This is a genomic window from Parapedobacter tibetensis, assembly GCF_024704835.1.
In the GTDB taxonomy this organism is placed as follows: domain Bacteria; phylum Bacteroidota; class Bacteroidia; order Sphingobacteriales; family Sphingobacteriaceae; genus Parapedobacter; species Parapedobacter tibetensis.
The window spans coordinates 634387-686423 of record NZ_JAMXBE010000001.1; the positions used below are offsets into that span (position 1 = coordinate 634387).

The window sequence follows — 52037 nt, forward strand, 5'->3', positions numbered from 1 at the left end:
GTTCCGGCAAAAAGGCGTGACGAAAAAGTTTTGTCTGCGATTTTTAATACGTCTTCCATGTTTTTTATAATGGGTTAATTGAAAATTCCCCATTTTCAATTGTCAACTTTCAATTGCTTCTACGATGGCTTTACAAGCCAACACATTGTCCGGGGCTTGATGGATTCCCCCCGATACCGCCACACCATATGCACCAGTATTTGTCAGTGCTACTACATCCGTCAGATGGCGGATGCCTCCAATAGCAATAAAAGGGAGATAAATACCGCTCGCCCGCGCTTGCTCGACAATCCGTTGGATGCCCTCACTACCCAATACCGGGCTCAACTTCTCCTTAGTTGTGGTGAAGCGGAAAGGGCCCAACCCAATGTAGTCGATGTCATATTGGCTTAACCGCAACACATCGGCTAATGTATTGGCAGTACAACCTATAATCTTGTCGGGGCCCAATCGTTTTCTGGCTTCAAGCGGATGCATGTCATCCTGGCCGAGATGCACCCCATCGCTATCTATTGCCTTCGCTACCAATACATCGTCATTGATAATCAGTCTTGCACCATATCGTTTCAAAATAGGCTGTATGACCAACGCTTCGCAGGACCTTTCTTCGGTGCTGGCATTCTTCATACGTAATTGCACCCACCTGCACCCTCCTTTGCAAATATCTTCCACTTGTTTGGCGATGGGGTAATTTGCCAAAGGATGGGTGATGTAATGCAATTTATCGATATGCTTCTTTTTTTCCATTTATTTCTTCCTTATGGTATGCCAACCCCGTGGGGTTTGAATCCAACGCCTGTTCAGTATACCGTTTTGCGGCTTGGCATGCCGGAATAATGGGTAGACCCAAGGCGACACCAGCAGCAATTGAGGCAGACAAAATACATCCTGAGCCATGCTTACCATACCTTACTTTCCCAAAAGGAGGAATATGAATAACCTTGCCGTCAGTTGCAATCAGATAGTCAACCCCCCTTTCTTCTACAGCGGCATGCCCACCTTTTAGATATACCATTGTACGAAGTCCTTGCTCCTGCAACTCATCTACTGCTGCTGTACCAAACAAGGTCTCAGCTTCCGGTATGTTGGGAGTCAGCATATCCACTAACGCCAGGCATGTTGCCAGCGGCTTCGCTTCGAAACCGTTCAGCAGTTCGAAACCCGATGATGAAGCGACCACGGGATCCCATAGTACGAAGACATCAGGACGGCATTCACGAACAAAGGCCAGTAACCCAGCCAGCATGGTGAGGTCTTCGATAATCCCGATTTTGATCGCTTTAACAGCATACCGTTCTAACAATACGGCCAATTGCTGTTTGATTTCCTCCATGCTAAGCCATCGCACCTTATGGAAACGATCTTCCGTCTGTATGGTAATCGCTGTGCACACCGCTAGCCCCACACATTCAAACTGCTCAAACACCTTGCAATCCGCAAGCAATCCAGCACCTCCACTTGGATCGAATCCAGCAATGCTTAACACATATGGCCTATTATCGTCCACCGGGTTCTCCTTTCTTTTTTAAACCTGCCACCGCCTTCTGGCAAACTTCAAATTGCTGTTGGGGATTCTTTCCTTTCCAAATATATCCCATCAATGCAGCGGCCTCAAAGCCATGTTGATGTACAATCGGCAAACGTTCAGGGGTGATACCACCCAAGGCTACCCATATTGCGTCAGTCTTTGGTTTTGGGGTGGTAAGCAATTCAGCATTACCGGCATAGCCTTTTTTGGAGATGCTATCAAACAGGGGGCTGATGAATACCCGATTGACCATATTTCCGCAAACCGTTGCTTCGGCGATTGTATGCGCCGAACAGGAAATTTCTCCGCAGTTCTTCGGTTTCCCGTTTTCCAATAACACCTCCAAAGAAAGATGTACACCTTTAAGCCCAAACGTGGCACACAGCTCAACATGGTTATGGATGATGATTCGTCCGTAAAATTCCGGACGAATCTGTCGCAGGATATTAAACATTTGGGCTGCACTTACCTTTGGCTTACGTAAATGCAGCCTCATCAAACCGGTGTCGAATAAATCGTTCAACACATCCGATTCACCATCAAACAAACCCTCGCTTGTAATCACTGCAAGCTCCATTGTGCCTGTTTAAGAGTAGATTTCAAAATTATTTTCCCGAAACTCCTTCGCCTTCTCGTCCATGCCCTTATCCAACGCTTCGGTACTGTCCACACCATGTTCTTCAGCGTATTTCCGCACATCTTGCGTGATTTTCATGCTACAGAAATGCGGCCCGCACATACTGCAAAAATGAGCGGTTTTAGCGCCTTCGGCAGGCAGCGTTTCATCATGGAATTCACGCGCTGTATCCGGGTCGAGCGCCAAATTGAACTGGTCTTCCCAACGGAATTCGAATCGAGCTTTACTCATGGCATTGTCGCGGTGCTGTACGCCTGGGTGGCCCTTTGCCAAATCCGCGGCATGAGCGGCAATCTTATACGTGATGACCCCGTCTTTCACGTCCTTTTTATTGGGTAAGCCCAAATGCTCCTTGGGTGTCACATAGCAAAGCATGGATGTGCCAAACCACCCGATCATGGCCGCACCGATGGCGGACGTGATGTGATCATATCCCGGGGCGATATCGGTAGTGAGCGGCCCCAGCGTATAAAAAGGGGCCTCCTTGCATGCTTTGAGTTGTTTATCCATATTAGCCTTGATCATGTGCATGGGCACATGCCCCGGACCTTCGATCATTACTTGCACATCATGCTGCCAAGCAATATCTGTTAATTCACCAAGCGTTTCCAATTCCGCGAATTGCGCTTCGTCATTGGCATCGGCGATGGAGCCTGGGCGCAGGCCATCGCCCAGGGAGAACGCCACGTCATAGCTTTTCATGATTTCGCATATCTCCTCGAAATGGGTATATAGGAAGCTTTCCTTATGGTGGGCCAAACACCACTTGGCCATGATGGAGCCCCCCCGGGAAACGATGCCGGTGACGCGTTTGGCCGTCAGCGGCACATACGGCAGGCGTACCCCGGCATGGATGGTAAAGTAATCAACGCCCTGTTCAGCCTGCTCGATGAGCGTATCCTTGAAGATTTCCCAAGTAAGCTCTTCGGCCTTTCCGTTCACCTTTTCCAAGGCTTGGTATATCGGTACGGTACCGATGGGCACAGGTGAGTTGCGGATAATCCACTCGCGGGTTTCATGGATGTTCTTTCCCGTAGAGAGGTCCATCACCGTATCTGCACCCCAGCGGATGGCCCATACCATCTTTTCCACTTCTTCTTCGATACTCGACGTCACAGCTGAATTACCGATGTTGGCATTGATTTTCACCAAGAAATTGCGGCCAATAATCATCGGTTCCGTTTCAGGGTGATTGATATTAGCGGGCAACACCGCCCTGCCCAAGGCAATTTCCTGCCGTACAAACTCGGGGGTAATGAACCCGTTATGCACATAAGCACCGAAGTTATGCCCTTGATGCTGTTGCCACATGGCGTTATGAGAGCGATAGTATTCCTCCAGTCGTTGGTTTTCACGGATGGCCACAAATTCCATTTCGGGTGTGACGATGCCCTGACGCGCATAGTGCATCTGCGATACATTTTTCCCTTCGCTTGCACACTGTGGTTTTGGGGCATGCATAAACCGCAGGTAATCCAATGTAGGGTCATCAAGCCGCGATTTTCCATAGTTGGAAGTAATCCCCGAAAGCTCTTCAGTGTCATGGCGTGTTTCAATCCAACGTTGACGGATGCGGGGCAGCCCTTCCCGTACATCGATAGTCACTGAAGGGTCGGTATATGGGCCGCTGGTGTCGTATACCGTCACAGACGCATTTTCTTCCACCTCATTGCGGAATTGATCGGTAGTTTTGGAAAGTGCAATCTCGCGCATCGGCACGTGGATGTCATGGGTATTGCCCTTCACATAAATCTTTTTCGAATTGGGGAACGGCGTCCGGGTAATCGACGCTTCGTTGGGGAGTTTTTCGGTTTTCATATCTCGGAGTGTTGGTATACTAACAAAAGTTTGTAAATAGGGAGATTAGCCACCTTGCGTGGCTTTTATGATGATGATCTTGTCATTGGGATTCAGCATGGTTCCATCCCATTTTTGGGGAGGGATGACAACTGCATTAACGGCTACCGCAATGCCTTTGGCTTGCGTGATGCCGTAATCGCACAATACTTCCATGAGGGAGGATTGCGGCTTAATCGTAACTGCTTGTTGATTGATGACGACTTCCATGTTAGCACTTGTTTTTTATGCTTTAGGAAGTCACCTAATGGTGTGAGGATTCCGTTACTTTTCCCTTCGCAGGCATTATCCTGAGCAGGTTATGAGGGTTATTCTCAGTCCCTTGATACAATAATCAAGGAACACCCCTAAAGCATTTGATTCAAAGGTAAGGATTTTTAAATGAGGATTACAAATCAATGAAGATTTGTTTAAAAGAAATAAAGAATTAATTTATGCGCTCCACCCCAACAGCAAAACAATAAACGCAAGAATACCTTCTAATTACACTACAGCTTGATTAATCGCCAACTGCTGCGCCACCCGACCAGCAATCTCCAAAAATGCTTCGCGCATCGGGTTGTCCTCATCCATTACTACGGGTAGTCCGCTATCTCCCGAGTCACTGATGCTTTTCACTAATGGGATTTCACCGAGGAACGGTGTTTCAAAACGCTCAGCAAGCCGTTTTCCCCCACCTTTCCCAAATATATAATATTTGTGCGTTGGTAATTCCGCCGGTGTGAAGTACGCCATGTTTTCCACCACACCAAGCAGCGGTATGTTAATGGAATCCATCAAGAACATGCCAATGCCTTTTACGGCATCAGACAACGCCACATTTTGTGGGGTCGTAACCACAACCACTCCCGAAATGGGGAAACCCTGTGCCACGGTAATATGCACATCACCCGTTCCGGGAGGCAAGTCCACCACCAAGTAATCCAATTCACCCCAATCTGCATCATTAAATAATTGCTTGACAGCCGTGCTGACCATGGGACCACGCCATGGAATAGGTTGGTTTGGATCCGTAAAGAATCCTATCGACAATAATTTCAACCCATATTTCACTATCGGCTCAATTTTTGTCTTACCGTCCGCAGTTTTGGAGGCTTTGGGACGTGCATCCTCCAATCCAAACATAATGGGTAAGGAGGGCCCATAGATATCTGCATCGATAAGGCCGGTTTTGGCCCCCTGTATATGTAGCGCCAGGGCTAAGTTAGCGGCAACGGTAGATTTACCCACGCCTCCCTTTCCAGACGCAACAAGGATAATATTTTTGATATTGGGAAGTTGACTATTTTTTGAACCGACAACATTGGAAGTCATGTTAATCTCTACGGCGATCTCTTTATCTACGAATAAAGCGATGGCATTGCGGCAAGCATGCTCGATATGCGCCTTCATTGGGCATGCAGGAGTAGTCAGCACCACATCAAAGCAGATTTTTGATGGGGTGATTTCCACATTCTTAATCATGTTTAAGGTTACTAAATCTTTCTTAAGATCGGGATCCTCCACGTGGCTCAATGCATGCAATACTTGGTCTTTCGTAATCATCACTCCAATCGCTGTTTGTAAACACAAAACTAAGGAAACATAAACACAAACTTGTCATATCTTTGTTTTTAATGATAATTATCCCGTATTTAGGCCAGAATAGACCAGCGCTCATGTGAACTATATGTTTAAGGAACTTTTAAACAAAATCACCAAAAAGCAACTCATTATCGCGGGTATCGTATTAGCTATACTGCTAACGGGTAGTATCGTAGCATTTGCTATTGTGTACAACAAACGGGACGCCTTATTGACATCTACCATTACGCGTATGAAATCCAAGATGGCTGATGACTACCAAATCGATCTTGCAATCGGAAAAGCCTATTTTTCAGGGCTAAGAACGGTAACCCTCGAAGACATTAAGGTAACTCCGCGTAACAGGGAAGAATTGGCAAATGTAGCGGATATTTCCATTAGCGTAAAACTCCTCCCGCTGATTACCGGCGACATCAGATTTGGACGATTATATGTACATAATGCCAACATCCAGCTCATCAAGCGGGATAGCATCAGCAACTATGATTTCATGTTCAGGGAAACCACGTTGCCGGAAGAAGTTGAATCCCAAAGCCCTAACGACGATAATGGGTCAGATGTAAACATGGCTCAAGCTGTGAACCGTATGCTTAACAATGTGCTCTATAAAATCCCCGAGAATATGGAGCTTCGCAATTTCAAACTGACTTATCGTGATGACAGTACCCAGCAACATATTAGCATACCCAAGGCAGATATTGACCGTGGTAACCTCGCATCCGCTGTGTTCCTCAACAACAATGAAGCGGCTTGGCAAGTTTCGGGGAAATTAAACCCAGGTCGTCGGCAACTTTATGTAAAAGTACATGCCAATGGACAAAAGATAGCATTGCCATTGCTTGAGCAAAAATTTGGCCTGAAACTCAGTTTCGATACCATTGAAGCACGTCTTAGGGAAGTGTATTGGACAAATAATGAGTTCCTGCATATCAAGGGTGAATGGGCCGTCAAAAACCTCGATGTCAACCATTGGCGTATTGCACAGGAAGATGTGCTGGTGCCCGATGCGCATGTCGATGCGGAAGTTATTGTTGGCAAGAACCATTTGGAGCTATCCAAAGCATCGAAGGTAACCGTGAAACAATTGACCATACATCCGTATATCCGCTATACTACCGCTCCGGTCGAGACCTATGCATTCGGCCTGGAGACCCCAGAAATGGAAGCTCAAGATCTGTTTGATGCATTTCCAAAGGGGCTTTTTGAATCATTGGAAGGTATACGTGTAGCGGGTAAAATCCAATATAAAATGGGTGCTTTCCTCGATACCAGTAATCCAGATAGCGTGCAGTTCACTTCTAATATGGAACAAAATGGTTTCAAGGTAAACGCATGGGGCAAGGCCAATATCCCCAAAATCAACGCTCCTTTCGTATATACACCCTATGAAAATGAAAAACCCGTACGCGAAATCATTGTAGGTCCGGAAAACCCAAATTTCATACCCATTGCCCAAATATCCCCTAACCTCAAGAATGCAATTCTCACTACGGAAGACCCTTCGTTTTACAGTCACAACGGATTCGTGGAGGAGGCTATAAGAACGTCCATTGCAATTAACTACAAAGAAAAAGCCTTTAAACGCGGAGGCAGCACCATCTCCATGCAATTAGTCAAGAACGTGTACCTCAACAGGAACAAAACCATCGTACGGAAGTTGGAAGAAATACTCATCGTATGGCTGATGGAAAGCACGAGGGCGGTAAGCAAAGAACGCATGTTCGAGGTTTACCTTAATATCATCGAATGGGGGCACAATGTATATGGCATCAGCGAAGCTTCGCGCTATTACTTCGGTAAACACCCCTCCCAGCTCGCCCTTGGGGAAGGCATATACCTGGCAAGCATTGTGCCTCGGCCCAAAACAGGCCTATATTCGTTCACTCACGACGGCGGGCTCAAACCTTATGTTTCGGCCTACTTCAGGTACATTGGAAACATCATGGCAAGGCGGGGATTGGCTCCGGTCGATTCATCCAGCAACTATGGATTTTATGCCGTAAGCCTGCGTGAAGCATTGCGTCCCGAAAAACCAGCCATAGTAGACACCTTGCAGCTGGAGATGCCTCCGAGTGATTTTGAGGGAGAATTGGAACAAGTCCGTGGTCTACTAGACCGCATATTTGGAAAGGGCAAGAAGGAAGAAAACCCATAGGTACCTATGAAGATAAAAATAAACCAAAAAGACTTTGAGCCTATCATCGATTACAATCAAATCAAGAAACGAATCAGGCTTATCGGCATTCAACTCAATGTAGCGTACGAAAACCAACACCCCGTATTTGTGGGTGTGCTCAATGGCTGCTTTATGTTCATGGCCGACCTTATGAAGCAAATCCATATCGCCTGTGAGATTTCCTTTGTTAAATTATCTTCATACGATGGCACGGAAAGACGGGAGCAGGTGAATGAGCTCATCGGACTCGATGCCAATCTAGAAGGTCGAGAAGTAGTCATTATAGAAGATATTGTGGATTCGGGCAATTCCCTGAAACATACGCTTGATCTGGTGAACGCACAGAAACCTGCATCTGTAGCCGTATGTACCTTATTGCTTAAACCCTATGCCTTGAAACATACATTTGACAACATTGCCTATGTAGGGTTTGAAATTGCCAATGACTTTGTTGTAGGTTATGGATTGGATTATCACGGCATGGGCAGAACATTGCCGGATATCTACAGGGAAATTAAAGGCAAACCGTGACCACTTCCAAACAACCGAAAAGCCAGCTTATTTTGGGAATACCGTTCACAAAAACAGTCAGTCTGTAGGTAACTCCTTTAAAATTAATTCATAATACGATAAAATAATCATGACCCACAAAAAACGGAACAGATATTGTTGAACAAATTAAATGGTAACAACTGGTCATACAGGTTATATAGTGATGGGAAAGAAATTATCCGTTGTCGATGTATTCCATAGGAGTTCATTGACGGTGGACGCGAAGGATAGACTCAGTAAGGTAAGCACCGTGATGAAGCAACATGGATTGAAACATATCCCTGTAGCACGTGGAAGCAAAATCATAGGCATCATCAGTAGAAGGGATATCCAGCGCTTGGGATTTGGGTACGTGTATGACAACAAAGACGATATCGAACTGGGCATGTTTGATATGCTACAGGCTGATCAAGTGATGACCCGGGTCGCGCTCATGGTATCCCCAGACACCACAATAGCCGAGGTGGCAGAAATTTTCGCCGTTAACGATTTAATTGCCCTCCCTGTGGTAGACCATGCCAATATAATCGGCACCATAGGCATTCATGAGGTACTGAGTTTGCTGGTCGCCAATCCGTAATACCGTTAATACCATCCTATCTTCCTATCTGAACGCGCAATTTATTTCATGGTCATTCACCATGCCAACCGCTTGCATAAAAGCATAGCATATCGTGGTACCAAAAAACTTCACCCCTCGCTTTTTTAAATCCTTCGAGATAATGTCTGACTCTGTCGTACGTACAGGAGCATGCTTGTAACTTTGCCATGTGTTAACAATAGGCTTACTTTCAGGCATAAAAGAATATAAATATTGGTAGAAAGATCCAAATTCATGTTGCACTTCCATGAAGATGCGTGCGTTGGAAACCGTGGATGATACTTTGCTCCTATTACGGACAATACCCGGGTCAAGCAATAAACGTTCGATATCATCTTGGGTGAAAGCCGCTACCTTTTCCACATTAAACCCGGCAAACAAACGCTCATAATGCGCACGTTTGCGTAATATGGTAATCCAACTCAAACCCGCCTGTGCCGATTCCAATACCAAAAATTCAAAAAGGGTCTTGTCATCCTTCACCTGCTTACCCCACTCATCATCGTGGTATTGCATATATAAATCATCGTTACCGCACCAGCCGCAACGGTTTATCACTTGTTTACTGCTCATCATCATTCAATTGGGGATCCCAAAAAACTTTTTTAAAATCAACAACTTTATCATTGGCAATCATTACCCCCTCATTTTCGAGTAATTGTTGCATCAATGTAGGGCTACCAAAAGCCATTTTACCACTTAACATACCTACCCTATTGACCACGCGATGGGCGGGTATAGGCGGATTGGCTGTAGGTGCGGCACGCATAGCATAGCCCACCATACGCGAAGAACCGGCGGTGCCCAGAGCGCGGGCAATTGCACCATAGGACGTGACCCTCCCTTCGGGAATTTGCCTCACAATTTGGTGTACCTGCTCAAAGAAGTTGATTTTCTTATTTGCATCCATATGCACCTTCAATGCTAATTACTAATGCGGTTTGTCAAATCAGCCCTTCTATTACGATATCGTTTTCGTAAAAAAAACAACACAATGCAGCCATTCTGTAGAAAAATCCCTATAATTGGATTCAAAATCAATTGTAATTGCCGGACACAAAGCTAAATATTTTGGCAAAAATAGACGAATATTTTTAAATATATATCACCGCCAGCTAGCATCCTGTATTCAGCACTGCAACTGGCTATAAACTGATGGATGGCAGATTACCAACCTGCGGTTTTAATATCATCGTACATAATATTGAAAAATAAATAGTAAAACATTCGAAATGAACACATTAACAAATTTGAAAAAGTCAAGATTCCATGCTTTAGTAGCTCTATTGGTAGGCAGCATAGCACTCACCTCGTGTACCACGGAAAGCGATGGATGGCAACAATTGTTTGATGGGGAAACCCTTGATGGATGGAAACGCGTTGGGGGCGAAGCTCCCTATGAAGTGGAAGATGGCGCCATCGTCGGCACAATGACTTCAGGAACTCCCAATTCCTTTTTGATTACTGAGCAGGAGTACGGCGATTTTATCTTGGAGCTGGATGTCAAGTTGGAAGGAGAAAGTACGAATTCGGGCATCCAAACCCGCAGCCACATCGATGAGCAGGCCAATGATGGCAAGGGTAGGGTATACGGACGACAAGTGGAGATAGATCCTGCTAAAAGGGCTTGGACCGGTGGCATTTATGATGAGGCCCGTCGTGGATGGCTGTATCCGCTCGACCTGAACGAGGATGCAAAAAAAGCATACAAAAGAGATGAATATAATCATTTTCGAATTGAAGCCATCGGCAATGAGACCAAAACATGGGTAAATGGCATTCCTGTAGCCTACGTCGTGGACACTATCGATGCCTCAGGTTTCATCGGGCTTCAGGTGCACAGTATCTCTGATGATGCGTTGGCAGGCAAAAAGGTATACTTCAAAGACATACGAATTCAAACTGAAAACATACTGCCACAGGATTTCCCAGAAGGTATATATACCGTAAACCTAACCCCTAACAGCCTCACACCCTACGAGGAGGAGAATGGTTACAAGCTGCTTTTTGACGGCCACAGCAATGCCGGATGGATAGGTGCATACCAAGACACATTCCCCGAAAAAGGATGGGAAATCAAGGACGGCACCATCGGCGTACTACCGTCAGATGGCGCCGAGTCTACCAACGGGGGAGATATTGTGACCACAGCACAATACGGTGCCTTTGACCTTTCTTTTGAATTCAAACTTACCGAAGGAGCCAACAGTGGTGTAAAATATTTCGTAACTTTGTCTGAACACAATACCGGTTCGGCCATTGGATTGGAATACCAAATACTGGATGATGAAAAGCATCCCGATGCTAAAATGGGCAAGGACGGCAACCGAACATTGGCCTCTCTCTATGATTTGATCATGGCTCAAAAAACAGGTCGTGCATTACGAAAAATCGGCGAATGGAATAAAGGGAGGGTAGTTGTAGAGCCAAACAATACAGTAACCCACTATCTTAATGGCGAGAAAGTAGTACAGTATGTGCGTGGCTCGGACGAATACAAAAAGCTCGTCAGCGAAAGCAAATACAAAAACTGGGACAATTTCGGGATGGCCGAAAGCGGTCACATCTTACTACAAGACCATGGGGATAAGGTGAGTTTTAGGAATATAAAAATAAAGAGTCTATCAAATTAAATGAAGCGAAGCGATTTTATTAAGCAAGCAGGGACGTTAGGTGCAGGAATGTTTTTGGCCAATGAATCATTGGCCAAAACTATTTCCCATGCCCAAAATCAAAATCCGATTGGGGCAGGCATTATCGGCTGTGGAGACAGGGGTAAAGGGATTATGCATACGATGAATGCAACCGTCACAAAAAATTTTAAACCGCTTGCCTATTGCGATGTTTTAGACTTCAGACTGGATGAAGCCAAGCAATATGCTGAGCCTTCTGCCAAGTCATATCGTGATTACCGGAAACTGTTGGATAACCAATCCATACAAGCCGTGTTTATCGCCGTACCACTGAGTGAACATTTTCGCGTGGCGAAAGACGCCATACTGGCGGGTAAGCACGTATACCTTGAAAAAACCATGACCTTCACCATTCCGGAAGCAATGGAATTGGTGGAGTTGGTCAAGGCTCATCCTAAGCAAACTTTCCAAGTAGGCTACCAATATCGATATTCTCCGTTATATTTCAAGGTGAAGGAAATGATTGATTCGGGCTATCTGGGTAAAGTTTCCCAAATCGATTGCCGATGGGATCGTAACAATAACTGGCGCCGTCGTGTTCCTGATCCCAGCTTAGAAAGGCAGGTCAACTGGCGTTTGTATCGCGAGTATTCGGGAGGATTAGCAGCAGAATTACTTACCCACCAGATGGATTTTATCCATTGGACATTTGACACCGTACCGGATGAAATCATGGGGTATGGGGGTATCGACATCTATAACGATGGCCGCGAAACCTTTGACAACATCCAATTAACCCTTCGATACAAAAGCCAAGGTATCATTGGCAATTTTGGAACAACGTTAGGCAATGCGCGGGACGGGTATCTATTTAAAATCAAAGGTACCAAAGGGTTCGTGTCGCTATCGGTCAATACCGGGGTCTATTACCCTGAAGATAGCATAAAAATCACCCACGGCACCGTAGACGGAGTGACAGGTGCAACGAAAATTGTGCAAAATAGTGATGGTGGTATCCCCATCCTACCCGAACCCACCAAAGACGGCACCATCTATGCGTTGGAAGAATTCTATAAATCCATCATGAATGGTACTATCCCTTCATCAAATGTGCATACCGGGGCAAAGGGCGCCATCTGTTCTGCCTTGGCCAACGAAAGCCTTTTCTCTGGAAATATCCAGCATTGGAAACCGGAATACAATTTGTAACAATGAAGCGCTTCTTCCTTGTCATGGCGATCTTATTCATAGGGTTTGTTTCAAAACAGCCTATTGCTAAGTGCGCCCTCGTTCCTACCCAGCAAACGCAATGGTCAATACGGGATTCGATTAGGCAGGCACAGATAGCTGAAAAAAAACGTGCGGCTGATTCAATAAAACAGGTACAGGATTCGCTGACCATGCAATATATTGGCTTGCCTGACCCCAACCGACCCAACCAGTTTGCGGATAGTTTACGGAAACTCTTGGTGGTGGAAAACGGTGATTTCATGGGATGGCTGGCATTTACACGTGCATTGGAGAAAACCATTGAAAAAGACAGTGAAAAGGCTTTCCGCGAACAATGGATAATCCTTACCATTGGCCTGTTATTGCTCCTACTTGGTATCGTGAAAGTTGCCTTCCCTAATGAGGTGACATCCATTATCCAAGCTTTTTACAATGACCGTGTATTATTGCAAATCAACAAGGAAGACACCCTATACAGTTCATGGCCCTTTGTATGCCTGTACATTTTATTTGGGTTTGCCACAGGCTTATTTATTTACCAATATAATCTGTATTACCTAGGCGACAAGGCAAATGACGGGGCGGATATTTTTTTGGGAATATCTATTTTCATCATGCTGCTGTTTGTCCTGAAAATTCTTGTTACTCGATTTTTGGGGTTCATTTTTGATATGCAGCGTATCGTGAGGGAGTATGTATCCATATTATATTTAAGTTATTTCAATGCCGCCTTGGTGTTTCTTCCCATCGTGTTAGTGCTGAGCTTAGCCCCACAGAAACACATGCTATGGATTATCCCTATGGCGTTTTTCATCATATTGTGTTTATTTATTTTTCGCTTCATAAAAACGGCCAACAATGTATTGGCCAGCCATCGATTTCCAAAATTTTATTTATTTATGTATCTTTGCTGCCTCGAAATCGCCCCGGTACTTATCTTGATAAAAGTACTTGGTAATTAACGTAAAAAACATGCAAGTGTCAGAAGCAGATAGAGCAAAGAAAGTAAAAAGCATTTTGGTAACGTTGCCTAAACCAGAAAACGAGAAATCACCATACTTCGTTTTAGCTCAAAAGTATAATCTAAAACTTGATTTCAGGGCATTCATTCACGTAGATGGTGTGCCAGCACGCGAGGTCCGTAGAGAACGCATCAATCTTGCGGATTTTACGGCAGTAATTTTCACCAGTCGCAATGCTGCCGACCATTTCTTTCGCATCTGTGAGGAGATGCGCTACGAGGTGCCTGCGGATATGAAATATTTCTGCCTTTCCGAAACCATTGCCCTATACTTGCAAAAATACATCCAATACCGCAAACGCAAGATATTTTTCGGTAAGCAAACAGCCAAGGATTTGGCGGATGTGTTGAAAAAACATGCCAAGGAAAAATTTTTGTACCCCTGCTCAGATGTTGCCAACGAGGAAACGCACAATTGGTTGCAAGAAAATGGTTACAACTTTACCCCAGCAGTCTTATTCCGTACGGTGGTTAGCGACCTTTCCGACCTGAAGGACGTTTTCTATGATATCATTGTCTTTTTCAGCCCATCCAGCGTACAATCCTTGTTTGAAAATTTCCCAGATTTCGAGCAAAAAAATACCCGGATTGCGGCCTTTGGTCCAAGTACCCATCAAGCTTTAATAGATAGGGGACTTATTTTGGATATACCCGCGCCTACACCAGAGGCACCGAGCATGACCATGGCTGTAGAACAATACATCAAACAAGCAAATAAATAAACCATCTTTCTCCGGCATCTTTGGGATGTCCATATCGCTATATGATAGCATAAAATATGGTTATAACACTAGTCAATAGTGATTCAACTCAGGACCCATGGTATCACCTATGAATTATGAGAAATGATATTTTTTAAAATATCTTTCTCTTCTTTAAAGAAATACAACTACTTTTAATAAATTTATGGCCGCTTTCGAATCATAGGTAGTCGATAAATTTATCTACTTATATGTAAAACGGGGTTGTTTTGAATGTATTTAGAAGAACCATGACGTTTATGAAACTGGAGCAGAAGGATACGATGAAGATGTTTTTGGTCTGAATTTTGCTTCCATAACGCGTTATTAACCATAGACTTTACTGATAAGCAATGGAGTAATTGATAAAATTAGGACTAAAAAATGCAATTGACCATGCGGCATACTCAAGGCGTATTGAGCGCTTAGACATATTAAAACAAACAGAAAAGCCGCCATATCTATAGCTAATGAATAGAAATTATTTACCCATACTATCCGTCATGATGTTGGCCGTTTTCACGGTAGGGTGCAGCAAAAACGGGGGAGGTGAGTTGGTTGGGGTGAAACGCGAACGCCTGAAGACCAACAAAGTTCCATATGGCATGGTGCTTATCCCTGGGGGTACATTCATCATGGGCCAATCCGACGAGGACATTACGTTTGCTCAAATTGCACAAAACAGGCAAGTCACCATTTCGTCCTTCTATATGGATGATACGGAAATTTCCAATAGCGAATACAGGCAATTCGTAAATTGGGTGCGCGACTCGATCATGATTTATAATTTTCTGCAAGATGACAATTATTTTGTCCAAGTGGAAGGCACCAATGAACGTTACATCGACTGGTCAAAGGTAAATGGTGGTAAGAGGTCATTATGGAATTCGAAGGACCAAGCGGTGCGCGAACGCACCCGGCAAATGTACTACCAGGGTGAAGATCGCATTTTCGGCAAGGATGAGCTCGACGTTCGCTTACTGCGCTACCACTATGAATGGTATGACTTACGGGCCGCCACAGCCGCAAAAAATGACCCCTCCAAAACGCGGTCGGACTTTATCCAGCGGGATACACTTTTGGTATATCCGGATACTACCGTATGGCTCAATGATTTCAGTTACGCTCAAAATGAACCCATGGTAGAGGGATACTTCTACCACCCGTCTTTTGATGAATATCCTGTCGTTGGTGTCTCCTGGCGGCAAGCCCAAGCCTTTAACACTTGGCGCACAAGACTTTTTGAGAATCATGAAAAAAGCCGGAAATCCACAAACAGGGAAATCAGGCAGCCCTATATGCTTCCATCCGAGGCAGAGTGGGAATATGCAGCCCGTGGGGGGAAAATTGGCACACAATATCCTTGGGGCGGGCCTTCAGCACGCAATGCAAAAGGTTGCCTCATGGCTAACTTCAAACCCGGAAGGGGAAATTATATCGATGACGGAGCCGCATACACCGCTCCGGTCTATTCCTTTTTTCCAAATGATTTTGGCCTGTATAACATGGCCGGCAATGTGTCAGAATGGACTTCATCCACCTTCAATGAATCCGCATCGTCCTTTGTGCACGATATGAATCCCACCTACCGGTATGATGTTAAACCGGGAGATCCCGAGTCCTTGCAACGCAAGGTAGTGAGGGGAGGCTCATGGAAAGACATCGGCTACTTTTTACAAAACTCCGCCCGTGCGTACGAATACCAAGACACCGCCAAATCCTATATTGGCTTTAGGAGCGTATCGGCCTACCCGGGAGTAGATCCAATGAATAATTAGCAAAAGTCTTTTAAAAGTAAGCGAATCATTAAACAGTGTTATGGCAAAAAAACGCAAATTCAAAGTAGGCATTAATAACATCATCTCTTGGGGAGCAACCATAGTCATCATTGGATTGATGGCCAAATTACAGCATTGGGCTTGGGGAGACTGGCTAATTGTCGTAGGGTTGGGGACTGAGGCTTTGCTATTCCTGCTATTGGGATTCCAAACGGAAGGCAACGACGTAGATTGGACAAGGGTTTACCCCGAATTGGATGAAAACTACCAAGGTGAGCTTCCACAGGCTACCGCAAAACCTATCGGTGTGGGTAATACAGCGGCATTGGATAAAATGCTACAGGATGCCCGCATAAGCCCTGACCTTATTGGAAACCTCGGTGACGGTTTACGATCATTTGGGGATAAGGTATCGGCAATATCCAATGTATCCGATGCTTCATTAGCCACAAACCAATTCACCGAAAAGGTAAAAAATGCCACCAATAATTTTGATAGGCTCAATATAGCTTTTGAAAAAGCTTCTAACGATTTGACCGATATCAGTGCTGGTGGTGCTGATGTAAGAACCTATCAGGAGCAGGTCCATAAATTGGCGAATAATCTGCAACACCTCAATGCGGTATATGAACTGGAATTGCAGGAAACCAGTAAAAAATTGCAAACCATTTCTCAGCATTATGATAGTATTGCTCATACCTTGCAAAACTTCAATGACTCCGTTGTAGATACCCAACACTTCAAAGAGCAGGTGACCCATCTCAACAAAAATTTGGCATCGCTGAATGCCGTATATGGAAACATGCTGGCTGCGATGAACCAACCTCGCGTATAGTTTATTATTTTAAGTAGAAAAATTAACCTTAAAAAATTAGATTTTCGCGATGGCAGGAGGAAAACAGACGCCGAGGCAACGAATGATAGGTATCCTATATTTAGTGCTGCTGGGATTAGTGGCATTGAATGTAAGTGATTCAATACTAGATGCATTTAAAAATCTGACAACCAGCTTGGGGACATCCACCCAGAATACCCAAAGTGGTATTGATAATATGTTTAATGCGTTTAAGGCCACCAAATTAAAAGACGAACCTGAAAGGGCTAAACCAGTCTTGGCGAGAGCTGAAGAAGCCAGCCAGTTGGCCAATAACCTGACAACCTATATCGATTCACTCAAAGTAATGCTTACCGAAAAAGGGGGAGGTGAAAATGCTTCGACTGGCGACCTGAGAAAAAGGAATAACCTCAGCATCAGCATGCGCTTGATGGTTAAGGAAAAACGGGCTGAAAAACTCCGGAATCTCATCAATGACACTCGAGAGAAGCTGATTGCAATCTCCGATAATGGAGTTAATTTTTCTTTGGACGCACAAGATCCGCCGCCCCGTGCTGGTATCCGTAAAACATGGGAGCAGGCCAATTTTGGTGAAGGCATTCCATTAACCGCGGCCATTACCGCACTGGAAAAAGTGAAGGCCGATGCAAAAAATGCCGAGGCAGCTGTTGTGAAACAAATATTTGGTGAGATGGATATGGCCGTAGTCAATCTTGATCGGTTTGCCGCCGTAGCTGTAGCACCCTCTTCCTACATCTTACAAGGGCAACCTTATACGGCAAAAGTGTTCTTAACGGCTTATGATTCCAAGTCCAATCCCGAAATCACGGTAGGAGGCAATGCCTTACCCGTTACCGATGGACAGGCAACCTATTCTGTAAATACGTCAAGCGAAGGGATGTTCAACTGGGTAGGTACCATCCGCGTCAAGCAAACCGATGGCAGCATCAAGGAATACCAAACCGAGCCGCAGACCTATCAAGTGTCGCGCCCATCGGCAGTCGTTTCTCCCGATGCCATGAATGTACTATACATCGGTGTAGACAATCCCATCTCGGTTTCCGCTCCCGGTATTCCCAAAGAAAACTTGGCTGTGAGTGGCCAAGGGGTAAGCATATCCGGATCAGGCGGCAAATATGTGGCAAGGGTAACACAAACCGGTTCGGCCAGGATCAATGTCTCGGCCAAATTGGGTGAGCAAACGCAATCGCTCGGTTCCACAGACTTCCGGGTGAAACGTATCCCAAAACCGCAAGCTCGGGTGGCCGGTAAATCTGGGGGTGTCGTGGCTGCTGCTCAAATCAAAGGACAAAACCGTATCTTTGCTGCACTGGAGAATTTCGAGTTTGATGCTAAATTCAACATTTCCCGTTTCTCCATGCTTATACAGAAACCAAGGGTCGACCCAATGGGGCCATATCAAGGCTCCAATGGAGCGTTTTCGGGGCCGATGCAAAATGCACTCAGTTCCGTAGCACCCGGATCCTTTGTGTTTTTCTACAATATTATAGCGGTAGGCCCAGATGGTCTGCAGCAGGAATTAGACCCCATTTCATTCAGGGTCAATTAGCATTAAGGAGGTCACCATGAAAAGGTATTATGGGTTTTTAATTTCGATGTTTGTTGGGTTGACAGCATCGGCACAACAAGGCAACCTATCGAACAGCACCACACCGATTGCGGCAGAGGAGCCACCGGTAGATGGTTATTACGTAAAATCCGATATATTGGACAGGGAGGTAGTTTCCTATGCCGTCATACGGCCTACGGATGTTGCTTACGTAAAGCGGATATGGAGAGAATTTGATGTACGTGAGAAAATGAACACGTTATACGCCTCACCAAAATCCAGGTTAATCGATGTCATCATGGAGGCCGTATTGGCGGGTGAGCTCACAGCATATGACCCTACACCTACTGAAGACGATCCTACAGGCGACAGTTTCAAGACTCGCCTTTCACCAGACCAAGTGTTGGGCAGATTTGGCTCAGACAGCACCTTGGTAGAAGAATATGACGAAGAGGGTAATGTGGTTGCCTCCCGATTTGAGGCCACATCGTTCAATCCGGATGATGTTGTCCGCTTCCGTATCAAGGAAGACTGGATATTCGACAAACAGCGTTCTGTATTCGAGGCCCGCATCATCGGTATTGCTCCACTGGTAACCCCAAAAATGGAAGAAATCACAGGAGAGGGATTTGAAGAATTCGGTGGTGAAATAGAAACCGGGGATAATGAAGAGGATATCATGGCCATTTCCGGCACTGGTATAGGCAGCGATGCCGGGGCCATAACTGCCGATGCCTATCCGGCTTTCTGGATTTATTTCCCTGAGGCAAGGCATATTTTCGTCAACAAGGAAGTCGCCTCACGCCACAACGATGCCACAGGGCTTAGCTATGATGATGTATTCGTCAAGCGTCTTTTCGCCAGCTATATCGTGAAGCAATCTAACCCTGAAGATTTGCGTATAAAAGACTACATCGATAATGGTGTAGAACGCCTATATGAAGCCGAACGCATCAAAAAGAACCTCATTGACTTCGAACAAGATCTATGGTCCTATTGATGCCATGAGCACTCGGTTCCTCGTTTATGGAAGAAGTTAAAAATGATTTTCATCACATAGGAATACTTTTAACTTTTTTGGCACGTAAATCGTTATATTAGCTTTTTATAATGCAAACGTAAAATTAGTGTGTACTATATTGGAGCATACAAGTGTTTATTAAGTTTGCATTAAAGCGTTAACAATAAGTTTCAAACAGATATTAAGTCGTGCAACTCAAAAAAGTAGAAAAAATCTCCGGAATAAGTTCGGCTGATTTCATCAAGAACCACCTCAACAAGAATATTCCGGTGGTCATGGATGATTTTGTCAGCAAGGAAAGTCCTGCCTGGACCAAATGGAGCTATGACTATTTCAAGGAAATAGCCGGAGATGCCATTATTTCGCTGCATGGCAGGGAAGATGCCTCCAATGATCGGGCGGCCAGTGCGCCAGTTGCTAAAATGAAATTTAGTGAATACTTGAATCTCATCGAGCGTGAACCGACGGATTTACGTATTTTCCTATTCAACCTCATGAAGTTGAAACCGGAACTTAACCATGATCTGATCTATAACGATGTCACCGGAGGTAGAGTATTGCAGTGGTTGCCTTACCTCTTCTTTGGAGGAGAAGGATCCAGCACACGCAATCATTTTGACATCGACATGTCACATGTGTTTATCACGCAATACAAGGGTGTGAAAAAAATATGGCTTTTCCCTTTGGAACAATCCGATTTGATGTACAAATTGCCTTATAATTTCCATAGTATTGCCAATATCAAAAATCCGGATTTTGAAAAATTCCCGGCGTTGAAATATTTGGACGGGTATGAAGCGGAAATACATCCTGGCGAAACGTTATTTATGCCCTCGGGGTGGTGGCATTATATCCAATACGCCACCGAAGGATATTCCATCAGCGTACGGGCATTGCCCTCCAAGGTTTATGATAGATGGCGAGGATTCCGCAACTTGGTTATCACTCGGCATTTTGATAACACCATGCGCAGGATTTTTAAAGATTCTTGGTTCAATTATAAAATCAACGCGGCAAATAAGCGTGCTGAGCGAGCATTGAAAAAGGTGAAATAATCACTATTGAATTGAAAGTTATGTAAAAAAACCGCCCGGGGTAACCCCAAGGGCGGTTTTATCTTTTTATTTACCAAATATATGATTGAATTCTTCAAACAACCTTGGCCATGGTACATCGCTGGTCCCTTGATCGGGTTAACTGTTCCGGCATTATTGCTATTGGGCAACAAGCACTTTGGCATTTCGGCCAATTTACGCCATGTATGTGCTGCGTGTTTCCCTGCCAATATCTCATTCTTCCAGTATAACTACAAAAAAGAACTATGGAACTTATTTTTCATAATAGGCATCTTCTTGGGCGCAGTAATCTCAACGATGTTGCTAACGGATCCCAATCCCATCCGAGTAAGTCCCCCGTTGGTTGATGAGCTGGCGGGCTATGGCATTACGGATTATTCCAATATGGTACCTAAACAACTTTACAATTGGGAATACCTCCTTACGCCCAGTGGTTTGATCATGATGATAGGAGGAGGTTTTCTGGTAGGATTCGGTTCGCGCTATGCGGGAGGCTGCACCAGCGGACACGCCATCATGGGGTTAAGTACACTGCAATGGCCTTCATTGGTCGCTACCATATGTTTTATGGTAGGTGGTTTCATCATGGCTAATTTGATTCTCCCACTTATTCTACAATAAATAGCTATGCAGCAAACAGAAAAAAACTCGGACTTTGAAGTGCGTTCACAAGATACGATACGTGCGAATGAATCGCAGTTGGAACATACGTGGCACCACAACATCAAATACCTCACTGTAGGCATATTATTCGGTATCGTATTTGTAAAAGCGGAAGTAATCAGCTGGTTTCGGATACAGGAAATGTTTCGCTTACAATCCTTCCATATGTATGGTATCATTGGGTCGGCCGTAGTGGTAGGCATCATTTCGGTATGGCTCATCAAGAAATTCAACATCAAGACCATCTACGGGGAGCCCATCACCTTTACGCCCAAAAAATTCAATAAGGGCCAAATCTACGGCGGGCTGGTTTTCGGGTTGGGCTGGGGGCTTACAGGAGCTTGTCCGGGGCCTTTATTTGCCCAGATTGGCACAGGCGCCACGGTGGTTGCAGTGGTGTTGTTGAGTGCTATAGCCGGCACATGGGTATATGGCAGGTTTCGGGAAAAACTGCCTCACTGAGTAACATGCTGAAGGATGCCCTTTTTGGATAAAATAAGTTGCATTTTCTTCTTTTCAACCGTAACTTCGTAGCATCATGTATTTCTTCAGGAAAAAAGACTCCAATAGGCCCAACAGCTTTAATCTTAAGGTGATGCATGCTATTAACGCAACGGCAATTATCATCTTTTTGTTAGGCATTGTCTATAAGGTGGTGGAGCGTCTTTTTTTCAGCTGAACACGATGATGTAGTTTGCCGCCATTCAATTAATTTTTCTGCCAACTAAATATGTCTACAAATAAAGAAATTATCAACACCAATCATGCGCCGGCCCCGATAGGTCCTTATAACCAAGCCATCAAGGCTGGCAATACCCTTTATGTTTCTGGCCAAATCGCCCTGTCACCTCAAATGGGTGAATTGGTGCAAGGCAGCGTATCCGATGAAGCCCATCAAGTGCTCAAAAACCTTAAAGCTGTATTGACTGCGGCTGGCTATTCCTTTTCCGATGTGGTTAAGACCACGATTTTCCTTCGCGATATGGATGACTTTGCTGCCGTAAACGCCGTCTACGGTGAATATTTCACTGAGCAAGCTCCTGCCAGGGAAACCGTGGCGGTAGCCGGATTGCCAAAAAATGTCAATGTAGAGATTTCCGTAATTGCTTGGAACGGATAAATGCAAGGCCGTATAAAATATTTCTCGGCAGCCTTCTTCGCTGCGGCACTTTGGGGCTTTATGTCCATTCCTTTACGTGAAATTAAAGAATGGCCTTCCGAAGATATCCTTTATTATCGGATTTTCGTTTCTGTTGTCCTGATTTGGTTATTCATCTTCATCTTCCGCAAGAAACAATTGCGGGCAGATATCAAACACCTTAAGCACTTGCCCCAACGCGGGCGGAACCGGCTTTTATGGCTCACTGCTGCGGCTTCGTTGCTCATTATGGGCAATTGGTTTACGTTTATCTATGCAGTCAACCATGTGAGCATTCAGTCCGCCGCCTTTGCCTACCTAGTTTGTCCACTATTGACCACCTTGGCCGGCTTCTTGATTCTCAAGGAGGGTTTATCTACGATCAAGAAAATCAGCATAGGCATTGCATTTGCCAGCGTGGCTATGCTAGCACGCGGCTCTTTCCAAGAGGTCTGTTGGTCCGTAGGTATTGCATCGTTGTATGCCCTGTATTTGGTCATCCAACGGGTGATTCAACAGGTAGACAAATTGAACGTACTCGCCGTGCAACTCACGATATGCAGCATGGCTATTTTGCCTTTCCTACTTTGGCAGCAGCACCCCGTTCCCCTGGATCCCAAATTTTGGCTCAACATCGTGGTCATCGCCGTCATCTTTACCATCATTCCACTCTATATGAGCATGTATGCACTCAATGGGATATCTTCTTCCACCGTAGGCATCCTCATCTACATCAACCCCATCATCGCGTTTGCGGTGGCTATTTTGTACTTCCATGAACGCATCAACGCCCAGCAGTTGTTGGCCTATTTTGTATTGCTGGTGGCTGTATTCTTGTTTAATTGGGGCACACTTCGGAAAGTTTTGCATAAATTCGCGTAAAACGTTGAAAGCGGAAAACCAATCGTGGCACCACTCAGCACCATCACTCCCATTGAATACCTCAAAGGTGTAGGGCCCAGCCGCGCTGAGGTGCTCAAAGCTGAATTGGGCATTCATACGTTCGGCGATTTGCTCAGGCATTATCCGTTCCGGTATATTGACCGTACGCAATTCCATAAAATCCGACAGCTGCATCCCGATATGCCCGCCGCACAGGTCATCGGCCGATTGGTACATGTGGAGGAAATAGGCGAACGCAAGGGCAAGCGTTTGGTAGGGCATTTCAAGGACGATACCGGCACCATGGAGTTGGTGTGGTTCCAAAGCATTGGTTGGCTCAAGAAGTCCCTTCAGGTAGGTGCTGCCTATATCATCTATGGCAAACCTAACGTATTCAACAACCAGCTCTCCATTACCCATCCCGAAATGGAGGTATATCATCCTGGAGCCAAAAATACGGGAAACATGCGCCTGCAACCTGTATATAGCTCTACCGAGAAGCTCAAGAAATTCGCGCTCGACAGTCGGGGCATCCAAAAACTACAAGCCGCCCTACTGGAAAGTATCGCCCATCAATTCAAGGAGGAGTTACCCGAATACATACTACATAACCATGGGCTTATACCACTACCTAAGGCCTTGGTGGCCATCCATTTCCCGAGCGACCAGCACGAGCTTATTCAGGCTATCCGTCGCCTTAAATTTGACGAATTGTTTCTCATCCAACTGAAGCTCCTGAAAAATAAACTCCTAAACACCCATAAGTTTAAAGGACACCGGTTTGATGTGGTGGGCGACAGGTTCAATGCCTTCTACAACGAGCAGCTCCCCTTCACCCTCACAAATGCCCAAAAGCGAGTGGTCAAAGAAATTCGTAGGGACACAGCCTCTGGAGCTCAGCTCAACCGCCTCGTGCAAGGTGATGTGGGCAGTGGCAAAACAGTGGTGGCTTTGATGAGTATGCTCCTTGCCGTAGACAATGGTTTCCAAGCCTGTCTTATGGCCCCCACAGAAATTCTGGCCCAGCAGCATTACCACAGCATAAAGAAACTATTGGGTGGTGGCATCGCCTCCGTGCAATTGCTCACCGGCTCTACACCCAAAAAAGACCGAAAGGTCATCCATGCTCAACTCGAAGAGGGTACGTTGAATATCCTTGTGGGCACTCATGCATTGATTGAAGACGCCGTACGCTTTAAAAACCTTGGTTTTGTGGTCATCGATGAACAGCACCGCTTTGGCGTGGAACAACGTGCTAAGCTTTGGCGTAAAAACAGCACACCCCCGCATATGTTGGTGATGACCGCTACTCCCATACCACGGACGTTGGCCATGACCCTGTATGGCGACCTCGATATTTCGGTCATCGATGAATTGCCTGCAGGCCGGAAGCCTATCAAAACCCTGCACCTCTATGAAAGCAGCCGGTTGCGGATGTTTGGATTTATGAAGGAAGAGATTGCTAAGGGTAGGCAGGTGTATATCGTTTATCCACTCATTAAGGAAAGCGAGAAGATGGATCTCCTCTACCTTGAAGCGGGTCTAGAAACGTTGACGAAGGAATTTCCCCTACCCCAATATCGTATCAGCATTGTACATGGCAAGATGCCCGTGAAAGATAAGGAGTTTGAGATGCAACGGTTCATCAAGGCTGAAACGCAAATCATGGTGGCCACCACGGTCATTGAAGTAGGTGTGGATGTACCCAATGCTTCGGTGATGGTAATCGAAAATGCTGAACGCTTCGGACTTTCCCAGCTGCATCAATTGCGTGGGCGCGTGGGCCGTGGGGCAGAGCAATCATACTGTATCCTCATGTCGAGCAGCAAACTCGGCAAAGACAGCAAGCTACGACTGGAAACCATGGTGCGTACCAACGACGGCTTTGAAATCGCCGAAGTAGATTTGCAGCTCCGTGGCCCCGGCGACATCGCCGGCACGCAACAAAGCGGGGTGCTTGATCTCAAGCTAGCCGACCTCGCCACGGACCAAGCCTTATTGACGGAGGCTCGCAACAGCGTTATCAATATCTTCAAGGACGATCCCAGATTGGCCAATCCCGAAAATACCTTACTCCGCGAATACCTCACCCGTAGCGAGCCGGGCATCAGCTGGGAGAAAATATCGTGATGGTTATGCTATTCGTTAGTAAATTCCGTATCCCAAACCAGTTTCGGTTTGCCTTCTTCACAACGTACATGACTTGGCGGCATCAAATACATGCAGTCTGAAACAACATCCCATTTTTTGTTGTATGCTTTTTGGAGTTTTGTATATGTTTCTACCTTTTCCAGGAAGTAGGCTGTATCCAGCTTAATGGAATAGGCGAGGTATCCAGTAGGTCCCCCGCAGGCTTTTTCGCCAATGGGCGTAAAGCGCCATTCTTCCGCATCTTCGCAGGCATATAATCCAGCCAGGGAGTCGATCTCATGGTAAAGTTGTTCCAATTTTTTATCATCCGCTTCACGGGTACCTGCAAGATTCCGCTTGTCGCAAGCGGTGACTGCAATGATTATAGCAAGCCCAAAAATTACTAGTCCTTTTTCCATTTTATATTCGCTTTACTTTCTCAATAGACGAATTTAATGAATTTTTTGCTACAGGCTAAAAATGTACCACACCTTCGCACATGTTCCATCTTTGCCTTTTATACCAAAAACCATTATCTTTGCATATTGTTAATTACTATACGCGCCATGTAATACCCCACTACAGCACCATTCTTGTAGAAGACGCTTGTGAGAAGTGTCATTGGACTTTATGTTTAACCCTTTTATTATTGATACATGGCAAAGCAAAAAATTTTTGATACCGCTATACAACCTGAAACCGCTGTTTTGGTGGGCATTATACTACCCGGTGAAAGCGAGAAAAAGGAACAGGAATACCTAGAGGAATTGGCATTTCTGGTTGACACCGCCGGTGGGGTGGTCAAGGAAGTGTTTACCCAAAAACTTAGTCACCCAGATCGGGCCACGTTTGTGGGTACGGGCAAGTTGGACGAAATAAAGGCTTATGTGGAGGCTGAAGAAATCGATATTGTCGTATTCGACGATGAACTATCGCCCTCCCAACTGCGCAACATCGAACGGGAGCTGAAGGTGAAAATTCTCGACCGTAGCAACCTCATCCTGGATATATTTGCCCGCAGGGCCAAATCAGCTCAAGCAAAGACCCAAGTGGAACTGGCCCAACTGCAATACCTGCTACCCCGCCTTACCCGCATGTGGACACACCTTGAGCGCCAGCGGGGTGGTATCGGGATGCGTGGCCCGGGTGAAAGCCAAATCGAGAGTGACCGGCGGATGATCCTGAATAAAATAGCCCTGCTCAAGGAACGGCTAAAAACCATCGATCGGCAAAATGAAACGCAACGCAAAAACCGGGGGCAATTGATCCGTGTAGCCTTGGTGGGCTATACCAACGTGGGTAAATCGACCATTATGAACATGGTATCCAAATCGGATGTCTTCGCTGAAAACAAATTGTTTGCCACCTTGGATACCACCGTACGTAAGGTGGTGATCGAAAATTTACCGTTCCTCCTCTCCGATACGGTGGGATTTATCCGCAAATTGCCCCACCACTTGGTGGAATGCTTTAAATCCACCCTAGATGAGGTACGTGAGGCGGATGTATTGATACATGTGGTAGACATCTCGCACGCCAGCTTTGAAGATCATATCCGCGCCGTGAATGAAACCCTCAAAGACTTGGGCGCATTGGATAAGCCGACCATTACGGTATTTAACAAAATCGACGCCTATAGCCCTGAAAGGGCGGAAGTGGAGCGATGGGAGTCTGAAGAAGACCTGAGTGAGGTAATCGAAGATAGTGAGGAACCAAAACCAACCACCTTGGAGGATTTCAAGAGTAGCTGGATGGCACGGCATAATAGCCCTGCTGTATTCATTTCGGCCACCAACAAAACCAATGTGGAGGAATTTAGGGAACTTCTATATGAGACCATTGTAAAAATGCATACTGAACGGTATCCGTATGATAACCTGTTGTATTAAGAATAAGAACGGAAGGAGCAAGGATTAAGGATGACCCCGTGCAAAAAGCCAACAACAGATACCGATAGCTGACTGCTGATAGCCGAAAGCCGATTAAACATGAACAAAAAAGTAACGTTCGAAGATTGGGGGCTGATGGATTATCAGGCAGCTTGGGATAGGCAGGAGGCGCTGTTTGCTCAAGTGGTGCAGGAAAAGACGGACAACCGCATCCATAGCACCGGCCATCCGACAGACAATTACCTAGTCTTTACCGAGCACCCCCATGTATATACATTGGGTAAAAGCGGCAAGCCCGACAATCTGCTGTTGGATGAGCATGGGCTGACGGAGAAACAGGCCACCTATTACAAGATCAACCGCGGGGGCGACATCACTTACCATGGGCCGGGGCAAATTGTGGGTTATCCCATACTGGACCTCGATAATTTCTTTACGGACATCCACCGCTATCTCCGCACACTGGAGGAGGCTGTTATCCATACATTGGCTGACTATGGCATCACGGCAGGGCGCTATCCGGGCTACACCGGAGTTTGGTTGGATGCAGACAATGAACATGCTCGCAAAATATGCGCCTTAGGTGTTCGTGCCAGCCGCTGGGTAACCATGCATGGCTTTGCCTTCAACGTGAATACGGACCTCTCCTACTTTGGTCATATTGTGCCCTGCGGCATCGACGATAAGGATGTAACTTCTATGCAACGGGAATTGGGGACGCAGCAAGACATCAACACTGTAAAGGATTGCTTAAAGGGTCATATCTCGGAGCTGTTTGGGATGGAGATTAGCGATTAAGTCTTCCGCGATTGCCAATATCGACCGGGATAGGCTTATTAAGTTTATCTTCAAATCCTTCCACCTTCACCGCTTGCAACTTCCGTGTGGTTTGAGCTTTTGTCCCCATTGTCTTTGCCGCAATGGGCTGTAAACTCGGGTCGATAATACTCATCGCCCTCGCTAACAGCGGATCATCTAGTGAACCGATGGGTGCCCATGGCAAGTAATCCCACTCGTTGATTTCATATTGAGGATTTAATCCCTCTGGATAGTCACCAAATCCGTTCTTATTAGCAATTTTGACAATAATAGGCTGTATACCCCATTCGATTTGCCGCGGATCTCGTTTGTCTACAATCGGGATTGCACCTTCGTTCTTGCCAACGGTGGTTTTGCCAATATGTACTACATTGGCATCCGATAGAAACGGTCGGAGATTATTGATAACCAGCTCACTGGCTGAAGCGGAATTGCCCGTAGCAATTACATATACTTTCGACAAGTTCAAGTTCAGTGTCTTAATAGCATCAACAACCTGGTCCGCGGACGAAGCTTCATCTGGATCATCAGAATTACCGCCAAACAATTGATAATAGGTGACAGTCTCATCCCTATAATTGCTGTTGTATTTATACTGGATGAAAGGTTCGTTCTCCTTAAAATTAGCCTGAATCAATCCCGATAGGATTGCCGCAATCCATATCCCACCGCCACCATTGTACCGTAGATCTAATACCAAGTCATCAATATTAGCTGTCTTAAACTTATTAAAGGCAGACAATAGCTCGTCGGGCTGATTATTAAGGAAGCGGTTATAAAATAGGTAACCTACTTTTTTGCCTGTAGGCGTAGTAATAACAGAATCCAAGTGTATGGCCTGCTCTTGAAATCCTTGTATCGGAGTAAGCTCAATCTCTTGGTCGTGAACAATCTGATTATTTTCATTAATATGTGCCAGTTGGACGGTAAAAGGAGAAGCCCCGTAATACGTATCAAGCACGCTGCGATAATTGCTAATGGTCATCGCTTGGCCGTTGATTTCGGTGATGATATCGCCTCGCTCAATCCCAGCTTCATCGGCCGGGGAGCCGGCCAGCGCGTATTGAACCGATATGATCACATCACCAGCTTGGTTTATCTGAAGGAGGCCAATACCCAAACCCACTGTCCTGGAAACACCCGTATTTCCTGCCAACAGATCGTCTGCGAGTTCGATCCACGAAAACCGATCATCCCGATGCAAAATCTTGTCAAAGAAATCCTCCGGTCCAAGATCGAAATTCAGGTTTCTATCTTCGGGGATGGATGTGTTCCAATAATAAACGTCCCGCATGTTTTCGATTACCCACTTATTGGTTTTTTCGTTCTCAGACGGTTGGGGTTCTCCCCTGTTCTCTTTTTTACAAGCCCCAGCTAGAAAAAACACCAGAACCAACATCAGTGCCACAGTGCCCCTGTGCCACCGGTTTAAAAACATTATGTGCATAACGAAGAAATAAATATTAATCAAACTTAGCCAAAAATCTCAATAAAACAGGAAAGCGGATAATTTTGTTTTGGTGGCTCATTTCGAAGCATGCCGTTGTCCATATTTAACTTCAATAGGGATATGTGCTTCTCCGCTCATCGACACTGTTTCCAGACTATACACGGCCGTCTCGGTATAGCGCCCAGCAATCACGATTTCGGTATCACCTCGATGTTCGTCAAACAAATTATACACCAACTCTGGATCATTGTTATCACGTGATAAGTGTGACAGAAAGAGGTGGCTAAGCTTCGGTGAGCGGCGTTCGATAAACAATTCCAAGGCCTCGGTGTTGGACAAGTGTCCATAACCACCACGAATACGGTTTTTGAGGAAAACGGGATAACGCCCGCGCATCAGCATATCCACATCGTAGTTGGCTTCTAAAAATACCGCGTCACATTGGCTGAAGTAATCTGTAACCCGCTCACATACCCGCCCAATATCGGTAAATACACCCGCAGTGAAGCCATCATGCCGGATGACGAAACTATGTGGGTCTGCTGCATCATGCTGTTTTCGGAAGGAGGTAACGGCTAAATCACCTATTCCGATGATTTCCAAATCGGCCAACGGATGTAGCAGCCTCTCAGGTATGGCCAACTTGCAAGCCTTCCTTGTATCGTTGGTGAGAAACACGGGCAGCTGGTACTTATTGGCTAATACACTCAAGCCCTTCACATGGTCGGTATGCTCATGGGAAACGAAGATGGCCTTCACCTGTTGCATAGACAACCCTTGCCGTGCCATCCGCCGCTCTGTTTCCCGACAGGAAATGCCCGCATCCACTAATACAGCTTCACGCTCATTACCAATATAATAGCAATTACCATTACTGCCTGAAGCGATTGAACTGACGAAAAGCGGCATAACACAAAGTACGGGGAAAAAAGGCGGATGTGCAACAAAAAAGTGAACCGGTTATTTGCGTTCGTATAATTTGGTCAAAAAGACCATCTTGGGGTCAATCAACATTCCGGCAAGCTCAGCGGAATATTCACCGCTAACCCCCCGTCGGCAGTTTCCTTATATTTTGCATTCATATCCTGCGCAGTCTCCCACATTGTTTTTACAACAGCATCAAGGCTTACTTTGGCTTTATCCGGATTGGACTGCAAAGCCAGCTGCGCAGCCGTGATGGCTTTGATGGCTCCCATGGTGTTTCGCTCAATACAGGGAATCTGTACCAATCCACCGATGGGGTCGCAGGTAAGTCCGAGGTGGTGCTCCATGGCAATCTCGGCTGCCATGAGTACCTGTCGTTGTGAGCCCCCCAAACATTCGGTAAGCGCTCCGGCCGCCATAGCTGAAGAAACGCCGATTTCGGCCTGGCACCCCCCCATAGCTGCCGATATGGTAGCCCCTTTCTTGAAGATGCTCCCAATTTCTGAAGCTGTAGCAATAAACCGAATAATCTTATCTTCATCGAAACCTTTATGGAATACAATGAAATAATGCAATACCGCTGGAATCACACCTGCCGCACCGTTTGTAGGAGCAGTGACCACACGTCCGAATGATGCGTTTTCCTCGTTGACCGCCAGCGCAAAGCAGCTCACCCAATCCAGCGTATATTGAAATCCGTCTCCTCCTGCGCGGATAGCCGCTACCCAGCTTTCATAATCCGTGTAAGGTTTCCCACCAATCAATTTTTTATTGAGCTTGTAAGCACGGCGCTCAACAAGCAATCCTCCTGGAAGCGTACCCATGGTATGACACCCTCGGTAGATGCAATCGCGTAAGGCGCTGAATATGCGTAAAATACCTTTCTTCGTCTCTTCCTCCGAACGCCATGCCTGCTCATTTTCCAATACCAATTCGGAAATTTTGAGGCCAGTGCGTATACACCAACCCAACAGCTCGTTGGCGCTCTGAACGGGAAAAGGTAGGTCTATATCCTGATGTGCATGACCGTCATCCCCTTCTTGGACGACAAACCCACCTCCGACGGAATAATAGGTTTCGCTGATGGCCGTGCCATCCACCAGCAGTGCTTGGAAGGTAACCGCATTGGGATGGAAAGGAAGGCTTTCTGTATATAAAAAAAACAGGTCTCCAGCATAGGAAAACGGCACTTCATGCGTTCCACCGAGCATCAGTCGGCGCCGTTGCTTGATTTGTGCTACTTTTGGAGTCACTTCGTCCACATTAAATGTTACGGGATCATCGCCACTCAGTCCTAGCAACACGGCCACGTCTGTGCCGTGACCAACACCTGTTTTAGCCAATGATCCATAGAGTAGGATCTTGACGGCTTCGGTTTGCTCCAGCTTACCGCGCTGTACCAGGCTATGAACGAAGCGTTGAGCGGCACGCCATGGGCCAAGCGTATGTGAACTTGAAGGGCCTATGCCGATTTTAAACATGTCAAATACCGAAATCTGCTCTTTTACCATGTGATTGAGTTTGGGGCTTTTCCACAAAGTTATGGCTTTATTTCTGCTTTATGGAGTAAGCGAATGCATTCACTTCATTTAATGCAATATTGCCGTTGCATTTCTCAAAAATACCCTTATCTTTGAATTAGTTATGAAAGATCAACCATTGATCCTACAATTTATTTAACCTTTTACTAAACATTAAAAACCATGGATAATTATGGAGATTATGACTCAATGAACGGCCTTGGAGCAGGTATGGGAATAGGGGCTGTGATTCTTTATTTGGCAATTCTTATACTCTACATTGCCGGATTATGGAAAATGTTTGAAAAAGCCGGGAAACCTGGTTGGGCAGCCATCATTCCGATTTACAATTTCATTGTCATCGCCGAAATTGTAGGCAAACCGATATGGTGGGGCGTCGTAGCAGCATTGGTGCCCTGTGTGAATATCGTTTTTACGATTTGGTTACTCAACCTTTTAATGAAAAGCTTTGGCAAGGAAGTACCTTTGTGGACAATTTTAACGGTATTGTTTGGTTTCATTACCATACCCATCATTGGTTTTGGTAGTGACAAATACATCGGCCCTACGGCTGCTGAAGCAACCGGAGGCAATTCGTTCGACCAATTCAAGGACAAGGACTACAAACCTCCTTTCGGTGACCAAGATAAGCCACAGGATCCTACCGTCTAGTATTATAACCAATACCAAGGGATTGGCATTGGTGGTTTGCAGCCTCGAGGGATCCTCTTGGCTGCAAACCTTTTTATTGCCCTGCCCTTTTAAAGCGGTTACGGATGTCGATTGCCCGGGATGTGGGTTTCAACGTTCATTGTTCGCCTTGGCTCAAGGCAATTGGGCCGAAAGCTACCAGCTTTATCCCCCCACGATACCGCTGCTCGTGGTGTTTCTATATGCCTTACTCAAATGGGCATTCGGCTTTGATAAGCGGGATACCGCTATGAAGATTATGGCTGTGGCTTGTGGATGGTTTGTCATTGGGGTGTACGTGCTGAAATTGTGGAATAGGCATTAAGCCATCAGAAGTCAGCTAATGGCCGATTATTGATGGTCAACAGCTATTTTTTCCTATCTTTACTGCCTATAAGGTTCTTATACAATTATGAATAATATCCGAGGGTGGCTTTTACTATTGATTATTGTCTCTTATTCATCTCATTGTTTTCAGGCTAATGCGGCACTATTCATCGACATACCGCCTAAGCGCGAATTAAGAGGGGTATGGATCGCTACGGTGGTCAATATTGATTGGCCTTCAGCCGCTGGCCTAGGTGCCGAAAAACAAAAACAGGAACTTATCCAACAATTTGACAACCACCAGCGTGCCGGCATCAACGCCGTTATGTTACAGATAAGACCTTCTGCCGATGCCTTCTATGCCAAGAGCAAAGAGCCTTGGAGCCGGTTCCTCAGTGGGAAGCCGGGGCAACAGCCCACGCCGTTCTATGATCCGCTTGAATTTGCCATCGAGGAAGCACATAAGCGTGGCATGGAACTGCATGCTTGGATTAACCCCTATCGGGCTACATTTGATTTGGTGGCCGCTAACACCACGAGCGACCATATCACGCGGCAAAAACCCAATTGGTTTTTCACTTATGGCGGGAAAAAGCTGTTCAATCCGGGTATCCCGGAAGTGAGGGAATATATCATCAGCATCGTCATGGACGTGGTACATAATTACGATATAGATGGGATACACTTCGATGATTATTTTTACCCTTATCCCGAAGGGGGCAAGCCTATACCTGATACCGAAACATTTAGGCAATACCCCAATGGCATACATAATGTGGCCGATTGGCGTAGGAACAATGTCAACCTACTCATTCAAATGGTTTCAGAAAGTATCCATACGGAAAAGAAATACATCAAATTCGGGATAAGCCCCTTCGGCATCTGGGATAATAAAAAAAATCATCCTCGCGGCTCGGAATCATCGGGACTTAGTGGATATCGTCAATTGTATGCCGATGCGTTGAAATGGCTAGAGGAGGGCTGGATCGATTACATTAATCCGCAAATTTACTTCCCCTTCGGCAATCCTGCGGCGCCTTATGAGGTTTTGGTCGATTGGTGGAGCCAACATACCAACGGAAGACATTTTTACATAGGCCATGCAGCTTATCGTGCCAATGAAAATAGGGAAGGTTGGCGTGACCGTAACCAAATCCCAAATCAGGTCCGCTATGCGCGAAAGAATGTCCATACTCAGGGAAGTATCTATTACAGCTCCAAACACATTAGCAACAATACGGCTGGTCTTCGAGACTCCTTGCAATACGACCTATACCGGTACAAGTCACTTCCTCCAAGCATGCCTTGGCTAGATAGCATTGCTCCCGAGCCCCCTTTCGGCCTATTGGCTCGGGTAGCTGAAAACAAAGCATCCATCATCCTGCATTGGCAAACCCCACCCGCTTCTGAAGATGGGGATGAGGCATATGGTTATGTGGTATACCGATTTAACGAAGGCGAGGAACTGGACATCAACAATGCCCAAAACATCTTGCATATCACCTATGACAATACGCAACTGATGTTTACAGACAACATGGTCCGCAAGAACGGTCACTACCGTTACGTAGTCACTACGATTGACCGGCTTAAGAACGAAAGCGACCCTTCGAACGCGAGGGAACTGTATATTGAATGATGGTGTAATAAGGCTTCAAGCTCTCATCTATTTCCCATCCCCATAGCGGAAAAACGCATTTATTGTCACGGGTAATCGTCCTGAAGGGGTCAGCCTTTTTAAGATAACTTTTGCTGCTGCACGTTGCATGATATCGTCATTTTGATAACATACGAGAATAGATTTGGCCTGTTCGACACCAGGTAATCCGGCGAGGCTGTATGGATTGGCAAATACACAAAAAACACTATTCATATTGGCCAATTCATTGATGAATAGGCGTATCGTACCATTGTAGTGGAGGATACTCCTTGGCCGGGATCGGTTGTCATGAAGTGCCACGATGATTTGGCGATATCCACGTAACTCATTGGCTACCATCGCCACATCATTGGCTGTAGCATTAGGGGATAGCACATAATACATAGGATTGTCAAAGCGCCAGCCAAGCATATTCTGAAATTCGGATATTTCTGTAAGGCCAATGCCGATTATTGCCGTACGTTTGGTGTAGTCCAGCGCTTTGATCAAGCTATCGCCCTTGAGCAACGTAACCGATGCGTCGGCCAGCCGTTGATTGAGGGCAGCGGTTTGTGGTCTATTGAGATTACCATATAAATTGGTGGTATCTACCTGTTGCATTTGGTCCAAGCCAAGCCAATACTTCGTGGCTAATATCTTCTTCACCCGGACATCTATATCGCGCTGTGTCAACCGCTTTTGCTTGATGGCTTGCAACACCATGTTGATAGCCCGTCCGCTATTTTCCGAAAGTTCGAGCAGGTCATTACCAGCGATGATGGCACGCACATCGGCTTCGCCATTCCCGAAGTGTTTTACTACGCCTCTCATATCCATGGCATCAGTAAAGGTAAGTCCTTGAAAACCTAAACGGCTTTTGAGTATATCTGTTATGATATGCTTGGAAATGGACGAGGGGAGGTTAGGCGTGTTATCCAAGCTAGGAATATTCATATGTGCAACCATTACCCCTGATGCTCCCGCTTTAATTAATTCACGGAAGGGATACATTTCCAACGAATCCAGTCGCCCTGCTGTAAATTTAAGCGTGGGTAAATCATAGTGTGAATCCGTCTCGGTATCACCATGCCCCGGGAAATGCTTCAACGACACAACGAGGCCACCGTCCATCATACCTCGCATATAAGCAAGTCCTTTTCGCGTGACATTTTGTTTATCCTCACCAAACGAACGGAAATTGATTACTGGATTCCGGGGATTATTATTAATATCCACCACCGGGGCAAAATTGATATTCATGCCCAACCGTTTGAAGTCCCTGGCAATCTCACGCCCCATTTGGTAAATCAACGTCTCGTTCTGTATAGCCCCCAGTGTCATTTGATAAGGAAAGGAGATGGTAGAATCGGGTAACCGCATGCCCAATCCCCACTCGCCATCGAAGGCCACCAACAACGGCACCTTAGACAGTCGCTGGTAGCGGTTAATTACCTGCGCATGCCGTTTGGGTCCACCCTGAAATAGGACCATTCCCCCAAGCTGCTCTCGTTGTACCACCCCCGCCACAGAATCAATATACCGCTGGCCCAAGTTGCTATGCGCACGCACCATGAATAGCTGCGCTACCTTTTCCTTGTCGCTCAATGTATTGAATACAGAATCCACCCATGCATGTTGCGAATTGATGAACGGGATAAATGCCTCCCGCTGTTGGGTGAATGCGGCTGACCACAACAAAACGAAATTGAGTACAATGACGATCTTTTTTTTGAGCATAGCAGCTAAACTTACAAAAACAATACCGATGGCTAATTATCGGAATTCAAGGCCAATATTAAGTATTATTTATGCGTGTTTATGCATGATTGCATAATATTGTTGCAGTTTTTTGCATCCCCATGTACTATAGCCCATACTTGGCTTCCAATAGTCTAGTCAGTTCAGCAGAATGGTTCAGTTCACCATTGGCCTCTTTTTTCCAAAGGATTTCAATAACCAATAAAAGCAATTGTGTTTCCAGTTCTGGGTTCTCATATCCCAACTCCGCAAAAGCCTTATTGATAATGGGATACACCGGTTTCATAAAAAGTTCATGCTGCTGTTTCGAAAATTCATGGTGTGAGAGCCGCTCCTGCAGCTTCCAAAATAAAGGCTCTTCATTGACTAGCTCTTTCGGCAAGTTAATCATGCTCCGGAGAAAGCTCTTGGCATCCCGATAGATTATCATTCCTTTGTGATGCTGCAATACTCGCCTGTACCCTGACTTGATCAAGTGGAATAATAGGTTGTCTTTATTGCCAAAATGCTTGAAAATAAGAGCTTCAGATACTCCAGCTTGCTGCGCAATGATTTTAGTGGAGGTATCGATGTAGCCCTTTTCAGCAAATAGCAAGAGCGCCTCCTTCATTATTTTTTCCTTTCTACTCTCCGCTTTTTGCTTCATGATGGGCCTATGCAAAATCCACTACAAATATATTATTCTTTTGCTTATGACACGCGTCATAAGGAGCAATTGCTTCCGTTCTTTGCAAGACTAAGCGAGCCAACCCTCTTTTTCGATTAGCGAGGTATAAAGGGATATGATGCGGATTCCGCTTAACGAATTATCAGTTTACCGGCTTAGGAAACCAAGTTGTAACATTACCTTTACGATTAAACCATCGCCTCCATATGCTATCTTAACTTATTGAACTGTTCACAGATACTAAAACATACATGAACAACCATTATAAGCATGCCTTCTTGCCGTTGGCTTTTATGCTCTTTTCCTTTACGGCAATGGCACAACAGGTAATCCGGGGGCAAGTGATAGACAGTGCTGACAACATTGGGCTACAGGGGGCCAACATTCGCTTGTTCGTCGCCAAGGATTCATTAGTTGACCAGCGCGCTACGACGGCCGGCGGCCGTTTCCAGCTTAAACCCATGCTACCTGGAAACTATCGCCTGCAAATAAATTTCCTTGGATATAAACCAACTTACCTGAATATCCAAATACAGGCTGAAACAACTCTCCAATCCCTTACTATCCCATTATTGCCTGAATACCGTACGTTGGATGAAGTGGCCATCGCCGCCCCACCAATGGCGGTACTAAAAGGCGATACCACAGAGTTTGATGCCAGCGCTTTCAGCACAGAGGCTTACGCCGATGCGGATGCTTTGGTGATGCAGATTCCTGGGGTTGAAATCGATGAAGAAGGTCGGGTAAAGGCCCAGGGGGAGGATGTGCAGCGCATTATAGTAGATGGCAAAGAATTTTTCAGCACAGATCCACGGATCGCGTTGAAAACACTTCCCGCGGATATCATCTCCAAAATACAAATTATTGACGAACAAAGTGAGCAAGCACAGTTTACGGGATTTGACGATGGGCAACGTCGTAAAGTCATCAATATCGTGACCCGTGCTGATCGTCGGAAAGGCTACTTTGGCAGGGCGACTGGCGGCTATGGCGCCAGCGAGCGCTATAATACCGGCGGTAACCTGAGTATTTTCAATGGTGATAGGCGACTTACCATCTTTGCGGTGGCAAACAACATCAATCAATCAGATTTTTCCATGGCAAGCCTCGCAGGTGGCGATGGGCAAGGTGGTGGACGCAATAACCGCGGCGGAAGAGACCGTAACGGTCCTTCGGGTGCCGGCGGAGGACGTGGCATCAACAATACAAACAACATATCAGCCAACTTCAACAACGAATGGCTAGACGAACGCTTGGATTTCAATGCAAACTATTCATTCAGCTCCACGAACAATACGACTAACAGCCTCACCAACCGTGAATACCTCATCGGGACCAATGCAAATCAGTTCAATACCCAAAACGTGGAATCAGGTAGTGTGAATTACAGCCACCGCACCAATATGCGTATCAGATTTGATATTGATTCCAACCAACGTATCGATTTCAGGCCCAATCTTTCGTTCCAGCAGAATAATCGCAATTCTTTTTCCAACAACAGCACCGCATTGGCAAACAACGACCCCGTGAATGCTTCAATACGCAATAATGACAATGAAAATTTCAATTTCAATTTCAGTGGAAGCTTCGACTACCGTCTACGATTAGGCAAACCGGGGCGAACGGTCTCCTTAAGTGCAAATGGTTCGGCCAATAGCAACGAGGCGCTGGCGCAGACCTATTCACTTAATGAATTTTTTAAAGAACAGACATTGACCCGCGTAGATACGGTGAGCAACCAAAGTAACACAGATGGCTATGGCAATGGCATCACCGGTAGGCTGGCCTATACGGAGCCCTTAGGACAAAACGGCCGCATCCAAGCCAATTACAGTCTCCGCAATACAGCCAACTATTCTAATAGGGAAACTTTTGAATTTTTAGCCGAAACCGGGCAATTGGGTGAGCTCAATACCCGTTTATCAAACGAATTTAGAAACGACTATACATATCACAGTGGCGGCCTATCTTATCAAATTGCAAAGCGCGATTCTTTCAGTTTCGATATCGGTATGGATTTCCAAGATGCGCGGATAAACAACAATCGCACATTTCCGAATACTATTGTTACGGCAAGCCACTTCACGAGTTACTTACCTAGTGCCGATTTCACTTATCGCTTCTCGCGCGATAAGAGGCTCAACATCAGCTATAACACGGCTACAAACGCTCCCTCTATCAACCAATTACAGGATGTAATAAACAACCAAAACCCCCTGAATATACGCACGGGGAATGCCAATTTGAAGCAAGAATATGGACACCGATTCAATCTCCGTTTTAATCGTGTAAACCGTGAGTCTGGCAGTAATTTTTCTGCCAACCTAAATGCCGAGTTTGCTAATAACCATATTGTAAACTCTACTTATATCGCCAATGCCGATACGCTCATTGCGCCCGACGTATTACTGGGTGCAGGGGGGCAATTCACACGGCCGGAAAACATCGATGGATATTACGAAGTGCGTGCCAATACCACATATGGCACCCCAATCAAATCGTTAAAAATAAACCTTAATCTCAGCACAAACGTTTATCACAACCATGATATTGGCCTGATCAATCAGGCGGAAACGTATTCCAATTCGTATGGCATCAACCAACGCATCGGTATAAACAGTCGCTTTGGGCAACACTTGGTGGTTGGACTGAGCTATGCTGGGAATTACAGTATTGCGCGAAATAATTCCAATGCGGATTTGAGTTACAATTATTACAACCAGATTATCCGCAATGACATCGCATATACCTTTTGGAAAGGGGTGCGCGTCGCGTCCTCAATCTACTATAATTACAACCAGGGTTTGGCCGAAGGTTACGACCAGCAGTTTGCCTTATGGAATGCCTCCATTGGGAAGAAACTATTCAAACGGGAAGAGGCTGAAATCACGTTGTCGGCTTATGATTTACTCAATCAAAACACCAATGTCAATCGTAGTATCAGTGAACGGTATATCCAAGATACGCAGAATAATACATTGCAGCGCTATTTCCTGCTCGGTTTTACCTATAACTTAAGACACTTTGGAGGAGGTGGAGGGCCACAGGGTCGTCGTAGTAGTAGGCTATAACCCATTGAGCTTCCCTCCAAGTTGGAGGAAAGCAGCTTTCTTGGTGGTATAAGCGCGTTCGTCAATCGCACGCACTGCATCTTCAATGATATCGGTGCCAAACCCCAATTGCAAGGCGTCCATGGCCGTGAAATGCACGCAATAATCAGCGGCAAGCCCACATAGGGAAACGGCAGTCACTCCCCTATCACGCAGGTAGCCCGCCAAGCCTGTATTTTTCCGTTTACCATTATCGAAAAAACCACTATAACTATCAATAGTTGGCTCCATACCTTTACGGAAGATGGCTTCAATACGGCGTGTATCCAATTGATTGCTGAGCTGTGCCCCATCTGTCCCCTGCACACAATGGTCGGGCCATAACACTTGTTCCAGCCCTGCTAGATCGATGGTTTCAAAGGGCTTTGTACCTGTATGAGCCGAGGCAAAGCTTTCATGGCCCACGGGATGCCAGTCTTGCGTAGCGACTACCAAGTCGTAATCCTGCTGCACCCGATTTATCACCTTGATGACTTCATCTCCGTTAGGCACAGCCAAAGCACCCCCAGGGAGGAAATCATACTGAACATCTATAATAATGAGGGCACGCATCAACTAAAATAGCTATGGCAATTCCTTAATCCGTATGTTTCTAAACCAAGCTTGGTCGCCATGATCCTGTAACGCTATTTTGCCTTGGTTGGCAATCTTATAATCGGGAAAATCCTTCCATTTGCCTTCATTCTTTTCTGTTTCCCATGCTGGGGTACCTTCTTGAAATTCCACGACCATTTGCCCATTGAACCAGTGTTCCACATGACCATCGTCATACACGATTTTGCTGGTATTCCATTCACCCACGGGTTTAAGTTCCTTTTTGGCATTATCTGCTGGATTCATCGCATAATTGGCCCCCGCCTGTTGCCAGTCTTCCAACGTACTGGGGAAACCAATGTCATCAATCAATTGGTATTCGGGACCTGTTTCATAAGGTGCTTTATATTTCGGATCTTCTACTACATGGTACATCAAGCCTGAATTGCCTCCTTCGGATATTTTCCATTCCCATTCCAACTCAAAATTGCCAAATGAGGCGTCGGTAACAATATCTCCGCCAACATCGCTTCCCCCAGTTTTGCCAAGGCAGGTAAGCACTCCTTCCTCAATAATCCAATTATCTACAGAATCACTTTTATTGAATCCATGCCAGCCAGCAAGGCTTTGGCCGTCAAATAGTGAAATCCATTCATTGGCCGTTTCTTCTTTGGCTGTCTCCGTTTCATTAGTCTGGCTTCCTTGATTGCAAGAAAATGCGATAACGGCAAGGGTGGCCATGGCGGCAAAACTTGTTTTTTGTCTCATGATGCTGATTATATTGATTTATGACAAACAAACATCGATAAACTTTCCTTTTTTCACAAGTGTTAGTTTTTTTTTGTCAGGATAAAAATTATCTTGAATTAAAGGGATATTTGCACCCCTGCAATACCACCAATGAAGAGTCCGTTGAAGTGTTCCTTGCCTTCTCGCTTCCATATATATCGGTCATTTCTAATGTCACGTTGGTCAGCATCAAACAGTAAGTGATTGAAGGTAGGACCAGCGAATAACTCAACACGAGGCGTGATTCGGTAACCTGCAAGCGATCGAAAACTGTGTTTGTTGTATGTATGATCATCAAAATCGGTCATTGAAATGCTTACCAATTCAACATTTACTCGAAACGCTTTTACCGCAATCAGATGTGCTCCTATACCTCCTTCAAGTACATAGCGGGCCTCATCATCCTTGAAGTTGTAACCTATACCCAAAATCCCGTACAATACCTTTCCTCCCGAACGCAAAGCCACTAATGTGCTGCCTCCTTCGTCTACAGTAAGCCCAATCTGCATCTCTCCTTCTTTGATAATATTAAGTATCCCTATCGGATATTTGCTTTCCTCCGCGATATTAATCAATCCAGCAATTTGAACTCCTTTGACCTTTTTAGCGATATTAATCAATCCGGCTACTTGTGTGGTAACATCACCCGATCTATTCATCAGCCCGGCAACTTGTAGTCCATTCGCTTCGCCTGTGATATTAGCAAGCCCGGCTATTTGGACACCTTTGGCATGGTGCTTTATATGATTTAAAATACCAGCCACTTGTATACCTTCCGCATCATTGCCTACATGGTTAAATACACCGGAAATCATCGTCCCGTAGGCATTTCCTCTAACGATACCCGAAAGTCCTGCTACTAAAAATGCATTTTCCTGTTGGGATATTCCTGCAATCAAATGCAGTGAAAAATTATTCGTGTCGGTAGGTGCCGTCTTGCCATTCGTACTTAAAGGGTAAACAATTCCAATGTGTGCGGGATTCACATGACGTTCTTGTGCTAATAAACCGGCTGTACAACTTAATGTCAAAAGCGTGCAAATCATCGCATGGAAAGCTCTTCGGGTATTTCTATTTTCCATAATCATTATTGTTTTCAATACAAGACAACAACGCTATGGCTTACCCTTACTTTCTGTTGAATTTATTGGTATTCCCTAATAAAAAAGCACTTCCAATAAAAGAAAAAGCATCCGCTTGGCGGATGCTTTCACAATAAATCAATAAGGAATCTATTCGTTTATAATAACCCCTTTTCTAAAAGTTTTTCTGCTATCTGTACGGCATTGGTCGCGGCACCCTTGCGCAAATTGTCGGCCACAACCCATAGGTTAAGCGTTTTGGATTGGCTTTCGTCCCGGCGTATACGCCCCACAAATACCTCGTCCTTGCCTTGCGCATCCTTTGGCATGGGGTATTCCAAATTGGCAGGGTTGTCCACCACCACCACGCCACTTTGTTTGGCCAACAAAGCACGTATCTCATCAATATCAAAATCGCTTGCAAATTCAATGTTCACCGACTCAGAATGTCCACCAATGACTGGTATTCGCACCGTGGTAGCCGTAATACGGATGCTATCATCGCCCATAATTTTATTGGTTTCCTTAATCATCTTCATCTCTTCCTTAGTGTATCCATTGTCCTGGAATACATCAATTTGTGGGATGACATTCAAATCAATCTGATAAGGGTAAGCTTTTTCTCCTTCTATCCCCGCACGCTCATCGTTCAGCTGCTTCACAGCTTTCACACCTGTGCCCGTCACAGATTGGTAGGTAGATACCACCACCCGCTTAATGGTATATTGCTCGTGCAAGGGTTTCAACACCACTACCATCTGTATGGTGGAGCAATTTGGGTTGGCGATGATTTTGTCTCCGGCCAACAATACATGCCCATTTACCTCAGGTACCACCAATTTCTTGGTGGGATCCATCCGCCAGGCGGAGGAATTGTCGATGACGGTAATCCCCGCATCGGCAAACTTGGGTGCATATTCCAATGAAGTGCCTCCACCAGCCGAGAACAAAGCCACATCCGGTTTGAGAGCAATGGCTTCATCGGGTGTGACCACCTTATACTTCTCCCCCTTGAATTCGATTTCCTTTCCCTTGCTTCGCTCAGAAGCTACTGGAATCAATTCTGTTACGGGAAAATTGCGCGCTGCTAACACAGTTAACATCTCCGAACCCACGAGCCCGGTCGCGCCGACTACTGCCACTTTCATTTTTTTTTGTTGTTTTTTTGAGAATTTACAGAAAATATTTTATTTTTAAAGCCTGCAAACATACAAATTTGCTTTCATCTTCCGGCAAGGAATTTCAAAAAGCTCCATCCGGAAGCCATTGTCTACTAGGCCAGATTGTCAGGAAACTTCTCGCGGTTGGAAAGGTTCTTGCTTCATTGAAAAACAACTTATTCCAATGAAATACACATTACTTTCGCTATGCAGCTTTTTTCCGCTGCTATTGAATGCTCAAATCCAAGATGCCTTTACGCACAGCCAATTCCCCAACCAGCCCATGCAATGGCGAGGCCACACCTCGTTCAGCTACATGGCCCAACCGTTTGACATCATTATCAATGAAATCATGGTAAATCCGAACGGTGTAATTGATTTTCCCCGACAGGAATACATCGAATTATATAATCAAAGTGACCAGATCATCAATCTACGCGATTGGACATACCATAGCCTCACAACGACACACCGATTTTCGAAAGGCACTTTACAACCACGAAGTTACCTTATCCTTTGCCGTACGGCAGATACGGCTCTCTTTGCTCCTTTTGGCGAAGTCGTCGGTATTTCGCCGTGGCCCGCTTTGGTCAATTCCGGCACCACACTTATCCTTAAAAATCAACAAGGTACCATTATCGATGAAGTAGCCTACAACACTTCTTGGTACCGTGACAGTCAGAAACGTAACGGTGGTTGGAGTTTGGAACGCATATCTCCTAATGCATTTTGTCTCGATGAAGACAGTTGGATAGCCAGCAATGATAGTCGCGGCGGAACGCCAGGTATTCAAAATTCCGTATATGACAAGGATTTTGGCATTGATCTGGGGATAACGGAATTTAAGGTGGAGGGAGCTTCACAACTCGCCATTACCTTTTCTCGTGCATTGGATTCCGAAACTGCCATGATGCCCATCAGGTATGTGTTGAACCACGGCATAGGCATTCCTCAATCGGTAGAATTGATAGACGCACGCAGCATATTGCTGCATTATGACCACCCGTTTTCCCAAGGACTTGAATATATCTTGGGGATAACGGAATTGGTCGATTGCGCAGGAGAATCCATTAACATCAGCCATTCATTTTTCATTCCTGATGAAATGCAACAAGGCGATGTGTTAATCAACGAAATTCTCTCCAATCCCAAACCAGAAGGAGTGGATTTTGTCGAAATCTATAACCATTCCAACAAAATTTTTGATTTACAACATCTTTACCTTACCCATGTCAATAGCAGTGGGTCAGTAGCTGGCCATCGACAGGTGAGTGTGGATGAACACTTATTCTATCCCAATACCTACAAGGTCTTGACCACCAATCCCAATATTATACAACAGCATTACCAGTGTCCTTATCCGGATGCATTTATACAAATGCCTTCGTTGCCTGCATTCAATAACAATGCTGGCACAGCTATATTGATTAGTCGGAGTACAATTATCGATCGCCTTACTTATAATGAGTCGATGCAGTCGCCATTTATTACCAACCATAAAGGCGTCTCCCTAGAGCGACAAAGTTTTTCCAAAGCCACAGATGCACCCGGCAATTTCCGCTCTGCCGCTACATCGGTAGGTGGGGCTACTCCAGGGTATGTAAACTCGCAAGGCGAGGTTGAAACAACGGCAGCGGGAATCTTTCTAACATCCAAGACCTTCTCTCCAGACAACGATGGCTTTGAAGATTTACTGGAAATTACCTACAGCTTTCCGGAAAGCAGCAACATGGCCAATATAGATATCTATAACGATAAAGGTCAATTAGTAAAGAGGTTGCAACGAAACCAGCGTATGGCTACGTACGGTACAGTTATCTGGGATGGTTTGTCTGACACCAATCAACGGCTACCCGTAGGCATTTACATTGCCGTGATAGAAGTGTATAATGAACAGGGTATGAGGAAAGTGTACCGAAAAAGCTTTGTATTGGCAACCAAGTTATAAAGGCATTGAAAACCCAACAGGTTTTTGAAACCTGTTAGGTTTAATACTGCCATTTTGCTAAGTTTCATTAGAATAAATTGTTCTTTAACGGCAATGAAGCTTGCATGAGCTGTCTTATTCATGTCCTTTTTTGAGCGGTAGCTCATGCAGGTTTCATCTATAAAAGAAAGTTCTCAAAGGCAGATGAGAGATCGATAACTGCGAAGCAATCATGAGTACCAACGAAAGCAGANTCCTTTTTTGAGCGGTAGCTCATGCAGGTTTCATCTATAAAAGAAAGTTCTCAAAGGCAGATGAGAGATCGATAACTGCGAAGCAATCATGAGTACCAACGAAAGCAGACTATGGCGAATAACTTGCTTTGATATGCCGTTTTTGTAACTTGCATATGAAAGGCAAGTTATCTAAGTTTGCACCCAATGGAAGAACAAATCATCATTATTGGTTCGAACGGTCAAATCGGAACCGAATTGGCCATCGCATTACGGGCAAAATTCGGGCAACATCGGGTGGTTACCTCCGATATACGGGAACCCCAGATGCCGGATACAAGTGGCCCTTTTGAAACCATTGATGTGTTAGATAGGAAAGCCTTGCATGTGCTTTTCACCAAATACCGGCCCACGCAGGTATACCTCTTGGCCGCCATGCTTTCGGCTACCGGCGAGAAATATCCTCGTCAAGCATGGGATCTCAATATCAATGGCCTGCTGAATGTGTTGGACCTATCACTCAAATATGGCGTCAACAAGGTTTTCTGGCCGAGTTCCATCGCCGTCTTTGGACCCCATTCGCCCAAGGCGAATACACCTCAGTATAGTGTCATGGATCCCAATACCGTCTATGGCATCAGTAAATTGGCCGGTGAACGCATCTGTGAATACTACCATAGTCGTTATGGGTTGGATGTGCGCAGTATCCGGTATCCGGGCATCATCAGTTGGAAAGCGGCTCCCGGTGGCGGCACCACCGATTATGCTGTCCATATTTTCCATGAGGCCTTGAAAAACAATACATATACTTGCTTCCTATCCGCTAATACGGCTTTGCCCATGCTTTATATGGACGACGCCATCCGTGGTACACTCGCATTAATGGATGCCCCAACAGATGCCGTAAACATCCGTTCAAGCTATAACCTTACCGGCGTGAGCTTTACACCGGCCATGCTGGCCAATGAAATCAGCAAAGTGGTGCCGGAGTTTACCATAACTTACGTAGAAAACGACCCCCGCCAGGCCATTGCAGACACTTGGCCCAATAGCATTGATGACACCGAGGCCCAACAAGATTGGGGCTGGAAACCTCAATTCGACTTGACCAGCATCACAGAAGATATGCTAACAAACCTTAAAAATAATAGATAGATGGGAAGAGCATTCGAATTCAGAAAAGAACGCAAATTCAAGCGATGGGCAAAAATGGCAGTGCAATTCACCCGCTTGGGCAAGGAAATTGCCATCGCAGTAAAGGAGGGTGGGCCAAATCCCGAGGCCAACTCACGTCTACGTACGGCCATCCAAAATGCGAAGGCCGTGAACATGCCGAAGGACCGTATTGAGGCCGCTATCAAACGGGCGTCAGACAAAGATGCCAAAGGTTATGAAGAGCATGTATATGAAGGATATGGCCCACATGGGGTACCCATTCTTATCGAAACCGCCACGGATAACACCAACCGTACGGTAGCCAATATCCGCAGCTACTTCAGCAAGTCCGGCGGCACATTGGGCAAAACAGGTTCACTCGACTTCATTTTCCAACGTAAGTCTATTTTCCGATTTACAGTGGTCGATGACATGGATTTAGAAGAGCTAGAACTGGAATTGATAGATGGTGGATTGGAAGAGCTTTACCTGGAAGCCGATGAAGAAGGGAATGAGGTGGCAGTGGCCCAAACCTCATTTGAAGATTTTGGCAACATGCAACGCCTGCTCGAAGAAATGGGCATTGAAGTGAAAAGTGCCAAATTGGAACGTATCGCGCTATCAAACACCGAAGTAGGAGAAGACGATGCCGTTGAAGTGCTCAAGCTCATCGATAAAATCGAAGAGGATGATGATGTGCAAGCGGTATATCACAACATGGCATAATGACTTTTGAGGAGTTCTTCATTAAAAAGAAAATCGATTTGGTGCAGTTGCAACGCGCCAACCCCGATTTGTATGCAGAATTCTACGACCATTATATCCAAATGGGTGAAAAGAGTTTCGACCATACGAAGAAGTACTGGTTCAATCGACTCCGCAAGGAGTACCTGCTGGAAGAACGGGAACCCATAAACGCCAAGTCAACGGCGATACCTAGTCCGTCTGCCAAAGAACCGCCACCTTCAACTATCGCTGCCAAACCCGCTGGCTTCAAACCGCGGTTTAAACCGATGGCAGCGAAATCTTCTGAAACATCGGTTCCCGAACAAACCGAGCATAAAGCTCCAGAAGAAGAAACGGCAAAAAAAGCGACAGCACCACAAGGTTTTAAACCCCGGTTCAAAGCTGGGATGACACCCACTTCCAAATCACCAGCAGAAAAACTACCTCCTGAGGTAACGGAAAATAAAGACACTCAGGATGAAGGCACCGAAACAACTGCGCCAGCCTCAAAGCCCCAGGGCTTCAAGCCGCGTTTCAAACCCGGTACCTCGGGTATAAAAAAAGACAGACCCGAGGATTAATGACTGACAAATAGCATCTTGGAAAAAGTTATTTAAACACCCGATCTTCTTTCTCAAACTCCCTACGGATACCGGCCATGATGTCTTTTTTGCTGATGGCACCGTTTTGCCTGGCAAATACTTTCAATGCTGCGAAATGGACCACCTGCACAATTGCCGATCCATTCAATTCATATTTTTCAGCAATTTCCTTGATATGCACGTCCTTATCTAAATTGGCCTTGGCAGGTAGGATAGTTTCCCATAGCTTAAGACGCTCGGCGACTGTGGGCATCGGGAAATGAATAATGGCATTGAACCGCCTGACGAACGCTTTATCGATGTTGTTTTTAAAATTGGAAGCCAAAATGACCAATCCAGGGAAGTCTTCTACGCGTTGCAGCAGGTATGATACTTCCTGATTGGCATACTTATCATGTGCACTCTGTACATTGGAGCGTTTGCCAAATAACGCGTCAGCCTCGTCAAAAAACAGTATCCAATCGCGATTTTCTGCCCGCTGGAATATCTTTTCAAGATTTTTCTCTGTTTCGCCAATGTATTTGGATACCACCTGCGACAAATCGATGCGGAATACCTCACGATCAAATTCTTTACCAAGCAATGTGGCAGTCAGCGTCTTCCCCGTACCAGAAGGCCCATAAAACAAAGCGCGGTATCCCGGCTTGATGACCTTTTGCATTTCCCATTTGCTGATGAGTTCCGTATTATGCTGAAGCCAAGTCTTGATGTCATTGAGTTGCTCCCTCGTTTTATCACTGATAACCAAATGCTCCCAATCCAATAGCGTGCTTACCGCCTTTGCTGGGAAATCAGGGCCAAATGCCGGGGGCTGTTCTTTACCTAATAGCAGTTTGGATAGCCATTCACGAGACAGCACCAGCTTCCCGCTCATTGGCGGTTCTCCTTCTTTGACAGACTCTACGGATAAAATTCCTTCTTTTACCAATTGGCTTTCTCCCATCAACAAGCTTTGAATATGGATTCGTTTCTCCATGTCATCCCCGGCTATGATAAATAATGCCGTTTCACCCGTTGGTAGAAACCCTCGATGATTGCCCACATTTTTCACCCCGCCCAACTCGATGATGTCGCCACCGTTGGGCAGGAATTGCTGAATGATGCGGTCGTAGAATGCGGGATGGAGGTGGGGAGCTAGTGACAACATGATAATGGTCTTTTCTATATCGCTTGATCGCAACAAGAGGTTTGAGCAATAAAATCCGTCATCGCCTATGGCAAAATCCGCCTGTTCATTTGGAACGGCATCACTAATGGCAAAAAACTGACACAGCCGGAAATTGACAAGCTGCTCCGTTTTTCTCAGTAAGATAGTCAACGCATCTTGTAATATTGGTTTTTGCATAAAAGTTTAATTGTCTAATATTCATGCCATACGGCCAATTTCTTCATTCAATGGAAAGTCCCCTCGTTGCAACGGTTGTGGCAGTGATCGCATACGTGTAGTCCATAACCCGATATTATCAAGTATAAATTGGTGTCTATTTGGAGTGCGTTGTTGCAGTATGGAAGGCGCATAAACAAACGCCGAAATCGCCTCCGCAAAATCTTCCCCCGGCCCATCGTCAACTGCATAGTATGACATCGGTTGTTCTATCCATTGGGGGTTGTTCCAATCATTGGCCTGTATTTGATACTGGCTTGGGGGAAGGGTGTCTGTGAGAATGGCATTGGCAACGGCGGGTTGGCCAATGTCAAATAATTGCCCACCGACCCATCCCACAGCACGGTGGAATTTGGTGAATACATCAGGGTCGGCACGCAATGCATCTTCGGCTATACCATGGCCCAATTCATGCACGATGTTCTCGCGTAGACTGTACTCACGCGATTGATACGGCCGAGGTGCCCCTGGTGTTTCTCCCGTAGCAGGAGCAAGAACAACTCCCACAGCCGGGTAAGTGCCACTGGCGTCACTCCTCGCATTTGGGAAAGCCCGACTTCGAGAGAACGCTTCATAAATGGTCAACCGACCTGCACCAAACGAAGCTCCTACACCGGGTTCAGCAACTCCCATGCCAGTAGCATTGGGCTTATAACTTATCTTGAAAAATACCACCGTGCGAATGGTCGGGATCGTTCCAAAAGTTTCCGCAACATCCTCTATTGCCCTGATGATATGGGAGTAATCCGCTGAGGATGCCCCAGGGTCCCACGATTGCCAGTTGGGAATGGAGGTTGTAGAACCACCATGGCGTGTCAAAGCCTCTTCTTGTTCGGTTTGTGTGCCTGTATGAACATCTTGTACCCCAAAATAACCCATAAGATATTGGTCAAACTCTACACGGCTTATAATTCCCTCCGGTATCGACCTGAACAAAGGATTGGGCTGCCTTTGATGGGTGGGAGACGATGACGTTGTTGTTCTTGGTTGTGGATTACGTTGGATACCTGTTGCAGGAGTAAGAAGTCTTGGTTGAAAAAAAGGCATCACACCTGCACCGCTAGATAGGCCAAGTAATGGAGTAACCTGTGCTGACATGGGAATCCGTTGTGAGCTATCGTATTGCATATCTTACTCGTTAAGCCATATTAGAGACTGAAGAAGGCGATGGATAGTCTCCAATAGGATAAACTCGGGTATGTGACGCCCGCCAGTTACATCCGGTGAAGTAATACATCGCTGTGGTAAATGGTGTGTAATCTCGTTCTGAAACAATCCACCCTGAACCCATAATGTCACTCCGTTCAGCAATGGTGTCCCCATACTGGTCACCTGCGGAACAGACGCCAGTACTTGGGTCACATTCAATATGCGGTAAGCCAAGCATATGTCCAAACTCATGTTCGGATGGTCGCTGCTGAAAATCCTGACCAAGTCTATTACGTGTCACCATATCATTGTCTAATGCATCTAATCGAGCAGTACGACTGCTGGAATTGACAGTGCTCCGCCTGGAAGCTGCATCAACATCAATCGTGTAATGTTGATCGCCTGTCACCGAAATTACATTCACCCTTGCAAAAAATGTATCATGTGCATTTAAACATATATCCATTGGAACTAGATAAAAACGATAACTCCAACGGTCTTGGACGTGCCTGATAAAATCTGTTATCCAGGTTTGCTGATCACCGACTGATGGCCAAGCACCGGTAAAATTGAATCTGACGCGCATTATTAGCGTCAATGTTTTGGTATCCCGGTTTAATTCCACATCAAACAATCCAAACCGGTTACGCATACCTAATCCATATCTTCGTTCAATATTAGCGTCGGCGGATTGCCGTTGGACAGCACGGTTTCCTCCTGCATCTACCTGCTGCACTACATGCGTCAGCTCATGTGCTATCAACCTTCTACTGCTATCCGACTCAGGCTGGTATTGCCCATGGCCAAATACGATGTTGTTTCCCGTGGTGTATGCCAAGGCATTTATGCTT

50 protein-coding genes, 1 pseudogene and 1 riboswitch (1 of these 52 running past the window's edge) are annotated in these 52037 nt (G+C 45.6%); of the genes and pseudogenes, 29 read left to right on the forward strand and 22 right to left on the reverse strand.

Annotated elements, in window-relative coordinates:
• From NF543_RS02430 to NF543_RS02460, 7 genes are all read right to left on the reverse strand, one after another.
• Positions 1–59: the beginning of a thiazole synthase gene (locus tag NF543_RS02430; protein WP_257666496.1), read on the reverse strand. The gene continues 715 nt to the left of window position 1, outside the view; only the first 59 of its 774 coding nucleotides appear in the window; the start codon lies at positions 57–59; the stop codon falls past the left edge of the window.
• Positions 60–102: 43 nt separating this feature from the next.
• A complete protein-coding gene (locus tag NF543_RS02435; protein ID WP_257666497.1) occupies positions 103–747 on the reverse strand; it encodes a thiamine phosphate synthase in 645 nt (214 codons plus the stop codon).
• Positions 722–1507: a hydroxymethylpyrimidine/phosphomethylpyrimidine kinase gene (locus NF543_RS02440; RefSeq protein ID WP_257666498.1), complete on the reverse strand. Its 786-nt coding sequence runs from the start codon at positions 1505–1507 to the stop codon at positions 722–724. Before NF543_RS02440 ends, NF543_RS02435 begins: the two co-directional genes overlap by 26 nt.
• Positions 1497–2105 carry a thiamine phosphate synthase gene (locus NF543_RS02445; protein ID WP_257666499.1) on the reverse strand — a complete coding sequence of 203 codons (609 nt, stop codon included), beginning with the start codon at positions 2103–2105 and terminating at the stop codon, positions 1497–1499. The genes NF543_RS02440 and NF543_RS02445 overlap by 11 nt, the downstream gene beginning before the upstream one ends.
• Positions 2106–2114: 9 nt before the next feature.
• Positions 2115–3983, reverse strand: coding sequence for a phosphomethylpyrimidine synthase ThiC (gene thiC / locus NF543_RS02450; RefSeq protein ID WP_257666500.1), 1869 nt, complete (start codon positions 3981–3983; stop codon positions 2115–2117).
• A gap of 45 nt (positions 3984–4028) precedes the next feature.
• A complete protein-coding gene (gene thiS / locus NF543_RS02455) occupies positions 4029–4232 on the reverse strand; it encodes a sulfur carrier protein ThiS (RefSeq protein ID WP_257666501.1) in 204 nt (67 codons plus the stop codon).
• A gap of 44 nt (positions 4233–4276) precedes the next feature.
• A riboswitch (TPP riboswitch) is annotated at positions 4277–4381 on the reverse strand.
• A gap of 124 nt (positions 4382–4505) precedes the next feature.
• Positions 4506–5567, reverse strand: a complete 1062-nt coding sequence (locus NF543_RS02460; RefSeq protein ID WP_257666502.1) for an Mrp/NBP35 family ATP-binding protein — start codon at positions 5565–5567, stop codon at positions 4506–4508.
• A gap of 124 nt (positions 5568–5691) precedes the next feature.
• On the opposite strand from NF543_RS02460, the gene NF543_RS02465 reads away from it, so the two are divergent.
• The 3 genes from NF543_RS02465 to NF543_RS02475 all read left to right on the forward strand — a co-directional run bounded on the left by NF543_RS02465 (position 5692) and on the right by NF543_RS02475 (position 8914).
• The gene (locus NF543_RS02465) at positions 5692–7761 is read left to right on the forward strand and encodes a biosynthetic peptidoglycan transglycosylase (protein ID WP_257666503.1); all 2070 of its coding nucleotides are present in this window, start codon (positions 5692–5694) and stop codon (positions 7759–7761) included.
• A gap of 6 nt (positions 7762–7767) precedes the next feature.
• Positions 7768–8313 carry a hypoxanthine phosphoribosyltransferase gene (gene hpt / locus NF543_RS02470; protein ID WP_257666504.1) on the forward strand — a complete coding sequence of 182 codons (546 nt, stop codon included), beginning with the start codon at positions 7768–7770 and terminating at the stop codon, positions 8311–8313.
• Positions 8314–8497: 184 nt separating this feature from the next.
• On the forward strand, positions 8498–8914 hold the full coding sequence (locus tag NF543_RS02475; RefSeq protein ID WP_257666505.1) for a CBS domain-containing protein: 417 nt from the start codon (positions 8498–8500) through the stop codon (positions 8912–8914).
• A 24-nt stretch (positions 8915–8938) separates the two neighbouring features.
• Here NF543_RS02475 and NF543_RS02480 read toward each other — a convergent pair whose 3' ends face one another.
• A complete protein-coding gene (locus tag NF543_RS02480) occupies positions 8939–9511 on the reverse strand; it encodes a DNA-3-methyladenine glycosylase I (protein WP_373274986.1) in 573 nt (190 codons plus the stop codon).
• Positions 9498–9845 carry an MGMT family protein gene (locus tag NF543_RS02485; RefSeq protein ID WP_257666507.1) on the reverse strand — a complete coding sequence of 116 codons (348 nt, stop codon included), beginning with the start codon at positions 9843–9845 and terminating at the stop codon, positions 9498–9500. Before NF543_RS02485 ends, NF543_RS02480 begins: the two co-directional genes overlap by 14 nt.
• A gap of 322 nt (positions 9846–10167) precedes the next feature.
• Between NF543_RS02485 and NF543_RS02490 the strand changes: the two genes are divergently transcribed.
• The 15 genes from NF543_RS02490 (at position 10168) to recG (ending at position 25652) form a co-directional block, all read left to right on the forward strand.
• On the forward strand, positions 10168–11568 hold the full coding sequence (locus NF543_RS02490) for a 3-keto-disaccharide hydrolase (protein WP_257666508.1): 1401 nt from the start codon (positions 10168–10170) through the stop codon (positions 11566–11568).
• Complete coding sequence (locus NF543_RS02495; RefSeq protein ID WP_257666509.1) at positions 11569–12777, forward strand: Gfo/Idh/MocA family protein; 1209 nt, start codon at positions 11569–11571, stop codon at positions 12775–12777. It begins immediately after the preceding gene.
• A gap of 2 nt (positions 12778–12779) precedes the next feature.
• Positions 12780–13760, forward strand: a complete 981-nt coding sequence (locus NF543_RS02500) for a DUF4271 domain-containing protein (protein ID WP_257666510.1) — start codon at positions 12780–12782, stop codon at positions 13758–13760.
• A gap of 10 nt (positions 13761–13770) precedes the next feature.
• Positions 13771–14541: a uroporphyrinogen-III synthase gene (locus tag NF543_RS02505; RefSeq protein ID WP_257666511.1), complete on the forward strand. Its 771-nt coding sequence runs from the start codon at positions 13771–13773 to the stop codon at positions 14539–14541.
• 488 nt (positions 14542–15029) lie between these two features.
• Positions 15030–16337 carry a T9SS ring complex lipoprotein PorK/GldK gene (gene porK, locus NF543_RS02510; RefSeq protein WP_257666512.1) on the forward strand — a complete coding sequence of 436 codons (1308 nt, stop codon included), beginning with the start codon at positions 15030–15032 and terminating at the stop codon, positions 16335–16337.
• Positions 16338–16377: 40 nt separating this feature from the next.
• Entirely contained in the window at positions 16378–17172 is a 795-nt protein-coding gene (gene porL / locus NF543_RS02515) for a type IX secretion system motor protein PorL/GldL (RefSeq protein WP_257666513.1), read from the forward strand.
• A 49-nt stretch (positions 17173–17221) separates the two neighbouring features.
• A complete protein-coding gene (gene porM / locus NF543_RS02520) occupies positions 17222–18742 on the forward strand; it encodes a type IX secretion system motor protein PorM/GldM (protein WP_257666514.1) in 1521 nt (506 codons plus the stop codon).
• A gap of 16 nt (positions 18743–18758) precedes the next feature.
• On the forward strand, positions 18759–19742 hold the full coding sequence (locus NF543_RS02525; RefSeq protein WP_257666515.1) for a gliding motility protein GldN: 984 nt from the start codon (positions 18759–18761) through the stop codon (positions 19740–19742).
• A 209-nt stretch (positions 19743–19951) separates the two neighbouring features.
• Positions 19952–20818: a cupin-like domain-containing protein gene (locus tag NF543_RS02530; RefSeq protein ID WP_257666516.1), complete on the forward strand. Its 867-nt coding sequence runs from the start codon at positions 19952–19954 to the stop codon at positions 20816–20818.
• Between the two features lie 81 nt (positions 20819–20899).
• Positions 20900–21460, forward strand: coding sequence for a YeeE/YedE family protein (locus NF543_RS02535; protein WP_257666517.1), 561 nt, complete (start codon positions 20900–20902; stop codon positions 21458–21460).
• A 6-nt stretch (positions 21461–21466) separates the two neighbouring features.
• Positions 21467–21964 carry a DUF6691 family protein gene (locus NF543_RS02540; protein WP_257666518.1) on the forward strand — a complete coding sequence of 166 codons (498 nt, stop codon included), beginning with the start codon at positions 21467–21469 and terminating at the stop codon, positions 21962–21964.
• Positions 21965–22040: 76 nt separating this feature from the next.
• Positions 22041–22181 (forward strand): DUF6728 family protein, encoded by a 141-nt coding sequence (locus NF543_RS25380; RefSeq protein ID WP_308378390.1) that lies wholly within the window; start codon positions 22041–22043, stop codon positions 22179–22181.
• Between the two features lie 51 nt (positions 22182–22232).
• Positions 22233–22622 carry a RidA family protein gene (locus tag NF543_RS02545; protein ID WP_257666519.1) on the forward strand — a complete coding sequence of 130 codons (390 nt, stop codon included), beginning with the start codon at positions 22233–22235 and terminating at the stop codon, positions 22620–22622.
• The gene (locus NF543_RS02550; protein ID WP_257666520.1) at positions 22623–23522 is read left to right on the forward strand and encodes an EamA family transporter; all 900 of its coding nucleotides are present in this window, start codon (positions 22623–22625) and stop codon (positions 23520–23522) included. It begins immediately after the preceding gene.
• 24 nt (positions 23523–23546) lie between these two features.
• The gene (gene recG / locus NF543_RS02555; protein ID WP_257666521.1) at positions 23547–25652 is read left to right on the forward strand and encodes an ATP-dependent DNA helicase RecG; all 2106 of its coding nucleotides are present in this window, start codon (positions 23547–23549) and stop codon (positions 25650–25652) included.
• An 8-nt stretch (positions 25653–25660) separates the two neighbouring features.
• On the opposite strand, the gene NF543_RS02560 is transcribed toward recG, so the two are convergent.
• Positions 25661–26071: a hypothetical protein gene (locus NF543_RS02560; RefSeq protein WP_257666522.1), complete on the reverse strand. Its 411-nt coding sequence runs from the start codon at positions 26069–26071 to the stop codon at positions 25661–25663.
• 237 nt (positions 26072–26308) lie between these two features.
• On the opposite strand from NF543_RS02560, the gene hflX reads away from it, so the two are divergent.
• The gene (gene hflX / locus NF543_RS02565; protein WP_257666523.1) at positions 26309–27541 is read left to right on the forward strand and encodes a GTPase HflX; all 1233 of its coding nucleotides are present in this window, start codon (positions 26309–26311) and stop codon (positions 27539–27541) included.
• Positions 27542–27640: 99 nt separating this feature from the next.
• Positions 27641–28339, forward strand: a complete 699-nt coding sequence (lipB, locus tag NF543_RS02570) for a lipoyl(octanoyl) transferase LipB (protein ID WP_257666524.1) — start codon at positions 27641–27643, stop codon at positions 28337–28339.
• On the opposite strand, the gene NF543_RS02575 is transcribed toward lipB, so the two are convergent.
• The 3 genes from NF543_RS02575 to NF543_RS02585 all read right to left on the reverse strand — a co-directional run bounded on the left by NF543_RS02575 (position 28329) and on the right by NF543_RS02585 (position 32245).
• Positions 28329–29807, reverse strand: coding sequence for a S41 family peptidase (locus tag NF543_RS02575; RefSeq protein WP_257666525.1), 1479 nt, complete (start codon positions 29805–29807; stop codon positions 28329–28331). The two genes, lipB and NF543_RS02575, sit on opposite strands and share 11 nt — an antisense overlap.
• Before the next feature lie 78 nt (positions 29808–29885).
• The gene (locus tag NF543_RS02580; protein ID WP_257666526.1) at positions 29886–30719 is read right to left on the reverse strand and encodes an MBL fold metallo-hydrolase; all 834 of its coding nucleotides are present in this window, start codon (positions 30717–30719) and stop codon (positions 29886–29888) included.
• A gap of 98 nt (positions 30720–30817) precedes the next feature.
• Positions 30818–32245, reverse strand: coding sequence for an L-serine ammonia-lyase (locus tag NF543_RS02585; protein WP_257666552.1), 1428 nt, complete (start codon positions 32243–32245; stop codon positions 30818–30820).
• A 192-nt stretch (positions 32246–32437) separates the two neighbouring features.
• Between NF543_RS02585 and NF543_RS02590 the strand changes: the two genes are divergently transcribed.
• From NF543_RS02590 to NF543_RS02600, 3 genes are all read left to right on the forward strand, one after another.
• Positions 32438–32926, forward strand: a complete 489-nt coding sequence (locus tag NF543_RS02590; RefSeq protein ID WP_257666527.1) for a DUF5684 domain-containing protein — start codon at positions 32438–32440, stop codon at positions 32924–32926.
• Positions 32892–33269, forward strand: coding sequence for a DUF2752 domain-containing protein (locus NF543_RS02595; protein WP_257666528.1), 378 nt, complete (start codon positions 32892–32894; stop codon positions 33267–33269). The genes NF543_RS02590 and NF543_RS02595 overlap by 35 nt, the downstream gene beginning before the upstream one ends.
• An 87-nt stretch (positions 33270–33356) precedes the next feature.
• The gene (locus tag NF543_RS02600) at positions 33357–34910 is read left to right on the forward strand and encodes a glycoside hydrolase family 10-like protein (protein ID WP_257666529.1); all 1554 of its coding nucleotides are present in this window, start codon (positions 33357–33359) and stop codon (positions 34908–34910) included.
• A gap of 27 nt (positions 34911–34937) precedes the next feature.
• Here NF543_RS02600 and NF543_RS02605 read toward each other — a convergent pair whose 3' ends face one another.
• Positions 34938–36647 carry a glycoside hydrolase family 3 protein gene (locus NF543_RS02605; RefSeq protein WP_257666530.1) on the reverse strand — a complete coding sequence of 570 codons (1710 nt, stop codon included), beginning with the start codon at positions 36645–36647 and terminating at the stop codon, positions 34938–34940.
• Between the two features lie 127 nt (positions 36648–36774).
• Positions 36775–37314: a TetR/AcrR family transcriptional regulator gene (locus tag NF543_RS02610; protein ID WP_257666531.1), complete on the reverse strand. Its 540-nt coding sequence runs from the start codon at positions 37312–37314 to the stop codon at positions 36775–36777.
• A gap of 335 nt (positions 37315–37649) precedes the next feature.
• Here NF543_RS02610 and NF543_RS25445 point away from each other — a divergent pair.
• Positions 37650–37928, forward strand: a pseudogene (locus NF543_RS25445) (carboxypeptidase-like regulatory domain-containing protein); the annotation flags it as partial.
• Between the two features lie 504 nt (positions 37929–38432).
• Entirely contained in the window at positions 38433–40406 is a 1974-nt protein-coding gene (locus NF543_RS02615; protein WP_373274987.1) for an outer membrane beta-barrel protein, read from the forward strand.
• Here the strand turns inward: NF543_RS02615 and pncA are convergent.
• From pncA to NF543_RS02635, 4 genes are all read right to left on the reverse strand, one after another.
• Positions 40401–40997: a bifunctional nicotinamidase/pyrazinamidase gene (gene pncA, locus NF543_RS02620; RefSeq protein ID WP_257666533.1), complete on the reverse strand. Its 597-nt coding sequence runs from the start codon at positions 40995–40997 to the stop codon at positions 40401–40403. The genes NF543_RS02615 and pncA overlap by 6 nt on opposite strands.
• 12 nt (positions 40998–41009) lie before the next feature.
• The gene (locus NF543_RS02625; RefSeq protein ID WP_257666534.1) at positions 41010–41747 is read right to left on the reverse strand and encodes a 3-keto-disaccharide hydrolase; all 738 of its coding nucleotides are present in this window, start codon (positions 41745–41747) and stop codon (positions 41010–41012) included.
• A gap of 98 nt (positions 41748–41845) precedes the next feature.
• Positions 41846–42850, reverse strand: coding sequence for a hypothetical protein (locus NF543_RS02630; protein WP_257666535.1), 1005 nt, complete (start codon positions 42848–42850; stop codon positions 41846–41848).
• A 158-nt stretch (positions 42851–43008) separates the two neighbouring features.
• On the reverse strand, positions 43009–43998 hold the full coding sequence (locus NF543_RS02635) for an aspartate-semialdehyde dehydrogenase (RefSeq protein ID WP_257666536.1): 990 nt from the start codon (positions 43996–43998) through the stop codon (positions 43009–43011).
• A gap of 196 nt (positions 43999–44194) precedes the next feature.
• Here NF543_RS02635 and NF543_RS02640 point away from each other — a divergent pair, with 196 nt between their 5' ends.
• The 4 genes from NF543_RS02640 (at position 44195) to NF543_RS02655 (ending at position 48632) form a co-directional block, all read left to right on the forward strand.
• Complete coding sequence (locus NF543_RS02640; protein ID WP_257666537.1) at positions 44195–45958, forward strand: lamin tail domain-containing protein; 1764 nt, start codon at positions 44195–44197, stop codon at positions 45956–45958.
• A 419-nt stretch (positions 45959–46377) separates the two neighbouring features.
• On the forward strand, positions 46378–47325 hold the full coding sequence (locus tag NF543_RS02645; RefSeq protein ID WP_257666538.1) for an NAD-dependent epimerase/dehydratase family protein: 948 nt from the start codon (positions 46378–46380) through the stop codon (positions 47323–47325).
• A complete protein-coding gene (locus tag NF543_RS02650) occupies positions 47326–48051 on the forward strand; it encodes a YebC/PmpR family DNA-binding transcriptional regulator (RefSeq protein ID WP_257666539.1) in 726 nt (241 codons plus the stop codon). It abuts the gene before it with no gap.
• Positions 48051–48632: a hypothetical protein gene (locus tag NF543_RS02655; RefSeq protein ID WP_257666540.1), complete on the forward strand. Its 582-nt coding sequence runs from the start codon at positions 48051–48053 to the stop codon at positions 48630–48632. Before NF543_RS02650 ends, NF543_RS02655 begins: the two co-directional genes overlap by 1 nt.
• Positions 48633–48660: 28 nt before the next feature.
• Here the strand turns inward: NF543_RS02655 and NF543_RS02660 are convergent, their stop codons facing one another.
• The 3 genes from NF543_RS02660 to NF543_RS02670 form a co-directional block, all read right to left on the reverse strand.
• Positions 48661–49998 carry an ATP-binding protein gene (locus NF543_RS02660; protein WP_257666541.1) on the reverse strand — a complete coding sequence of 446 codons (1338 nt, stop codon included), beginning with the start codon at positions 49996–49998 and terminating at the stop codon, positions 48661–48663.
• Between the two features lie 21 nt (positions 49999–50019).
• Complete coding sequence (locus NF543_RS02665) at positions 50020–51165, reverse strand: amidohydrolase family protein (protein ID WP_257666542.1); 1146 nt, start codon at positions 51163–51165, stop codon at positions 50020–50022.
• 10 nt (positions 51166–51175) lie between these two features.
• Positions 51176–52037, reverse strand: an 862-nt coding sequence (locus tag NF543_RS02670; protein WP_257666543.1) for an eCIS core domain-containing protein, incomplete at its 5' end; no start/stop codon positions are given.

Coding starts and splice junctions, on each gene's coding strand:
- NF543_RS02435 (WP_257666497.1), bottom strand. CDS start 747: ATGGAAAAAAAGAAGCATATCGATAAATTGCATTACATCACCCATCCT.
- NF543_RS02445 (WP_257666499.1), bottom strand. CDS start 2,105: ATGGAGCTTGCAGTGATTACAAGCGAGGGTTTGTTTGATGGTGAATCG.
- thiC (WP_257666500.1), bottom strand. CDS start 3,983: ATGAAAACCGAAAAACTCCCCAACGAAGCGTCGATTACCCGGACGCCG.
- thiS (WP_257666501.1), bottom strand. CDS start 4,232: ATGGAAGTCGTCATCAATCAACAAGCAGTTACGATTAAGCCGCAATCC.
- NF543_RS02460 (WP_257666502.1), bottom strand. CDS start 5,567: ATGATTACGAAAGACCAAGTATTGCATGCATTGAGCCACGTGGAGGAT.
- NF543_RS02465 (WP_257666503.1), top strand. CDS start 5,692: ATGTTTAAGGAACTTTTAAACAAAATCACCAAAAAGCAACTCATTATC.
- hpt (WP_257666504.1), top strand. CDS start 7,768: ATGAAGATAAAAATAAACCAAAAAGACTTTGAGCCTATCATCGATTAC.
- NF543_RS02475 (WP_257666505.1), top strand. CDS start 8,498: ATGGGAAAGAAATTATCCGTTGTCGATGTATTCCATAGGAGTTCATTG.
- NF543_RS02480 (WP_373274986.1), bottom strand. CDS start 9,511: ATGATGAGCAGTAAACAAGTGATAAACCGTTGCGGCTGGTGCGGTAAC.
- NF543_RS02485 (WP_257666507.1), bottom strand. CDS start 9,845: ATGGATGCAAATAAGAAAATCAACTTCTTTGAGCAGGTACACCAAATT.
- NF543_RS02490 (WP_257666508.1), top strand. CDS start 10,168: ATGAACACATTAACAAATTTGAAAAAGTCAAGATTCCATGCTTTAGTA.
- NF543_RS02495 (WP_257666509.1), top strand. CDS start 11,569: ATGAAGCGAAGCGATTTTATTAAGCAAGCAGGGACGTTAGGTGCAGGA.
- NF543_RS02500 (WP_257666510.1), top strand. CDS start 12,780: ATGAAGCGCTTCTTCCTTGTCATGGCGATCTTATTCATAGGGTTTGTT.
- NF543_RS02505 (WP_257666511.1), top strand. CDS start 13,771: ATGCAAGTGTCAGAAGCAGATAGAGCAAAGAAAGTAAAAAGCATTTTG.
- porK (WP_257666512.1), top strand. CDS start 15,030: ATGAATAGAAATTATTTACCCATACTATCCGTCATGATGTTGGCCGTT.
- porL (WP_257666513.1), top strand. CDS start 16,378: ATGGCAAAAAAACGCAAATTCAAAGTAGGCATTAATAACATCATCTCT.
- porM (WP_257666514.1), top strand. CDS start 17,222: ATGGCAGGAGGAAAACAGACGCCGAGGCAACGAATGATAGGTATCCTA.
- NF543_RS02525 (WP_257666515.1), top strand. CDS start 18,759: ATGAAAAGGTATTATGGGTTTTTAATTTCGATGTTTGTTGGGTTGACA.
- NF543_RS02535 (WP_257666517.1), top strand. CDS start 20,900: ATGATTGAATTCTTCAAACAACCTTGGCCATGGTACATCGCTGGTCCC.
- NF543_RS02540 (WP_257666518.1), top strand. CDS start 21,467: ATGCAGCAAACAGAAAAAAACTCGGACTTTGAAGTGCGTTCACAAGAT.
- NF543_RS25380 (WP_308378390.1), top strand. CDS start 22,041: ATGTATTTCTTCAGGAAAAAAGACTCCAATAGGCCCAACAGCTTTAAT.
- NF543_RS02545 (WP_257666519.1), top strand. CDS start 22,233: ATGTCTACAAATAAAGAAATTATCAACACCAATCATGCGCCGGCCCCG.
- NF543_RS02550 (WP_257666520.1), top strand. CDS start 22,623: ATGCAAGGCCGTATAAAATATTTCTCGGCAGCCTTCTTCGCTGCGGCA.
- NF543_RS02560 (WP_257666522.1), bottom strand. CDS start 26,071: ATGGAAAAAGGACTAGTAATTTTTGGGCTTGCTATAATCATTGCAGTC.
- hflX (WP_257666523.1), top strand. CDS start 26,309: ATGGCAAAGCAAAAAATTTTTGATACCGCTATACAACCTGAAACCGCT.
- lipB (WP_257666524.1), top strand. CDS start 27,641: ATGAACAAAAAAGTAACGTTCGAAGATTGGGGGCTGATGGATTATCAG.
- NF543_RS02575 (WP_257666525.1), bottom strand. CDS start 29,807: ATGCACATAATGTTTTTAAACCGGTGGCACAGGGGCACTGTGGCACTG.
- NF543_RS02580 (WP_257666526.1), bottom strand. CDS start 30,719: ATGCCGCTTTTCGTCAGTTCAATCGCTTCAGGCAGTAATGGTAATTGC.
- NF543_RS02585 (WP_257666552.1), bottom strand. CDS start 32,245: ATGGTAAAAGAGCAGATTTCGGTATTTGACATGTTTAAAATCGGCATA.
- NF543_RS02590 (WP_257666527.1), top strand. CDS start 32,438: ATGGATAATTATGGAGATTATGACTCAATGAACGGCCTTGGAGCAGGT.
- NF543_RS02600 (WP_257666529.1), top strand. CDS start 33,357: ATGAATAATATCCGAGGGTGGCTTTTACTATTGATTATTGTCTCTTAT.
- NF543_RS02605 (WP_257666530.1), bottom strand. CDS start 36,647: ATGCTCAAAAAAAAGATCGTCATTGTACTCAATTTCGTTTTGTTGTGG.
- NF543_RS02610 (WP_257666531.1), bottom strand. CDS start 37,314: ATGAAGCAAAAAGCGGAGAGTAGAAAGGAAAAAATAATGAAGGAGGCG.
- NF543_RS02615 (WP_373274987.1), top strand. CDS start 38,433: ATGGCAAGCCTCGCAGGTGGCGATGGGCAAGGTGGTGGACGCAATAAC.
- pncA (WP_257666533.1), bottom strand. CDS start 40,997: ATGCGTGCCCTCATTATTATAGATGTTCAGTATGATTTCCTCCCTGGG.
- NF543_RS02625 (WP_257666534.1), bottom strand. CDS start 41,747: ATGAGACAAAAAACAAGTTTTGCCGCCATGGCCACCCTTGCCGTTATC.
- NF543_RS02630 (WP_257666535.1), bottom strand. CDS start 42,850: ATGGAAAATAGAAATACCCGAAGAGCTTTCCATGCGATGATTTGCACG.
- NF543_RS02635 (WP_257666536.1), bottom strand. CDS start 43,998: ATGAAAGTGGCAGTAGTCGGCGCGACCGGGCTCGTGGGTTCGGAGATG.
- NF543_RS02640 (WP_257666537.1), top strand. CDS start 44,195: ATGAAATACACATTACTTTCGCTATGCAGCTTTTTTCCGCTGCTATTG.
- NF543_RS02645 (WP_257666538.1), top strand. CDS start 46,378: ATGGAAGAACAAATCATCATTATTGGTTCGAACGGTCAAATCGGAACC.
- NF543_RS02650 (WP_257666539.1), top strand. CDS start 47,326: ATGGGAAGAGCATTCGAATTCAGAAAAGAACGCAAATTCAAGCGATGG.
- NF543_RS02655 (WP_257666540.1), top strand. CDS start 48,051: ATGACTTTTGAGGAGTTCTTCATTAAAAAGAAAATCGATTTGGTGCAG.
- NF543_RS02660 (WP_257666541.1), bottom strand. CDS start 49,998: ATGCAAAAACCAATATTACAAGATGCGTTGACTATCTTACTGAGAAAA.
- NF543_RS02665 (WP_257666542.1), bottom strand. CDS start 51,165: ATGCAATACGATAGCTCACAACGGATTCCCATGTCAGCACAGGTTACT.